A 57,671-nucleotide genomic window follows, 5' to 3' on the forward strand; every position below is an offset into this window, starting at 1 on the left:
GTTTTGCATCGGCATGCCTCTTTTGCTCCTCGATCTCGTGTCGTCCGCCGGGACCGACGGATCGCCAGTTCCAGATCGGCGTGCCGCAGCCGTTCCCGGCGCGTGGAATTGCCGTGGAATCCGACGAACGACTGTGTTACTTCGACAAAACAACAAGAAATTTCCGGAGTGGTGCCGTCCCATGGGGAATTGGACTTTGTCCCTCCTGGGGCGCAACGAATTGCGCGCGCCGGACGGGACTCCCATCAGCCTTCCCACGCGCAAGAGTTTCGCGCTGCTCGCCTATCTGGCGTGCAGTCCGGAGCGCGCCGCGGCACGCGCACGGCTTGCCGCATTGCTGTGGGAGGATGCCGATGCCGAGCAGGGCCGGCTCCATGTCCGCAAGGTTCTCTGGACGCTCCGCAAACAGTTGGACGGCTTCGATGCCGAAACGCCGATCTCCGCCGACGTCGACAGCATCCGTCTTGGGCAAAACTGGAGCGCTGACAGCGCCATTTTCGAAGCTGCCGTGGCAAGTGCTGGCGACGACCCGGCGCTGCTCGACGCAGCCTGCACGCTCTACACCGGCGATTTTCTGAGCGATCTCGCCTTGCGTAATGCACCCGCTTTTGACGAATGGGTCGCGATCGAGCGTCAGCGGCTGCGCAACATCGCCATTTGGGCGCTGCGCCGCCTGCTCGATCTGCAGGACGCAAGGCAGCCGGCCGACGCATCGACCTTGGCGACGGCGCTGCGGCTCGTCACGCTCGATCCTTATGACGAAAAGGCGCACCGGGCGATCATGGATGGGCATCGGCGACAGCGGCGGGCTGCTGCAGCGATCGCGCATTATCAGGACTTTCGAAGCCGGTTGGCAGGCGACCTCGGCGTCGAGCCGGAAGCGGAAACCACCGCGCTGTTCGAAGATATTGCCGGGCGCCGCCGCACCGGCGGAACGCCGCAGGCCGAGAGCAAGCCGGTCCTCGACTCCGCCGGCCGGGCGCCGCCACCGGTCCAGCCTGGCTCAGAAATGGCTCGCCCGGCGCAACCCCTCGCCCGCAAGCGGCGTTGGCCCTGGATTGCCTCGCTCTTGGTCATCGGCGCGCTAGGGGCGGCAGGCTGGTACGCCATCGATCGACCGAAGGCGCCGCGCGTGGCGCGCCTTTCGCCGATTGAAACCGAGCTTGTCGTTTCGGGTCGGCCAGCGCTGTCAAACGATGGTACCCGGGTCATCGTCACCGCCCGCCCACGGTCTTCCGACAATGTCGATCTCTATATGCTGTCGCTCGGCTCGGCGCAGGCGAGACGCCTGACCGACGCGCCCGAGGTTGACGACAATGCCGCCTGGTCACCCGCAGGAACCGAAATCGCCTTCACACGAACGGTGGACGGTGGACGCAAGCCCTGCACGATCCATGTCATGACCGTTGCAGCTGCAACGGAGCGCGCGATCGGTCGATGCCTTACCGCCGGCACTGCGGCGCTTGCATGGGCTGATCCACGTCACCTGCTGTTCACCGATGCGGCCAACAGCGACGATCCTCTCCGCCTTTACCTTATGGACATTGAAAGCGGAGCGACGCGTTCGCTTTCAGAGCCTCCAGCCGGATCATTCGGTGACGACTTTCCGCAGATTTCTTCGAGTGGCCGGATTGCCTTCGCCCGGCAATTCGGCGCGAACAGGGCCGACGTCTTCACTCTCGATGCGCGCGGAGACAAGGGGCGGCGTCTGACACAAGACAGCGGGACCGTAAGCGGCCTTGCCTGGGACCGTAGCGGCGATGGCCTCTTCTACGCATCGACCCGTGGCGGCGATGCCGGCCTGTGGTGGATAGCCGCGCGTGGGGGCCAGCCGCAGCGCATTTCGTCGGGGCTTCTCGACTATCGACGCGTTTCGCAAGCACGCGACGCCAACCGTGCCGTCGTCGAAACGGCGCTCGACTCCAACAGGTTGATGCGGCTGGTCGATGGGCGGCTACAGTCCATCCGGGCTTCGACTGGCCCCAGCGACCGTTTTCCGAGCATCGGCCCGCAGGGACAAATCCTGTTCGTTTCGCGGCGCTCGGGCGAGGATCAGCTCTGGTCCGCCGACCGGTCCGATGCGCCAGCCCGCCAGCTAACGCACGGCGATGGCTGGCAGCTCAGCGATCCAGTCTGGTCTCCGGACGGGCAATGGATTGCCTTCGCAGCGATGCGGGACGGAATGAGCGATCTCTATCTCGTCAATGCCGATGGCAGCCAGCTGCGCCGTCTCACAGCGGATGCAAGCGAGGATTCGGGGCCGCAATGGGCGAGCGATAGCCGGTCGATCTTTTTTTCGTCGCGGCGCGGCGGACAGTCGCGCATTTGGCGCCTGCCCATAACATTTGCCGCCGACCCGAGGCCGCAAGCGGCGGTTCCTGTCACCCCTCCCGGACCAGGCGACTTTCGCTTGTCGCCCGATGGCCACACGCTTTTTTATCTATATCCCGGCCGCGCCGGCATCTGGAGCCATGCTTTACCCCCGGCGCTCCCGGCGACCACCGCCGGGGAACGGCTGCTCGTTAAAGACTTCGCGCCCTCCGACTGGCGCAATTGGGCGATCGACGGCGACTATCTCTACTATGCTGCACGGCCGACCGCGCTTCCCTTCGGCACGTTGCGACGTCACCACTTACCGAGCGGCCGAGATGAAGCGATCGGGAGCGCTGCCGACCTTAGCCGCGCCTCCCCCTTTGCGGTGGCCCGTGATGGCTCGCTGATCGTCCCGGTCCGCGCATTGGAAATCCGCCTCTTCGCAATCGACTGGGAGCAGTAGCCCGGAATTGTCCTCAATGGGGACGCGGTAGACCAAAAATGTCTCGTTCCAGTTCGTCGGGAAACTTTTCGCGCAAGATTTTTGTGCCACCAAGTTTTTGGACAAGCGCTCGCGCCGCCACGTTATCATCATTCATGTGGGTCTCAACCAGGTCCCAACCCAGCCTATCATATCCAAATGCAATGGCTGCACGTGAAGCCTCCAGCGCATAGCCATTTCGGCGGGCCGATGGAACAATCCACCACGTCAGCTCCGATCTCGGATAGCCTTCAGGCCACCAAAGTCCGCACCCGCCAATCATCAATCCGCTCGCGCGCTCTACAACCGACCACCGGCCATATCCACGCAGTGACCAATGGCCCAAATCCGTTGCAAGCACGCGCCAAGCGCGGTCCGCTTCCATCGGCCCCCCGTAGAACTGCGATGCCGCGGCATCTGCAAAGAAATCACGATAGACCGGGAAATCCTCGCTTCTGGGGCCTCGCAGATCGAGACGTGCTGTCTTCAAGGTGGGGATATGCTCGTGGATTGTCATAACGCGCTGGAGCTTATGACGAACCTCAACTTGCAGGTAAACTTCTTAACTTGGCCGGTTTCGGTCTGGCGGCCTTCAGCCAGGGGAACAGGAGAAGTGGACATCGGCGTCCGATCTGCCAAGAGCATTCAGCACCGATCATGGATGCGCCGGGCACGACAATCGCAGGCCCGTCCCAATTGGGCGGCGGTTCTCAGGCCTATCAGTCCACAGCGTCGCCTTGTTCCAACTCGATCTGCATCAGGGCTTTGGCCTTTGCCCAGTCGCGGCGCACCGTGCGTTCGGTAATGTCGAGCAGGTTGCCGATTTCCTGCTCTGAGTAACCGCCGAAGAAGCGATATTCGACGATCTCGGCAAGCCGCGGGGCCGTTTGTGACAGACGGTCGAGCGCATCGTTCAGCGCCAGCAGCCGTTCGTCGCTTTCCCAGTAGATGTCCGGCAGTTCATCCTCGAACGCAGCGATATGCGTTCCGCCCCCGCGCTTTGCGGCAAGGCGGGCATGGGCATGATTGATCAGAATCTGGCGCATGGCGCGCGCCGCCGTGCGCAGGAAATGCTTCTCGTCGGCGAAGCCGCCAGCGCTTCTCAGCTTGAGAAAGCTTTCATTGACCAGCGCGGTGGAACGCAGCGTTTCTCCGGCGCTGTAACGCCAATGCATGTCGCGCGCGAGCCGTTTGAGCTGAGGATAGAGCGTTGCCACGAGCGAATCGGATGAATCGGTAAGCATGGCGCCATTATGCGGATTATTCTTTTCATATCTATGCGTTGGGTCACACGGGCGCCGAGGAACGCATCGGGCTCAGGCGGCGAGCAATGGCTCGCTAGCAGCGCCGATCATCGCCGCGAGCCAGCGCCGGTCGGCGCTGGCTTCGATGGTGGAGACAGCGCTCGCCGGTGAGGAACCGCTGGCCAAGGCGGAACGCAAAAGCTCAATCTGCTCGACGATCTGGGCGAACCCCTGTCCGAAGCGCGGGGCGGTCTGGATCAGGCCATCGCCGATACGCAGCAGCGGCGGTCCGCCCGCCGACCGCGTGACCTCTACGCGCCGAGCGAAGGGTGCCCTGTGGCGCACCGGGTCGGCGTCGAATCTGATCTTGCCCATGCGACGGCCCCAGTCGTGGCCGGCCGCCAGCATCACGCTGTCGAGGAGGCGGAAAGGCGAGACGGGGTTTTCGTCGTAGTCCGCACATCGGACGGTCATCATGCAGCGCCCGTCCACGGCGCGCGTCAGCCAGAGGCTTGTCGCGTCCGCCACATCGCGGGCGGCGATCGTCCAGCAATCTCTGCCGCTGCCAGCCGTCCCGCGCCACGTCCAGCACTCGTCGATCGCGTCGCTTTCGTCGATGGCGACGTCGAGCCCCGCGGTACGGCTGGCGAGAACGCCGCTGCCGCTGGCGTCGACCAGCAGGTCGAAGGATCTGTCTTCAACGGGGATCGCCATGCGCGGTCCGACCAATTTTGCACCGAGCTCCGTCGCCCGCCGCGACAGCGCGCCGACCAGCGCGGCGGGATCAATGATCGGGGCCTTCATCATGGAAGGCAATGCCGCGCCATCGATGCGGAGCAAATCGGCGGCGGACCATCCAGCCACCTCTTGCCCGGCAACCGCCTCGATCTTCGCCATCGTCGCGAAGCTGATCTGATGAACGTGACCGTGATGCGTACGAGCGCCCCGGCGGCCGGGCGCGATTTTGGCCATCCAGCCCGCACGCTGCAAGCCGATGGCTGCCAACAGCCCCGCCGGGCCGTCGCCCATCACCAGCGCCGCGCGCATCGCTCAGCCGCGCCGGGTCGGTACACCGAGCCCTCGGCTCGACACAGCGCGACTTTCGGCGAGCACGAAGAAGACAATGCCATTCCCGGCGCCGCCGCGCAGCAATGTGTCCTTCGCAACGCGGCCAAGCAGCCCACGTGCCGCGCGCGGTTCGCCAGATGGCAGCAACATGTCGCCTGGGAAAAGCATGTCACCTGGAAACAGCATATCGCCGGGGAAAAGCATGTCGCCTGGGAACAGCATATCGCCCGGGAACAGCATATCACCCGGAAAGGCTTGCGCGCCGGAAGCGAGCTCGAAGCCGTCCGACGCGAACAGGTCCGCGATCTCGCCATCGACGAGGCGCGCGGCGAGAAACTGCATTTTAACAGGCTGCGCGAGCCGCGATTGCAATCGAACAGATTTCACGAGCGCCGCGCGCAATTTTTCACCCGACATGCCGGCGAGGCGGCGCGCGCCGACCACTTCGAGCTCGACCGTCCCGCCGCCCTTGGCAAAGGCCACGGTGGCTTTCGTCGCGCCGGCGACGAGCACGGCGGTCCCGGCGATGAAATTCCTGCGTGTCACTGCCATGATCTCTCCTTCCCTTGGCATCGGCCGCATGGACGCGGGCCTCAGAAGGAAAAACAGCAATGGAGAGAGAAAGCGGACATCGCCGCGCGATTATTCGGTCGCGTCCGCCCGCAGCTACAGGCGGTAAAGCAGCTTGATATCGGCGATCCCCTGTTTCAGGCGGGCCGCCGCGGCGCCCATCGCTTCGACGATCGGCTCGGCCGTGCCAAGTGCGGCCCGCGCGCCCGGCTTGTCTCCGCTGGCAGCCAACGCCCGGCCAAGCGCAATATGGGCGATGGCGCGCGGCGGCGTAGGCGCGCTGCCAGCCGCCGCCACCGATTTCCGGGCGACGGCCAAGGCTTCGTCCTTGCCCGCCAGCGCGATATGGGCTTCGGATAGCCCCGCCAGTGCCGACACATGCAGGATCGATCCCGCGCCGGCGAAGCGTTCGGCCATCGGCTCGGCGCGCTCCAGCAGCGAAAGCGCCTTCCGGGCGTCGCCAAGTTGCAAGAGCACCTTGCCATAATTGCTGAGCAAGGCAGCGGTCCCGCCCGACGCGCCGAACAGCTTTTCGCGCAGGCGAACGGCTTCTGCAAAAATGGGCGCGGCCTTGTCGGGGTGCCCCAACAAAACCTCGATGGCCGCAAGATTGTTCGCGGTGTTCAAGGCATCGGGCGTATCTGTCAGACCCGTCTGCGCCCAGATGAGCCGCGCTTGTTGCAGCGCCCTCCGTGCGCCTGGCAGATCGCCGCTCGCCTGCAAGGCGACGCCCAGATTGTTCTGGAACACGCCCGCCAGCCGATTGCCGGTTCCCAGCATCGCGACATGATCATCCGTTGCTTTTTGGAGAAGCGCCGCCGCCGCCGCCGGATCGGCGCCGCGCATGATTTGCGCCTCGAGCAGCCGGCTGTCGATGAGCCGGTGGCGCCATTTGTCGGGAGCGCTGGACCAATATTGCTGCGCTTGCGCCAACAGGGGCCGCGCCTCTTCGATTTCGCCGGTGCGGACAAGCGACTGCGCCAGATCGTAACGCGAAAGCGCAAGCGTCTCGGGATCGATTCCGTTCGTACCGCCGGCGGTCACCACCGGCCGCAACGCCGTGATCGCCCCGCGGTAATCGCCGAGGTAGAAATAAAGCTCGCCCAGCGCGTGCAGCACCGGCGCCTGATCGGCGGGCGAGCGGGCGAAGCGCTCCACGATCCGGCGGGTCGACTGTTCGAGTATATCGCGGCGGTCGGCATCGTCGCCAGCGACGTCGGCGCTTTCGGACAACATGACATAGAGCGATTCGCGAACAGCCTGCGATCGCTCTTCCTCGGCCAGCGCCGCGTCGCGGGCGGCATAGGCTTCGCGCGCTTGCCACAGGGTCGCCGCCAATCCGCCGACGAGGCTCAGCGCGATGGCGACGCCCGCGGCGATCGGCCAGCGCCACTGCCACAGGCGGCGGCGCACCGCATAGCCGCGCTCGCCGCGCCGCGCCGTCACGGGCGCGCGGTCTATCACGCGCTGAAGATCGGCCGCGAACGCCTCGAGCGTCGCGTACCGATCCGCCGGTTCCTTGCGCAGCGCTTTCGCCAGCACGGCGTTCAGATCGGCGACCATTGGGTCCGGCGCAGCCGCCAGAATATCGACGCCGCGGTGCGCCGTCAGCGGCTTGGGTGCGTTATCGAGGATGCGCCCGACGCCGAGCACGAAGGGCAAGCCATCAAGTTCGATGGGCGGCTTGCGCGTCACCAGCTCATAGAGCAACGCCGCCGCGCCATAGACGTCGCACGGCGGACCGACCGGAGCGCCGGTCAGCAGTTCGGGGGCCGCATAGGGCGCCGAAACCGGCAGCGGATTTTGTGTCTGAGTTGGCAACGCCATCTGCTTGGCGACCCCGAAATCGATCACACGGGCGCGCCCGCCGCTGTCGACCAGCACGTTCGACGGCTTGAGGTCGCGGTGCAGGATAAGCGCCTGGTGCGCACGCGCTACCGCGCCGATTGCATCGATTACGAGCGCGATCCGGCGCGCGAGGTCCGCCTGATTGGTATCGCACCAGATGTTGCAGGGCGGACCATCGATGCGCTCCATCACCATCCAGGGATTGCCCGCATCGTCCACGCCGCCGTCAAGAATGCGCGCAATATGCGGATGGTCGAGCGCCGCAAGCACTTGCCGCTCGGCGGCCAGTCGTTCGGCATCAACCCCGGGGCCGCGCCGGATCAACTTCAACGCTCCGGCCTGCTCGAACCCCCCGTCGGCGCGGCCGACCGCGTAGACCGAGCCCATACCGCCGCTGCCGATCAGCCCCTCGATGCGCCATGCGCCGTAGCGGTCGCCGACCTGCGGACCCGGGTCGATCGGACGGTCCGCGGAATAAGGTGCGCTGGCCGGCTCCAGAAAATCTGCAGCGGCCTCCATGCGGGCCAGGAATTTCCGGGCTTCGGCCGCGAGTATCGGGTCGGCAGCGGCCAGTTCGGCTTCGCGCTCTTCTTCGGACAGGTCCTGCGTGCGGTCGATCAACGCCGACAGCCTGCTCCATTCAATTGTCACACAATGCCCCCGCCGCCCGATCTTGCATTAGCATCCCAGACTAACCGAGCGACGCAAGAGCATTTTTTTCGCATTCCGATGTCCGGTTCGCGGCGCCGATCCTGTTTTCACCTCCGAATGGCACCGGCTCGCAAGGATTGGCCGGCGCAGGATGAGGAGATTTACGGATGCGACTGGTTACGAAAATCGCGGCGACGGCTTCGATGCTGATGGCGGGAGCCGGACTCGGCGCCGCGCCCGGTTCGGCACAGACGGCCGCGCCCGAGGCGCATGTCTATGCGACCGTCGGCTTCGACAAGATAAAGCCCGAACTGGTCCTGGACACTTTGGAGGGCACCGTCACCGGAACCTATACCGCGACGCAGAGCGAAGAAGAACTCGACGCCATCTACCGCACGGGCACCTATGGGATCACCAGCGGCACTCTGGATGGCGAGTTTTCCGGGAATACGCTGACCGGCTATTGGTACGAAACCGCCTATAACGCGGGGCTTCAGGTTTATTGCGATACCGAACGCAACGGAACCCATGTCTATGGCCGCTTCGTCCTGACGTTCAGCGCCGACCGCAAATCCTTTACCGGGTTGCGCACCGGGTGCGAGATCGTCCCCGACGCCTATGAGCATAGCTACGACACCTGGACGGGCACGTTCCTTCGCCGCCAGGCGATAGCCGCCGCCCCGAACGCCGCGTCCGCACAGGCGACGGCCGATGCGTCCCGGCCCGCCTCACCCGCGAAGCCGGGCGCAAACCCGGTCGGCCGCATCATCGACGGTGCCGCCCGCGCAGCAGAAGACGAGGCCGACGCCAAAGCCAAAGAGGCGGCCCGCAAAGCCGCGCGCGGCATTCTCGACCGGCTTTTCTGATCTCGACGCAATCGAGACAATATTCTCGCGGAGGCGATCATGAAATTTGCACCGAAACATTTTGCAACTCTGGCGAGCGCTTTGCTGCTGCTGTCCGCCTGCGGCCAAAGGGATGGAGAAACGCCGGGCGAGGGCGATGCCAAAGCGCTCGCGGGTAACGGCAGCGAGCTCGACACCGCCCTGCGCTGCTGGGCTTTGACCAGCAGCGCCTATTTCCAGCACATGGCGATGGCTGGCGACACCGGCAACCTGCCCAAACCCGACGAGGCGATCTATACCGGCTGGGCCAAGAAGCTGGCGATCCTGTCGTTCAACAAGGGCATGGGGTTCAAGGCCTTCAATGAAATGAAGGACAAGGCAAAGGGCGAGGTCCGCATTTATTCGCTGACCGTCGAGCCCGAGCATGCATCCGCTGTGCAGACCTGCATCGACACGGTCCCGCCTCCGACCGATGAGCCCGACCCTTCGTGGCCGTCGGACAGCTGACACGTCCCATTATTCCCGCGGATCGACCGCCGCACCACGCCCGGTGTGCGCGAGGCCGTGCGCCAGGAGAATATTATGACCAAGAACGCTTCAGAAGTGCCCTGCCCCTCCGGCACGCTTTCCGGCACAATGGGCGGTAGCAGTCTTCGGGCGCTGGCCGCCGCGCTGCTATGTGGTTCGCTGTTCGCCGCGCCGCAGATCGCAAACGCCGAAACATGTCTGCTCGACCGAAATGAAAATGGGACCATCGAGCTGGCGGTCGACGATGACGGCGGCGCCGTAGCCGATGATGGCAACAGCGACGACAGGCTGGCCTGCGGCGTTGGCGCCGCGGCGACGGCCGGAAACACAACGGCATTGGGCACCCGGTCGAGCGCAACCGGAATTCAATCCTCGGCAATCGGGCATGTCGCTTCGGCGTCGGGCTTCAATTCGCTCGCGGTCGGCTTTGGCGCCGATGCCGCGAGCGACCATGCCGTCGCGGTCGGTGCGACTTCGCGCGCCGCCGGCACCTCCTCCACCGCCGTGGGTTCGGGGAGCGTCGCCGTCCAGGATAAGGCGATCGCCGTCGGCACCTATGCCTATGCAAACGGCGCCCGCAGCATTGCGATGGGGAGCAGCGTCACCGACAATCTGGGCGAGCGCGGCGCAACGACCGGTGGCGACGACGCCATCGCGATCGGTACCGATGCGGATGCCGACGGAAACCGTGCAACCGCAATCGGCGCCTTCAGTTCGGCGGCGGGTGCCTCGGCGCTCGCGGTGGGATCGGACAGCTCCGCAGGAGACGATGCGGTTGCGCTGGGGTCCGACGCCGCGGCAGCCGGAATTGGCAGTACGGCGGTAGGCAATGCGTCCGAAGCATCGCAGTTCGGCAGTCTCGCAGCCGGTTCGCAGGCGCGCGCCACCGGCACGCGATCGGTCGCGAACGGCTTCTACAGCGATGCCTCCGGAAACCGGTCGATTGCGGTTGGTGACGCGGCTTTCGCATCCGGCCTGGGCAGCATTGCCATCGGCGGCGACGGCCCGGATGCGAATGGCTTTGGACCGCAGCGAGACCTCGACTTCGACGGGCTGGTCGATGGCTATGGCGCCTATGTTGCCGGCGATTATGGCGTTGCAATCGGGGCCGATGCGCAGGCGGGCAATTTTGCTACGGCGAATGGCACCGGCGCCTTGGCCAGCGGCGACAACAGCAGCGCCATCGGTTCCTACGCAACCAGCTCCGGCATGAACGCGACCAGCATCGGCGTGCTCTCTAAGGCGACGAACACGAATGCGACCGCCACCGGCGCCTTCGCCAATGCCAGCGGTGAACGCGCCGTCGCCAATGGAGCCCAGACACGCGCCGAAGGCGAAAGCAGCGTGGCGATCGGCTTCCAGGCAGGCGCCACCAATTTCGGGGCGATTGCGATCGGCGCCGAGGTGATCGCCGACGGGGAGCTTGCAATTACTCTCGGCGGCACGGCTCGCGGCGACGGAGCGATTGCCTTGGGAGGCTATGCCGCGGCGGAGCAGGATGGCGCCACCGCGACCGGTGCCGGCGCCCGCGCTGCCGGCCTTAAAAGCAGTGCTTTCGGCAATATGGCACTGGCCGAAGGCGATTTCGCGACCGCGCTGGGTCAAGCCAGCCGCGCGGCCGCGACGGCAACCGCTGTCGGGAGTGGGGCGCAGGCCGATGGCCAAAGCTCGAGCGCGCTGGGGATCAGCGCGAGCGCTAGCGGCGCCACCAGTGTTGCCGTCGGCGCAAATGCGTCTGCCCAAGGTGACAACGCGACTGCGACCGGCGGCTATGCCCAAGCCTTCGGCGACGATTCCACCGCGGCCGGCGCCGGCAGCTATGCGGGCGGCAATTTCTCGACGGCGGCGGGATCCCAAAGTCTGGCGCTCGGCGATTTCTCGGTAGCATTCGGTGGGCGCAGCAATGCCTCGGGGCTCAATTCCACCGCGCTGGGCGGCAATGCCGTGGCGAGCGGTGCCAATAGCGTCGCCCTCGGCCATGGATCGATCGCGGACCGCGACAATACGGTATCGGTCGGCGCCGCAGGCAATATGCGGCAGATCACTCAGCTCGCCGCAGGCACCGCTGCGACCGACGCCGTCAATCTTGGCCAGCTCGATGCCGTCGGGGCGATTGCCAATTCCGCGCTGTCGGCGGCGAGTCAGGCGTCAAGCGATGCGAGCGCGGCGCTTGCCGCCGCTTCGGGCGCGCAGGGCGATGCCAGTGCCGCACTGACAGCGGCAGCGGCAGCCGAGGGCAAGGCCGACGCCGCGCTCGCCGCTTCGGCGACAGCGGTGGCGTCTGTTGCCGCTCAGGGTGAGCGGATCGATGCCGTCGAGGAGGCCAATCTCGTTCAGGACGGCCGCATCGAGGCGCTTGAAACGCAAACCGCCTCCGCTGCCGGCGACGCGGCGACCGCCCTTGATCGCGCCGACCAGGCGATCGCACGCAATGATGAGCAGGACGGCCGCCTGACCGGCGTGGAGGCCCTCGCGGCGTCGAATGCCACCCGCCTCGACGGGGTCGAGGCCAGCGTGACTCAATTGTTCGGCGCCATTCCATCGCAGGCCCAAGGCGACAATGCCCTCGCGCTCGGGAGCGGCGCCATGGCAACGAGCGATGACGCCGTGGCGATCGGCACCGGTGCGACGGCAAAAGATGGCGCCGCGGTCGCTATCGGCCTTGGCAATCAGGCGAGCGGCGACGGGGCGGTCGCGATCGGCGATCCGAATATCGCGACCGGGCAAGGCGCAATAGCGATCGGCAAGGACAATGTTGCAACGGGCAACGCTGCGATCGCGTTCGGCGACACCAGCACCGCCAATGGCGTGTCAGCGATCGCCGCGGGGCTGCGTGCCAACGCAGCCGCGGACAATGCGATTGCGCTGGGCAATAGCGCGAGTGCGCTGGGCGCCAACGGGGTCGCGATCGGCAACGGTGCGCAATCGGTCCGTGACGATCAGGTGGCGATCGGCTCCGCTGCCAGCAGCTATACCCTCGCCGGGATCAATTCGGACGCCAGCCGCGCGGCGCAGCAGGGCGCGCTGCGCCTCGTGACCGCCGACGGCGCAGGCAATCTGGGCACGACGAGTTTCGACCTTGACCGGCTCAACGCGCTGCCCGGGCAGGTTAGCGCTCTCTCCAGCCAGGTCAGCGCTTTCGACGCACGGCTGGCGCAATTCGGTGCGGGCCTGGAACGGATCGAACGCAGCGCCAACGGCGGGATTGCTGCGGCGATGGCAATGGGCGGCACCGTCATACCGTCCGACATGACGGTCGCCTTGTCGTTCAACCTGTCCACCTTCCGCGGCGAGCAGGGATTTTCGGGCGTCGCTGTTGGCCGGATCAGCGAGCGGGTGTGGGTCTCGGGCGGGGTCGCCGGGTCCACCGTCAAGGGATCGACCGGGGGCCGTATCGGCATGACGTTCGGATGGTAGGCCCCAGCGGACTGGCAGGAGACCCGAAATGAGAAAAGACCTTGTTATCCTGATCGCAGCCATCGCCGTCGCGGGATGCAGCGAAGCGCAAAAGGGGAGCGAGAACGGCTCCGCGGCACCCGCCGATGCGGCGGCCGACAATTCGGTACCGGTCGCCAACGGGCCGGGCGCCCTCGGCATTGCTACCGACGATCTGCCCGATTTCGTCGAGCTGCCAAAGCGCGCGCGAGTGACCACGAATATGCGGATGAACGATGGCGACAAGGCCGGCGGGACGCTGACCCTGGAAACCGCGGAGACGCCGGCTGCCCTGATCGCCTTCTACCGCGCCTCGATGGCCCGGCACGGCCTGAAGATCGGTCTGGAAAACACAGCGGACAAGATGGTGCAGCTGATGGGCGAAAGCGAAGACAAGGCGCGGACGCTTATGGTCACGGTGCTGACCGATGACGCGGGCACCGCGACGCTGAACCTCGTCCATTCACGCGTGATATCCTGATTGATCGAGAGGACAGAATGATGAAACCTCATCTTGCTATTGCCGCTCTGCCCTTGTTGCTCGGCGGATGCGGCGGCGAAGCGCCGGCAGCGAAGACCGGCGGCGGCCCGACGGAGGTGGCAGCATCGGGCATCACCGAAATCGTCAAATCCGCCGCCAAGGGCAACCCGATCCCGCGAGACAATCTGCCCGATTTCGTCGAAACCTATGAAGGCGGGCGATACGGCACCTCCTTCTTCGGCAGCAACGAGAAGCGCAAGTCGGGAACGCTGCTTTATACGGTGGCGGCTGCGCCCGCAGACGTCGTCGGCTTTCATATGGCGTCGATGAAGAGACTTGGCTTCGAAGTCGCCGGGCCAAAAAAGCGCGTCGTGCGTGACCGTAACGAGACGGTGATCGACGGGACGACGGCCGACGGCCGGTCGCTTACGGTCGTGGTGATCGAACAATCCCCTGCGGAAGCAACCGTGCAGATGAATTATGTCGTTCCGCTCGCCTGAGGCGGCGGCCGTTCCGGGGTGCCGCGCGAAAAACGCTGTGTCGCTTACGGCAGGGCTCGCGCTCCTTTTCACGCCGCTGGCCGCCGTCGCGGAGGAAGAGGTCGGCCGCGAAGCGGTCGGCGCGTGGCATGGCAATTTCAAGCTCGATCGCGACGACCCGCGCATTCATACCCGCGGCGGGGCGGACATGCTGCGGATCCAGGTGATCCACTCGATGGGCGCGCCGGTCGCAACGATCAGCTGGGTTGCGGGGCGCGGCATTTGCGAGGATCCGGCGGCCGAGCCGTGCGAATGGATCGGTGCTGGCGGCACCGTATCGGGCCGCGTACTGCAAAAGGATCTTGTCTTTGCGATTCCGCTATCGGCCGACGCCGAAGATCCTCTGATCGTAATCCTCCGCCATGGCTCCGGCCCGCGGGCGCGGCATGGCCAGGCGATGAACAGCAAGGCCGACTTCGGGTTCGATTTTTCTTACTTCGCCGCGCCCGATACCCGGTGATTGCGGACTTCGGAATTGTGCTCAGCCTCCCCTTTCCGGCGCGGCCTCCTTGCCGCCCAGCCACCCTATCGCTGTTGCCTTGCAGCGCAGCAGGAGACGCCTGATGTTTTCGAGCCGATCAACCATGCACGCCTTTTGGATCGCCATGGCCGGCTCGACCGCGTTGAGCAGTCTTGCCGCCGCGCAGGACAGCAAGGCTCCGCCTGCCGAGCTTGAAGTCTTCGGCGTCGATCTTACGACCGACAAGGAGATCGCCGTTCCCCCCGAGGTCATGGCCAAGGCACGCGGAATTTTCGACCTCCATCGCGATAAGTTCGGAAGCCCCCCGCACATCGACACCCGCCAGAACGGCAAGATCAACGCATTCTACATAAAGCGCGCCAAGGCCAATCCGGCGGCCGCCAGCGCGGGCGACAACCTGCCCTACAAGGGGCCTTTCCAGATTCCCCTGACAGCAAAATATGACTTGTGCGGAGGCGGAGCGGCAAAGGGGGCAGAAAATTGGTGCAAGAGCGGGCAGTTCAGCTTCAGGATGTTCGCCGACGCCATTTCTGCCTGGAACGCCGAACTGCTGATTTCGCACGAGCTCATACATTTGCGGCAATATGAAAAATCACCGGGCACGAAAGCAGGCGGGGCGCCGTTCTGGCTGGTCGAAGGGCAGGCCAACGGCATTGGCTACGGCTTGCTGGAACGCGAACCGGGCTTCAGCCGCAAGGCCATCGCGCTGAAGACCAAGGGGCTGAAAAACGCCAATTTCTCCTTTTTTCTTGGACTTCGCCGTTATGATGTCCCGCTGGATATCAATCGCGATACAGGCCTGTATCCGATCGATCATCCCGAATATTTCAGAGAGCTTCTCCGCGATGAGGACGGAAATCTCCATTCGGACGGATATCTCGATTATGCCGGCTATCAGACGGGTTCATTTTGGCGCCATGTCATGCGCGGCCGACCTGCGGGACTTCTTGCTTACAAAAAGATGCTCGATCGGCCTGGGCCGTCCGATCCGACAAATTCGCACGCTTGGCTGAAATGGACCGATTCCGGGCTCAAGGCGGCAACTTACTCCAGGCGCGGGACGACGGTTCCCATCTGGCGCGGCGGTTTGCGGCAGGTCTTTTCGGAGATGGTCACCGAATTGGCCGACCTACCCGACATCGTCGTCAAAAACCGCACCGACAAGCTTGCTGCACCCTATTTCGACGCATTGCTTTGGACGCGCTCGTGCAAGAATATCGACCTCACCCAAGCGACTGCTGCGTCGCTGAGGGTGACGGTCCACCCCTATGCAGCGCAATGCATGCGCGTCAAAATGCCCATCGAGAACGCCACCGGAACCAACGCCGCGGCTCCCCCCGCACCGTTCAGCGTAGCGGCATCCGGCAACGGCGTTTGCGACGACCTTGAACTCGGCACGCGCGGGCAGCTGCTTGCCCAGCCGAAGTCCTTCAAGGCGAAAGCGGGAGCGAGCGGGACGAATTGCGCGCTGGTCTGGAATGCCGGTTTTGCGCCGCTGCGACCCGAAGATCCAAATGGTCTGCGCGGATGGCAAACGGTGCTCCTGATCAATGCGCCGTCCGATCCGGATCGGCAAAAGACCCACGACGTGCTGCTCAATTTTGTCCGGCCCGTGGCGGCCAGTACATTAGCAGGAACCCACAGCGTCGATGGCGCTGGAGGAAAGAAACGCAAGAAGCCCTTGCCGAAACTCAAGGGAACGCCGGAGATCCAGCAGGCCGATCCGCTGCTTGTCGACCCAACTCCTGATGAGAGCTGCGATGCCCGGCAAGCGGCGGTCCTTGCCTGCGGAGATATCGTGGCGCTGTCGATCGTTTCGGGTGACGCGAGCGAAATTGCCCGCGCTGGCGAGATATTATCGGCGGGCATCGCCATGCAATATCCGCAGGGCGGGCTTGGCAATTACGCCGTAAAAACGCTGGGCGAGCTATATCAGCAAGGCCAGCAGTTCGAGGCAAGGGCCGGCGCGCTTCAGGCGAGGGCTATGGGCGGCAACTTGAACGGCGCGACTATCGCGATCGCCATGAAGCGCCCAGAAGAGGGGGTGGTCGGCCGCTTTCCGGCGCGCGTCGAGGTCGAACCGCTCGACCGGCAGCCCGGTGAAAATTCCGCCGCTTTGACCTCGCTGACCGCCAGACAGACCCGACCGATCGGCAATGGCTGCGTAGACGTGCTATCCTATCAAACCAACGCAACGGTCGAGATAAGCGTGAATCAGCCTGGCTTGTTGATGGGTTCGGTTTCGGCAACGCTCTACGAACCGAATGCCGACGATGAAGCCGCCTGTCGCGAGCCGATCGTCGCCGCCGGGACGGTCCAGGTGTCTTTCTCTACACCTGGCGTCTTCCCCGTCGGCCCGGGGGGACGATATCAGGTTGATCCCGCACGGTCCGAATTTCAACAGCTGATCGTTCAGGACATGGCCGCCATGATGGCTATGCCGCTGGAGGAGCGATCAGACACCCCTGCCGACGACGAAATCGATCCGGCAGCAGGCAACAGGTTCGCCGGCAGCCGGGCCGGGAGCGGAGCCGGAACCGTAGCCCAGTGTCAAGGAACGATGGTCAGCGACGCCGATCTTGATGCCTTCATCCGCGCTACCGCTGCCGGAGCGGGTGAAGGAGATCCACAATTATCCGCGCAGATCGCGCAAAGCATGAGAGCTCTCGAACCTGCCATTCTCGCAATGGCTGTCTGTCGATGGATTGCAGCCGGTCGCCCTTCCACTTTCGCACTGGGAAATCTGGAATGAAGCGCAAAATCGCCGCAGTATTGACGCTAGCTGCCGCCAGTATATCGCTGACGGTGGCGGGCGGCCTGGCCGGGCAACAGCCGGATTACGACGGCGATGTAACACTGCATCGCTTGCCCGCGCCGCCGCCGTTGCGCGAACGCCCCACCGCGACCACCACCCGTGACGACAGCGGAAACTCACCTCGAGCGGATACGCCCGGACCTCTCCCCGTCCTTGGCCCTCCACCCGCTCGCGCTTGCATCAGCGAAGCCGAATTCGAAGCAGCCTCGGCGGGCACGGGGTGCGCCTGTACCTGTGAAGAATATGCCCGCAAGCCGGTAAGCCGGACGTGCGACGTCGCATGCCAGGGCCATTATGCTTGCTGGGGCCCCCCGGTCAGCGACGCCGAGTTGGATCGCGAGCTTGGCGAAGTGTTCGGCGATGCCGTCGCAGCCGGGGTAACCATCCCTCTACTTTCCGGGGAAGAGCGCGAGACAATGCGCGGCGTTGTCCGCGCCAACCGGGGTTTGGACTGGAGTAAGAGCCGGATGTGCAAAAAGTGAAGGCAACCCGTTTGAGTGATGGGGCCTGTCAGTAATTTTGTGCGCGGGGCCATATAGATGGAAAAGAAAGGACCATCGATATGGCAATCGACAAGGAATTACTGGATCAGCTTCTGGCGGGTCGTGATCCTGAGGAGTTGTTCGCCCGGGACGGGCTGATTGACGAGTTGAAGAAGGCGCTTTCGGAGCGGATGCTCGCTGCCGAGTTGGACGATCACTTGGGATATGAAGCGGAGGCCGGCGGCGATAATCGCCGCAACGGCAGCTCGAAGAAGACGATGCTGACCGGCTCTTCGAGGGTGACGCTGGATATTCCACGCGATCGGTCGGGCACCTTCGATCCGAAGCTGATCGGCAAATATCTGCGACGCTTTCCTGACTTCGATACGAAAATCATCTCGATGTACGCGCGCGGCATGACGGTGCGCGAGATCCGCGGGCACCTCGAGGAGCTTTGCGGCATCGATGTGTCGCCGGACCTGATCTCGACGGTGACGGACGCTGTGCTGGAGACGGTGACGGAATGGCAGGGGCGACCGCTCGATGCCTGCTATCCGCTCGTGTTCTTCGACGCGATCCGGGTCAAGATCCGCGACGAGGGCTTCGTTCGCAATAAGGCGGTGTACATCGCGCTCGGCATTTTGCCCGACGGCACCAAGGAAATCCTGGGTATCTGGATCTAACAAACCGAAGGCGCGAAGTTCTGGATGCGCGTCATGAACGAGCTCAAGAATCGGGGCGTCGCCGATATCCTGATCGCCGTCGTCGATGGTCTGAAGGGCTTCCCGGATGCGATCAACGCAGTGTTCCCGGAAACGGTCGTTCAGACCTGCATCGTGCGCCTGATCAGAAACAGCATGAGCTTCGCGTCCTGGAAGGACCGCAAGGCAATCGCCCAGTCCCTGCGCAGCGTCTACCGCGCGGAAAGTGCCGATGCGGGCCTAGCGGCGCTGGAGGCCTTCGAGGAAGGACATTGGGGCCGGAAATATCCTGCTATCGCGTTGAGTTGGCGTCGGCAGTGGGAGCAGGTGATCCCCATGGCGCGGCGTTGAAGACAGGCATCTTCGAAAAGATATTTATACCAGCATGTTAGGATGAATCTCTCTGGCCAGCCGCCCCCTTGTCAGACTTTCGGCAAACCCGCATAGATTTGGAGGTGGATTTCCACCGCAGGAGGCAAGGGTGATGATGTCGTCGAAGCGTTACGCCCGCTGGCTGACGACTTTGCTAGCGCTGCTGTGCTGTGCATTCCCCCATGCGCAGGCCGAGCCCGCCGCAACGGTAGCGCCAGGGTCGGATGAGATCTCACCGCGCCTGGTCGGTTACAAAAAGACGGCACGCCGTACGCTTTATCTCCATGTGTTTACCCCCGATGCAGCGAAGTTCGCCGGCCCGCGGCCCGCGATCATCCTTTTTCACGGTGGCGGCTGGGTGGAAGGCGATGCGCTGCGGTTCTACGATCAGGCGCGCCATCTGGCCGGTGAGGGCATGGTGGCCGTCTCCGCCGACTATCGCCTCGGTGGGGCGGACGGCACCGATCCGCGCGCCGCGCTGTCCGATGCGATTTCCGCAATGCGCTATCTTCGCGGCCATGCCGCGGCGCTCGGCATCGATCCCGTGCGCATTGCTGCGGGGGGCGGTTCGGCGGGCGGCCAGCTCGCCGCAGCGCTCGCAACCAGCTCGGGGTTCGAGGATCCGGCCGACGATCCGCGTGTGTCCTATCGTCCTTCGGCGTTGGTGTTATTTAATCCGGTGATCGACAACAGCCCCGATGGCTACGGGAATGATCGCGTGTCCGGTTACTGGCAGGCGTTCTCGCCGCTCCATAATGTGCAGCCCGGCCATCCTGCTACGCTCATCATGCTCGGCACGCACGATGCGCTGATCCCGGTCGCCACCGGCGAGGCCTATTGCGAAAAAGTGCGGGCAGCAGGCGCGGAATGCCGGCTCGCGCTATACGAAGGCCAGCCGCATGCCTTCTTCGCCCGCAGCCGCTCGCCGCGTTACTATGCCGAGACACTGGCGGCGATGGACGCCTTTCTCGGTAAGCTGGGCTATCTATCGGCGCCGACCGACTAGCACCCTCATCGTGCTGCGGATCTCGCGAGCGCGTCCATCTTCTCGAAGCCCGATGCCTTGAGCACCTCCAGCGCCCGCATCCGGAAGGCAGCGGGGCTTGGGACATTGCCTGTGTCCCGGCAGGACAGCGCAACGAAGGACTTCATCTCGCCCAAGTATGTCTGATGCAGCGCATAGAGTGCGCGTTTGCGCCCGCTCTCGTCGATAAGAGACATCTCCTTCGACGTACCATTCTCGGCATATTCGTTGTTGTACATTTGCCAGATCAGCGCAAACGGCAGGTCGAGAGCGACGGCGCTCTGCATGACGAAGCGGCTCTTCACATATTGCTGCTTAACCGTCTGCGGCTTGGACTTTTCGGCATGATAGCCGTATTCACCGATGAATACGCGGCGCCTGAACGGCACGCCGTCCTTGGGGGGCAGCTGGCTTTCGAGCCAGGCAAGGGTCTGCTCGAGCGGCTCGCGGATCGATATGAGGTCGGGCTGGGGCGATTGCTTGATCGCCTCGTAAGCCGAATAGGACACCAGGTCCGGATTGACCTCGGGTAGCACCGAAAGGGCCATGCTGATGCGACCGGCCATCGCCTTCCTGACAAGGTTCACCTCGATATAGTGGTAGACAGCGACATCCTTGTGCGCGACCGCAGCCCTTGCATTGTCAACAGCGAGCTGGCGGATCTTCATCCATGCGATCATTCCTGCGACCGCCGTCGGCGAGGGGTCGGCTTCGCGGTCCTGGCGGCCGAGGAGCATCCAGTCGCCCTCCCAGTTGCCAAGCAGGAAGACCTTGCCGGTACCCGAATAGCGTTTAAGCAGCCACGCAGTCAGGGCGTACATCTCGTCGTAATATTGCCGCGCCTCGATCATATCGACCCCATCGCGCCAATTGGCCCCGGTGAAGGAATGAACCCACGCCTGATAATAGGTGAAGTCCATATCCAGCGCCTGCTGCAAAGCGGGCGCCGCCTCGACATATTCGAGCGTTGCCTTGGCCTTGCGTGCAGCGTCGGCTGAGCCGTAGTTCGGCGCAGCGCCCTGCGCGAGTGAGATCTTGAGCAGATTGGAGCCCATGTCCCGCACATTCTCGGCCTGCTCGATGAGACGGTTGCCCTTGCCAAACTGATAGGACCCGCCGATCGCCTGCGTGCCGAGGATATAATTGTAGCTGCGCGCCGCGGCCTCGGGATCTGCGGCGCAGCTGGCGCCTTCCTGCGCGCTCGCGGGGGCGCCTGCGCTGATCGCAAGCGCCCCCGCCGCCCCTAGCCGGAGAGCGGCCGTGCGCCATACGGGCATGACGCGCGGCCTCTGCATCAGAAGTTTACCTGCACGCCAAAGTTGAAGCGCCGCCCGGCCAGCGAGACATAGTTCACCAGCTGTTCGTACTTCAGATAACGGAAGGTGCCCGTGTTTGTGAGGTTCGTTGCGTCAATCGTAAAGCGCAGGTTGCGGTTGATGTTGAAGCGTGCCGCCAGATCGAGCTGGCCGCGCGCCGCCTCGATCTCTGGCAACGCCTCCGGACGGGCGAAGCCCAGTTGCACGATCTCGCGGCGTGTGAACGCGGAGCGCCAATTATAGGCGACGCGCAGATTGAACCTCTTGTCGTCGTAATAAGCACCGGCGTTGAAGGTGTATTTCGACAGCCCCCGACGACTGATCGGATCGCCTTCCTGATCGCGAAGGTCGCTGCTTTCGTCGATATAGGTGAAGTTGCCCGTCACCCCCAGGAAGCGCAGCGGTCCGGGCAGATATGTGAAAGCGTGCGCCGCGCCCACCTCGATGCCCTTGAGTTTGGTCCCGCCGAAATTGCCGAAGGTGGTGACCGAAAAAGTCTCGCCGTTGATGTCGCGCGGCGTGGGCACCGGATCGCGGAAGATCGTGGTGTCGATATTCTTCATGAAGGCCGCGACCGACAGGTAGCTGCCCTTGCCGTAATACCACTCCAGTGAAGCATCAAAATTGTCGGAGTGGATCGGATCGAGGAACGGATTGCCGGCCACACCGAAGCCCGCGAAATTCGGATCGACGTCGGAGCGAGTCAGTTCCAGCCCCGGCGAAATCTGCGTCAGCGCTGGGCGACCCAGCGTGCGAGAATAGGCGAGGCGAGCGACTAGCTGCTTGGATAGCCCAAAGTTGACGTTGGCCGAGGGCAGCCAGTCGTCATAGCGATTGCGAAAGGTCACCATGCTATAGCTTACCGGCGTGCCCGGATTGAGCAGGTAGCCCGATGAGGATGTTTTCGTTTCCACATAACGCAGGCCGACATTGCCGAACATCCGCACATTGCCGAAATCGGTGCTGAAGTTCGCCCGCAGATATCCGGCCATCGTTGCCTCGGTGACGCGGAAGCGTTCGTCCTCGACCTCGTAATATCCCGAGCCCGCAACCGGATCGACCGCGCGGATGTCGAACAGATTGAAGTACTGCGCGATGCTCGCAACATCACACCCGGCTGTAGAGCCGAAGGTCATCGGCAGATTGCCACCATAGCGCTTCAGTATGTCCGGATTGCCTGCTGTAGTAAGGCAGCTGCTGAGGAAGGTGGACGTCGCCGCTGCGCCGGGGTTGGTGGTGTTGGCCGGATTGAGCGGCACCGCCCACACGTTGACCGCCCGTACGGGATCGCGCACGCCCTGTCCCGCTATTGCCGCGATGTTTCCGCCTTCGTTCGCGTTTTCGTAGCGCGCCCGCTCAAAGCTGCGTTCCGACCAGCGGAAACCTGCCTGGAAAGAATTGAAGAAATCGGTGTCGGTTTCCCAGGTCGCATCAAAGCGAACTGAATCATCGGTGTTCTCGGTATCGGCCGCGTTGCGCTGGAATTGCCGGTAGCGATAACGGTTATAGCTTAGATCGCCAGGGTTGAGCACGACCAGTTGATCTTCCGGCACCACCGAATTCACCCCATAGGCCGTAGACGGGAAGGGGTTTTCATAGAAGGTTACGTTCGGGATCTTGTTGTCGCCGAGCTGAAAGTCGACGATGTTGTAGAAGTCCTGGGCGTTGAAGACCGGGTTGGCGCCCCCTTGCTGTTCAATGCTCGCGCTGAGCTGCCCGAAATCGAGCGTTCTTGCCTTGCCGCGCGAGGTGGCGCCTTTCACGAAGAAACTGAGGTTAGGGGTCGCATCCCAGGTCGCCTCAGCCGAGAATTGCTGCGACTTGCGCGAAACCTCGTTGATCGAGGGCGCCGCCCCCACGCGGGTGGTGAAGGACGCCAGGCGCCCGCCGGTCAGCACATAGACGTCGCCAAAGCCCGCCGAGGTGCCCAGCTGTTCATAAGTGGCGGCGGGGCCGCCGACCAGAATTCCCGAACGGGGGATGTTCGAGACGATGTTCATGTTTGCGCCCGTCAGGCTCTCGTTGATATCAGTCAGCACGGCATCGAAGCGGATGTCGAGGTTCGACGCCGGCTTCCATTGCAACGTGCCGTTGAACGATTTTCGGGTATCGTCGCGCACGCGTTCGGAGACGCCAAAGGCGCCCGGGATGTAATAGACGTCGCTGGCATTGCTCAAGCCGTCGCCATTGGGATCGTCAAAGGCATAACGATAAGGGTTGGGTCGGTTGCCGCCCCCGACAGCATTGGGAATATTGGTGAGCTGAAAGAAGTTGTAATTGGCCGCAGACTGATTGGCGCCGACGCTGGCGGGCGGATCGACATCGCCGGTCTTGCGCGTCCAGATGCCGGGCGCATCGATTACCTCATTTCCGCCATAGACATAGGCGTAGCTCGCAATTTCCTTGTAACCGAAGTTGAGAATAACGCCGAAATCACCAAGCGGTGTGTCCCTGAACTTCTTCTGCACGAAGAGATTGCCGTCCTGACGGCTGAGGTCGCCTACTTCGGCGAATTTAGCTGTGCCCGAAAGATTGACGATCAAATCGCGCTTGCCGTTGAGCGGCGCGCGTGTCTGAAGATTGATCGTCCCGCCCAGCGAGCCTTCGATCTGGTCGGCGGTAAGTGCCTTGAGAATCTCGACCCCGGCAAAAAGTTCGGCGGGAAGGTCTTGGAAATTGACGCTGCGGTCGTTGCCGTTGCTTAGATCGACGTCTCCCGTGCCTGACGCCGTGGCACCGTTGATGGTGACATTATTTTCGGAAAGACCTCGGACCTGGACCTGCTTGCCCTCGCCGTCATTGCCCCGGTTGACCTGTACCCCCGTAATGCGCTGGAGCGCTTCGGCGATGTTGTCATTCGCCAGTTGACCGATGTCTTCGGCGTTTATGACGTCCTTGATCTCGCTCGCATCGCGCTTGTCGTCGATGGCACTTTCGATTGACTGACGCACACCGACGACGACAATGTCGTTTTCCGGATCCTTGGCCTGCTCGACGCTCACCGGTTGATCAGCGGCGCCTGTTGGCTTGATGTCCTGCGCCGATGCTGTTGCGCATGCCATGTTCAGGACACTGGCGATCAAGGCCAGTCTGGAACCAGACGCGATAAGATGCTGCTTCATGTCATCACCCTCCCAGCCGATCTCCGGCTCTCTCGACATTTGTTTTTATCGAAGTCCCCCAAGCTTCGCGCGTCGTTGCGATAACCCAGGATCACTCGACCCTTTGCGCCGCGATGCCGCCTAGCTTCCTTCAGCAACGTAATCTAAACGCGATTCTCCGGTTTAGTAAAGAAAATTGTTTCATTTAAGATTGCGGTTCCTTGGCGCGCTGGACCCGCCTCAAGCGCACGCTCGCGCCGGGGTTCGGGCTGAGTTTCCTCTATTTTTGGCCTTATCGCGTGAGGATGCCGATCTGCACTTGACCCCATCCAACATATATAAGAAAAATATCTTTTGTAATCTTGATCGCTTGGCGAATCAATCTGGGGAGAGTTCGATGATCTGGCTGCTCAGGGCGCTCGCGGTTCTGCTCGCATATTGCGCGCTCGTGGCGCCTTGTGCAGGACTTCACGCTCAGGCGCCCGACGACACCGTGCTGGTCGGGCCGGTAAATGCGGTGTTTCCGGCGGCGGGCAATGCGATCCGCAAAACTTTGGTCTCGCCGATCGCTCCACAGGCAGCCTGGACCATCAAGGCGTGGGTGCGTGCCGACGCGCATGAGCGTGAGAGTGATCCGCGCATCGTCATGGCGCTGATCGATGAAGCCGGGTCCGATGTTGCGGAAGTCGGCCTGGTGGGCGGGCGAGTTTTCGCGGCAAGCGGCGAGGCGCGTGGCGTGTCGCGCGCCGCGGCAAAGCCAAACGAATGGGTGCTTGTAACGCTGGCTGCGAACGGCAGCGGCTTGACGCTGCAGGTCGGCACGGAGCGGCCGGTCGTGCTGCGCAGCCGACTGTCTGCACCTGCGGTCGCGCTGGTGATGGCACCGCGCCGCGAGGCAAAGCCGGTGTTCCATGGCGCAATCGCCAACCTGCTGATTTGGCGAGGCACTCCCGCCCTGTTGAAGCGGATTGCCTGGAGCAAGCCCGACGAGACGCTGATCCAGTTCGAGAACGGCAGCCCGACCTGGCCTCTCCAAGTCAAGCAGACGACCGGCATGACTGCGCCGCAGGATCCCGCGACCCTGCCGGTCAGCCGCGCGGCGAGCGTGCCGGAGGCCGCACCCGCGCGACTCGATTCACCCCTTGCACTTTCGCCTCAAAGCGAGGGGCGCTGGGTTGTCGGCGCGTGGCGGCTCGCCCCTGCGCCCGAGGTGAGCGCCGCGCCGGCGGCCATTTCACGGCCCGGTTTCGATGCCGGCGGCTGGCTGCCCGCCACCGTGCCGGGCACGATCCTTGCGACCTATGTTGCTACCGGGGTCTATCCGGATCCCGCGTTCGGCCTCAACAATCTGCAGATCCCCGAAAGCCTCGGCAGGCAGGACTATTGGCTGCGCGCCGAATTTGCGCGGCCCGAGAGCGGTGCGCGAGATGTTCAGGCGCTGGAGTTTCTGGGCATCAACTATGCGGCCGAGATATGGGTCAACGGTGAGCGGTTAGGCGCGATTGAGGGCGCGTTCACCCGCGGGCGTTTCGTCCTGCCCGCACGTTTTCGCGCCGGTGAGCGCATCGCGGTCGCCGTGCGGGTTTCACCGCCGCCGCATCCCGGCTTGCCGCACGAGGAGTCGCTCACCGCCGGGCCCGGCCAGAACGGCGGCGAGATGATGATCGACGGTCCGACCTTTGGCGCCAGCGAGGGCTGGGACTGGATCCCGACCGTGCGTGATCGCAATACCGGTGTGTGGCAGGATGTCCTCCTGCGAGCGACGGGCGACGTGCGCATCGGCGATCCCCATGTCCGCACCCTGTTGCCCAAACCCGACAATTCGCTCGCTGAGCTGACAATCTCCGTTCCGGTAATCAATGACAGCGGCATGGAGCGCGAAATTGCCCTCGAGGCGCGCTTTGGCGACGTCACGCTACGCCAGAGCGCAACGCTGGCCCCCAATTCAGCCACGAGCCTGCGTTTCGCGCCCGAGCAGTTCGCCGAACTGCGCATCCGCAGCCCGAGGCTCTGGTGGCCAAACGGTTATGGCGAACCCGCCCTGCACACCCTAGCGCTGACCGCGCGCGTCGGCGGCGCTGTCAGCGATACTCGGGCCATCCGCTTTGGCATTCGCGAGATCAGCTATGAACTCTCCGCGGTCGATCAGGCAGAAAAGTTGCGGCGCGTGGCTGTTGCTCCCGCTCGCAGCATGGGCGAACAGCTGCTCGATGTCGCGCATGACGGAATCCGCAAGGTCGAGAACGGTTGGGCGGTCTCGCTCGCCAGCGATGTCGACGGATCGCCCGCGCTGGCGACTGTCGCCAATACATCGCTTGCTCCGCACCTGCTGATTCGCGTCAACGGCGTGCCGATTGCTGTGCGCGGCGGCAACTGGGGCATGGACGACTGGATGAAGCGCGTCTCGCGCGAGCGGATGGAGCCCTTCTTCCGGCTCCACCGCGACGCCAACGTCAACACCATCCGCAACTGGATGGGCCAGAACACCGAGAGCGTATTCTACGACCTTGCCGACGAATACGGCCTGTTGGTGCTCAACGACTTCTGGATGTCGACGCAGGATCACAATGCCGAGCCCGGCGACAGTGCACTGTTCCTCGCCAATGTTGCGGACACCGTCAGCCGTTTCCAACACCACCCTTCGATTGCGCTGTGGATCGGCCGCAACGAGGGCGTGCCGCCGCCGGTGCTTAACGTGGGCCTCGAACAGCTCGTGCGCACCCTCGACGGAACCCGCGCCTACCTGCCCAATTCGCGCGACGTCATCATGGCGAACAGTGGCCCGTGGAACTATCAGCCCCCCGAGGCCTATTTCACCCGCATCGGCCGGGGCTTCTCGACCGAAGTCGGCACGCCTTCGTTTCCGACGCTCGAAACCTTCAAGACCATGATGCCGCCAGAGGATCAGTGGCCGATCAGCGATGCCTGGGCCTATCACGACTGGCACCAGGGCAAGGCGGGCGATGTCGCCAGCTTCACGAAGGCAATGCAGACCCGTCTTGGCGCGCCGAAGGATCTCGCCGATTTCGAGACCAAGGCGCAGATGCTCAATTACGAAGCCTATCGTGCGATCTTTGAGGGATTCAACGCGGGACTCTTCACCCGCAACACCGGGCGGCTTTTATGGATGACCCATCCCGCCTGGCCGAGCACGACCTGGCAAATATACAGCCACGATTACGACACCCACGCCGCCTTCTTCGGGGCGAAGAAGGGGTCGGAGCCGGTGCACGTGCAGGTCAACCTACCCGATCGCCGTGTCACGGTCGTCAACAGCCTCGGTGCGCCGATCGCCGGGGGGCATGTGAGGGTGCGCAACTTTGCGCTCGATGGGACGCTTCTGGACGAACGTTCCGCTGTCGTCGCCGCCGCCGCCTATGGCGTCACCGATGCGGGCGAAGCCCTGCCCGATGCGCTGTTCGCGCGGGCGCCGGTGGTGCTGAGCAAGCTCGAACTGTTCGATCACGATGGCCGTCTGCTGAGCGAAAATCTCTACTGGCTGGCGCGCGAGCCGGCCGATTATCGTACGATGGACCGGATGACGCCCGTCAGCCTCGAGGTAGCCGCGCAAGCGGTCGCCAATGCGGACGAGCACGAAGTCGCGGTGACGCTCACCAACGCGAGCGGCCAGCCTGCCTTGATGGCCAAGCTGTCGCTTCTCGATGCCGCGGGCGCGCGCGTGCTGCCAGCTTACTGGAGCGATAATTACGTGTCGCTGTTGCCGGGCGAGAGGCGCATGATCACGATTCGGTCGCCCAAGACGGCGCCCGCTCCCGTTTCGATCAGAATGCGCGGCTGGAATGTCGTGGCAGGTGAAGTGCAGGTGGCGCCGTGACGCCGGGTGAAACATGGGGAAGGTGATGGCTAATTCCGTTCTGGCTGGCGTCGAACTGGGGGGGACGAAATGCGTTTGCGTTCTCGCCACGGCGGATGGCGAAATACTTGCGCAGGAGCGTGTCGAAACAGCCGCGCCCCGCGTGACCCTACCGCAGATCAAGGCGATCCTGCGCAATTGGTTCGATGCGCGGCGCGATATCGCCGCTTTGGGGATTGCCTCGTTCGGGCCGGTTGAAGTGGATCAAGCTTCGTCGAATTGGGGCCATATCGGGCAAACGCCGAAGGCGGGTTGGAGCGGGATCGACATCGCGCAGGCGCTGAGGGAGGGGTTTGACGTACCCTTTGCGCTCGATACCGACGTTAATGGCGCTGCCCTTGCGGAAATGCGCTGGGGTGCGGCGGCGGGGCTCGATGACTTCGCCTATGTGACCGTCGGCACGGGCGTCGGCGTGGGCCTTGTCGTGGGTGGCCAGCCGATCTGCGGCTTTGGCCATGCAGAATTGGGGCACATGCGCATTCCGAGAGTGCAGGGAGACAGCTGGCCGGGATCCTGCCCCTATCATGGCGACTGTGTGGAAGGGCTGGCGGCTGGTCCAGCTATCGTGAAGCGTTCAGGCATGCGCGCCGGGCTCATCGCACAGAATGATCCGATATGGCACCTTGTCGGTCATGCGATCGCACAGATGCTGCACAATCTTGTCCTGACTGCGACGCCTCGCCGAATTCTTCTGGGAGGCGGGGTGATTACCGCGCAGCCCCAGCTTTTTCCCATCATCCGGCGCGAGCTTGAAACCAGCCTCAACGGCTATGTCAGCTCGCCGGAACTCGACAAGAGCGAAGACTATGTCGCACCCCCGGGGCTCGGTGCCCTGGCAGGTCCGCTCGGCCCGGTTGCGCTTGCAGCCGCAATCCTGGATCGGACGGCGCTGCACGCTGAAGCCAATGCCTAGGCGTCGATCTTCATCATAGCTGCGCGATTTGGCAGGAAGCGGTTGGTGAAGGGCAGGATAGCCGCACCGATCGCGGCGGCATCCTCGGCCAGCTCTGCCCGCCGGATCGGGGCGCGCACCGGCAGCGAAGCGCCGCGATGTCGGAAGTTGAGCGCCAACCTGTCGCACAGCAAGTTGACAAGATCCGCCGGCAGACGGCCGCCGATGAAGATGGCATCCGGATCGATCACAGTGTTGATCACCATGAGCGGCTCCGCCAGCAGATCGGCCGCCTTTTGCACCCAATGTCCAGCCGCTTCGATCGCGTCCGGCTCGAGCTTGTCGAGCGGGCCGGGATTGGAAAAACCCTCTTGCGCGAGATGGCTGAATAGACCCGACAGCGAAACAACATCCTGCAGCACAATCGGATTGCGCCGCACTCGGCTTATCGGCAGGAACCCGATCTCGCCGCTGCGGCCCGACGAGCCGATGACGGAATGCCCGTCAATCACGAGGCCGCCGCCGAGCCCGGCATTCACCAGAAGGTAAAAGAAGGTCTGCGCAACCCGACCGTGACCGAACTGGAGTTCGCCGATCGCGGCGGCGGTCGCATCATTCTCTATGATGACCTCAAACCCGTGTTCGCCGAGCAGATGCTTCAGGTCGACGGTTTCCCAGATGCCGAACTCGCTCGGCCGGTTCGGGAGATCGACCGCGCCGAAATCATCAGGCATGGCCACACCGATGCCGGCGATCCGTTCCATGTTGATGTCACCCGATTGGCGAATCGCCTCAAGATTGCGCCGCACAAAGTCGCGTACCTGATCGGGCATCGGAAACTCGATGTCCTCAACGATCCGCAGCCGCAGTTCGCCCAGAAAATCAAGTGCCACCATCGTCATGTGGTCGCGGTCAATATTAACGCCGATCGAGAAGGCCCCGTCCGGATTGATGGCGAGCTTCAGCGCGGGCTGCCCTCGCTCGCCGCGTCGGCGACCTGCCTCGATAATCAATCCGTCAGCGAACAGCTTGCGCGTGATATTGGTGATCGAGGGCGGAGTCAGCCCGGTGATCTCGGCCAATTCGACCTTCGTCACCGGTGCATTTAGGCGGATTGCCTGCAGCGTCACGCGCAGGTTGTGCGAGCTCCCGCGCTCCAGATTGGTGCCGGACAGCCCATTGCTTAGAAGATTGACCCTGTCGCGCGCAGAAAAACCGACGCCCGAAGGCTTGCGTTCAGTTTTCGACATCTGCGCGATTTCTCCAGGTCCGGCCTCAGCCTTGTGATGGGCGGGCTTAATCGTAAGTTCGCGGGAGTGCAATTTCTTGCACTTTTTAAGGCGCCTCCATCGTCAGTGGGATGCAGGCTTCCCGCCTTCGGCCTTCACGCCGTTCTTCAGATCGCCCTCGGTGCCGTCGCGCAGCCAACGGTCGGGGAACTCGCCTGGGCCAGATCCATTGCGATTGCGCAGCACCGATCCTTCATCAAGCCGTTCAGTGAACGTCACGCTCGATCGGCCCTGCCGCGGGTCGAGGCCCGCAAAGAGTTCAGCGCGCATCTTTTTCACCACCGGGCGCAGCTTGGGATCGGCGATGAGATTATGCATCTCCTTGGGGTCCACCTGGAGGTCGTAGAGTTCTTCGGTGTCCCAGATGCCATGATACTGGATATACTTGTAGCGATCTCCGCGCAGCGCAAAGGTAGTGGGGGTCTGCGGGTAGTTATATTCCCAGTAGTATTCGTAGTTGAGCACGGTCCGCCACGGTCTGGCTAGCGGGCGGCCCATCAGCAGGTCGGCATAGCTCATCCCGTCGAACCGCACACCTTCCGGCACCGTTACACCAGCCAGCGCTAGGAAGGTCGGCGCAAGGTCAATATTGGCGACCATCTGGTTCACCACGCGCCCCTTCGGCATTCCGCCGCCGAACGCGATGAGCGGCACCCGCATCGATTCCTCGTAGGCACTACGCTTGTCGATCATGCCGTGCTCGCCGAACAGGAAGCCGTTGTCGCCCATCATCACGACGATGGTGTTGTCGAGCATGCCTTGCTTCTGCAAGGTGGCGAGGATCTCGCCGATGCCTTCGTCGACCGCGCTCAGCGTCTCGTTGTAACGCAACTTGAAATCCACCACATCGAGCGTCGAGTGATAGGGGAATTCCACGCCATGCCAAGAATTGCGTTGGTCCTTGGTCCAGCGCGGCTTGCCCTCGTAGTTCTCGGGCGTGTCGGCCATGCTGTCGGGCAATCGGATCGCATCGCGGCTCACCGTGCCTTCGTGCCGCTTGGCAGGAATGAAATCGGCATGCACTGCCTTGTGGCTGAGATAGAGGAAGAAGGGCTGCTGGCCGTTTTGATGCTTCAGCCAGTCGAGCGCATAGGCGTTGAGCTCGTCGGTAATATAGCCCTTCCGCTCGACCTGCTGTCCGTCGATGTTGAGCGTGTGGCGCACGCCCTTGCCATTGTCGGGGAGATAGTCGCCCTGGCCCTTGAAGCTGATCCAGCGGTCAAAACCGGGCTGCGGATCGTCGCTGTGCCCGCCCATGTGCCACTTGCCGATAAAGGCGGTGCGATAACCTGCGGCCTGCAGCGCCATTGGGAAGAAGAAGGTGCCGGGACGGAACTTGATGTTGTTGTCCGCGATTCCATGGTTGTGCATATATTGGCCGGTGAGGATCGAGGCACGGCTAGGGCTGCACAGTGCGGTGGTGACGAAGGCGTTGGGGAAATAGACCCCCTCGCGCGCGATCCGGTCCATGTTCGGCGTGTTGAGCGCGGGGTCGAGAAAGCCCATTGCGTCGTAGCGCTGATCATCGTTCAGGATGAAGATTATGTTGGGCTGCCGACGCGGCGCTTCGGCTTGCGCATCGGCGGGATGGGGCAGGGTGGCGGCGACAAGGACGATGATCACGCCCAAAATTCCTGCAACGGCTGTCCTGCCAAGCGTGTGCGCACGTGTCATGTCAATCCTCACCTTCTGCCCTGTGATCGCCGGACCGGCCGCCGCTCGCCCGCGCGGCAAGCATTTCACCGCCATTCGCGACGGCAATATCGACTGGGCTGTCCGTCAACCACACGGTTCCCGGTGCCAGATCGGTTTTTCCGACCGTGCAGCCGGATGCGATTGGCATAAGCCAGACCGGGTTGGACGGATTCGCTGCGATATGATGATCATATGGCCCTGCAAGCCGCTCGATCGCGAATTTCGGGGCTGCGATCAGCTCCTCGCGCCCCGGTCCGAGCGCACGCGCGGGGCGGTGAACGAAGGGTTCGGGGACGGCCGCTGCAATGCTCTCGTCCAACTGCAAGGGGCGGGCGCGGCCGTAGTCATAGAGGCGGTAGGTTAGATCGACGTTCTGCTGGATCTCGAGCACCGAAAGACCTGCGCCAATCGCGTGAACCGTGCCGGCGGGAACGTAGAAGAAGTCCCCGGGCTGGACGGAGTGCCACACCATCAGTTCCTCAATGCTGCCGTCGATCGCGGCTGCGCGAAGTTCCTCGTCCGAAAGTTTGCGCGCAAAGCCCGCCCCGATAGTCGCGCCCGCTTCAGCGGAAAGGATATACCACGCTTCCTCTTTCCCGCAGACATGGCCGTTCGCGCGGGCTTGTTCGTCGTTGGGATGGACCTGAATCGAGAGCCGTTCCGAGGTAAAGAGGCGTTTCACCATGAGCCTCGCGCCATCATCGTCAGCGAACCAGATCTCGCCGACCGGTTCGTCCCTTCCAGCTGCGTCGCTATAGATCGCAGGGATTGCGCGCTGCCCCCAGACCTTCTCAACCGCCTGTCCCTGAAGTTGACGCATCGCCATAGGTCTATGCCCCTCAGTGACCCGTGGCCGGAACCGCGTCGCCGGCTTCAAGCACCACCGCGCGGCGCGCGGCAAGGCCAAAGCCGAGCAGCAGGGCGTAGCAGGCCGCCGGAACGACGAATGCGGTGGCATAGCTCGTCGCCCCCGAAACCAGCCCGACCAGAAGTGGTACAACAGCGCCGCCGACAATGGAGAAGCAGAGAAATCCGGAGGTCGCCTCCTTGCTGGCGCTCGATCGTTCGAGGGTTAGCGTGAAGATCACCGGAAACATGATCGAGTTGAACAGGCCGATGCACAGCGCCGCATAAGCCGCCGCCGACCCACCCGCTTCGGCGACGAATAGACAGATGGCGCAGGCCATCGCCGCGAACGCCGCCAGCAGCACACTGGCCGGAACACGCGTCAACAGTACCGATCCGACCAGCCGCCCGACCATCGCGCCGCCCCAGTAAAGGCTTACCATCTTGCCCGCCTGTTCGAGCGGAATGCCGAGCACGCCCTCGCTGCTCAGGAACAGTGCCATCTGTGTGCCGATCGCCACTTCCGCACCGACATAGAGAAAGATCGCCGCTCCGCCGAGCAGCGCCCAGCGCGACGAGGCCACTTCGCCGAGGATCGCGAAGACCGAGCGCTGCGCCTCTGGCTGGGCCGGTGCGCGCACGGCCTGCGTGACGAGCCCGCGCGCGAACCAGATAAATGCAGCGAGCAGCCCGATCAGCATCGCAATCCAGAGGAAGGCCGCGTCGATCCCGGTCAGCGCAGCTTCGCGAACCGCGCCGTCGAGCGCCTCGCCCTCCTTGATCTCTACGCCCTTGAGGAACAGCAGTGCCCCCAGATAGGGGCCGATGAAGGTGCCGAGGCTATTGAAGGCCTGGCTAAGTGTGAGCCTGAAGTGGCTGCGATCGGGCCGCCCCAATACCGCGGCGAGCGGGTTGGCGGCGACCTGGAGGATGGTGATCCCGCTCGCAAGAATGAACAGGCCCAACAGTACCAGGCCATAGATCGCAAGGTTGGCGGCAAGCAGCATCAGCATGCAGCCGGCGATCATCGTGGCCAGCGCGATCAGGACCGTCGCCACCGACTTGCGGCGTGCCAGCAGTGCCGCGGCCGGCAAACTCATCACGCCATAAGCGATGAAGAACGCCGAGGCGCTCAATTGCGCCTCAAAGTCCGAGAGGCTGAAAATTCCTTTTACCGCCGCGACAAGCGGGTCGATGAGCGAGGTAATGAAACCCCAGGCAAAGAACAGCGTGGTTACAGTGGCAAAGGCGAATTGGGTGCTGGGCGTGCCCCCCGCATCGCCATTCGCGCCTGTATCCATGCCCTGTGCACCATTGCCCCCCATCCGCCATCCCCCATCATCTCTCCTTCGCCTTACCCGAGCGACACGGCCGGCAAACATGGCGTGGTCGGCATGCGGTGGCTGGAGAAGCTTATGTTTGTCATGGTGACGATAACGCGGAAGGCAGGCATGTAAAGAAAAATGTTTTATGTATTTCTATGATTTCGGTTCCCCATCCATCTTGCGGAATCCCAAAACGGCGCTCATGAATAACAAAATCATTTGGTGTAAAGAGCGCTGTTCAAGCGATTGGTGGGAGAGGAAGGCCGGAATGCACGACCGGACAAGGAAGGTGAGCTGGCCGCTGGGATTCTGTTTGCTTGCGGCCGCATGCGGTGGAGCGCCCGAGCAAAGCGCACTTCCACAATCGGCGACCGACTTTGCCGCCAGCACCTCGTGCAGGACACCGCCCTCGCAGCCAGTGGAAATCAAGGGCGGCAGCTTTTTGATGGGGAGCAATGCGGTCTATGCCGAGGAGGGGGCGCCGCGCGAAACCCGCGTCGATGGTTTCTGGATCGACCCGCATGAAGTCACCAACCGCCAATTCGCAGCCTTCGTGAAGGCGACCGGGCATGTTTCGGTGGCCGAAAAGCGTGTCGATCCAGCGCAGTTCGGTGTGCCGCTGGAGCAAATTCCAGCCTACATGCTCGAACCGGGATCAGCCGTGTTCACCCCGCCCGCACGCCCGTCGCGCAATTATGCCGATTGGTGGGCTTACGTTCCAGGCGCAAACTGGAAAAAGCCCTATGGCCCGCACGGCCCTGACGCGGTGCTGGACGAACCGGTGGTGCATCTCGCGTGGGACGACATGCAGGCCTATGCCAAGTGGCGCGCCGGGCGTCTGCCAACCGAGGCCGAGTGGGAATATGCCGCCAGCGCGGGCGCGCCGAAATATGTCGCGCAGCCCGATCCGGCGCGCGCCAACACATGGCAGGGCGTGTTCCCGGTCGTCAACGAGGCGAAGGACGGCTTCAAGGGCATCGCGCCGGTCGGCTGCTTTGCGCCCAATGCTTTCGGACTCTACGACATGGTTGGCAATGTCTGGGAAGTGACCTCGGATCTGTACCGCTCCGGTCACGATCCGGCCGACCGTGACAATCCAAGCGGACCAAGCGAGAACGACGCCTATGACCCGCTCAACCCCGAAAGGATCAGCCGGGTCATGAAGGGCGGCAGCTATTTGTGTGCGGCCAACTATTGCCAACGCTATCGACCGGAAAGCCGTCAGGGTCGCGACCCGGGGCTTGGCGCCTCGAATGTCGGCTTCAGGTTGGTTTACGAAGGCCTGCCCAAATCCGCGTCACGTGGCACCCTTGTGAGGAGCGGGAAGCCGTCCGCATTGAAGGCGAATTGACGGCCATTGCCTTAATCCAGCGCCTTGCGACGCGAACTGGTATGAGAACTGTCGAATAATTGGGGCGCGTTGAACATACATAGTCGCCGCTGCTCGCATTTTGACAACTCGCCTGCCCAATATCCGCTTCCCATGTCCTTTTTGCGGCGATCGGAGGGCTTCATCTCCCAACAAGGGCACCAAGGCTGAAAGCAGCGCGCAAGACGACAGTTCTGAACGGCAGCCAGCACGCGATTTCGACCGGAACTGGCTCGCCACCTGGCGAACCCTTGGCACGCGAGAGCCGCCTCAGCGGATCGGCATCACCCTTATCAGCGCATTTTCAATTTCAGCGTCCCCCTGCCATTTGCGAGCAATCGACCGGGCAAGGCCTGCGTCGCCCCATCGTTCGCGCCCGTGGATCGCATCGCGCAGCATATCGACCAGTGCGCTGCGGTCATCGGCGACCGACAGAAGAAAGGCTGGCCAAGCGCGCGTCTTGAGGTCACCGTTCGCTAGGTCGGCTCGGGCCTGCGTAATCAGAACCTGGTGCGCCGCGGCAGGGCCTTCTGCAAGGGCGACAGCAACTGCATCGAGTCGCCGCGCGAGGCGGGTATTGCCCCGAAGCCGAACGAACTCCAACTGCGCAGCGACAAAGCCGGCATAGTCACCGTCGGCCAGTCGAATAATGCTGAGGCAATCGTGGATAACGGCAAAATCGGGGTGGCGCCGCTCGAGATCGGTCAACGCCGCGACCGCCGCCTCCCGATGTCCGGCCGACCATTCGGCCCAGGCAAGATCGGTCTGGATCGCGATCGAGCCGGGCAGCAAAGCACGCGCGCGATTGAGCTGCAAAAGCGCCTCGCGGCTGTCGCCATGGTCTGCCAATATGTTGCCGAACCAGAATCGGCTGTTTGCATCGTCCGGCGCGAGAGCAATCGCCCGGTCAAAATGGTGTTGGGCGGCGGCAAAATCACCGTCCCACCAATAGGCAATGAAGCCGTTCACGCGGTGGGAAGAGGCAAGCAAGGGACTGAGGCGAAGGGCGCGGCGCGCGGCGGTGCGCGCTTCGGGAAAGGCCTGCATGTCGCTGCGGCGACCGAATTCGCGCGACAGGATCAGCGCTTCAGACAGTGCGGCAAAGCCCGGTCCGAAGCCCGGGTCATCGCGGATCACGCCGCGCAGCAAGGTGATGGCCCGCTCGATCGAGTTGCCGTCGCGCTCGGCGACGAGATCGCGGCCCGCCAGAAAGTCGCGCGCGGCCGCAGGGTCGGTGGGCAGACTTGCCGCGGCTACAGGCGCCGGCCGATCGAGAGCCCACCAGATGCCAGTGCCTGCGGGCAGGAGCAGCAGCGCGGCGAAAGCCGCCGCCCCCGTCCGCAGCCGCGCGGGCCGGACGAGAGCGGCGGACGACACCTGATCCGCAGGTTTTGGGTCGCGCAAACTCGCGGCCCAGGCATCGAGCTCGTGGCGCAGCGCATAGACCGTCGCCGTTTTGCCCCCAGGAAGACGGTGGACGGGAAGGTCACGCTCGCGCGCCCACCGTATCGCCGTCGTCCGGTCGCGCCCGAAATGGGCGCCGATCGATTTCCAACCGTCGACGCGGTCGGGCAGGGACCTGCCGCCGGGGTTCATTGCCGGCTCAGATCAATGTCGAGCGGAAACACGCGCACCTACCCCCTTTTGCGCTGGCGGACGCCAAGGATAGCGACGCACCTATGGTATCGCGACGCGGGCCGCATCCACCATCTGTTTAGGCGCTACGCGGGGCTTATGATGAAGCGATGGGCAAACAGGCAAAGATCGGGAAAGCCCGAGGTTCCGGTCTTGGCATAGATGCGGTGCAGGTGGCTGCGCGCGGTGGCGCGCGCAATTCCGAGGCGGTCCGCGGTACCGATCATTTCGCCATGCGTCAGCACATCCTGCAGGACCCGGGTTTCGCCCGGGGTGAGGTCGTGCGACGCGGCAATGGCGTCATAAGCCAGGCCCCAACGACGGTCGACCTCGGTGACGCTCACCGCATAGGACGCGCCGGGCCCTCCGCTCACATCGCCATAGCGGTTGCGCGACAAGGGACGCGAGGCGAGCAGCAACCGCAGCGGCCGCCCGCCGAAGCGAAACATGTGCAGCACGGGTTTGCCGTCTTGCGCGGCGCGCGCGAGCGCGCGCCCGAAGGCGGAACGCCCCGCGGCCTCGATCGAGGCGAAGCCGGTCAGCCGTTCGATCTCAGGGCCAAGATCGAGAATGCGGCCGTCGTCGCCAAGCAGAACAAGTCCATCGCGCGCACCCTCGGCCGATTGGCGATAGGCGGAGAGGAGGTCGGCCTGCCCGATCCGGTGGCTCGACAGATAGACCGCCCGGCGCAGGTGCGGCACCAGCGTCCGCATCGCTGCGACATCATCGTCCGAAAATCGGGGCGCATCACCCGTTCGCAAAAGCGCGATCGTCGCAAACATGCCCTCGCGCTTGATCAGGTTGGTGGCGAGATTGTCGACGATCCGCTGCGGCGCGAGATATTCGCGGTAGAAACGGCTTTGCCTGATCGCTGCCGACTGCAGCAGAGCATATGCGGGGCGCGGTTCGCCCTCGGGCACGTCCATCAGCGCAGGACGCAGAATGTCGAGCGGCGCATAGGTTTCGACATAGCCCTGAAGATAAGCGGGATCGTTGCCATATTCGGCCTGGAACCCCGAACCGCTGGCGCCGCCCATCCAGGCAAGAAATCCCGACTGGGCACCGAAATGCGCGACGATATGCCGTAGCAGATCGGGAAAAAGCCGTTCGTCAGCGGCGGCATCATAGATGGATTCGACTGGAAACACGGCCATTTGGCTATGCCGCACTGCAGCAGGCCGCGCAATCCAATCCCGGCCCCCGCCGCCAGACGGGGACCGGGCCGGAGTCAGAAGGAGATCCGCACCCCAGCCTTGATGCTGTGATCCTGTCCCGCCGACCCAATCACGCCGTCATAGCCGACGCTCACGAGGATGCGCTCGCTTGGCCGTAGTCGCGCTTCGACCGCCGCGACGCCGGCATTGCGCGACAATCCTGCAGCCCGAATGGAAAAAGCCGGCCCCGCCGCAAAGCGGAGCGAAGTTACCGGTTCGAGCGAGCCGAAGCCGTGCTGCCAACCCGCCATGCCGGCGACCGACAAGGCGCCGGCAGGCGCCGTCTCGAATCGCGCACCAAGCGTCGAGCCGAGCGAATTTTCACTGGTCCTGGCGCCCGCCAAGGCCGCGCTGCCACCGCTTTCGGCAAAGTTCCCGGTCCTCGCCCGGACAGCCACAAGCTGCCCGAATGGTTCGACATGCCCCTCACCTAGTCCGATGCGATAACCCGCTTCGGCAAAGCCGTGGAATACCGAGCCCTTGTAAGTGCCGGTCAGCGTCTGTCCGATCGCCGGAAATGCAGTGAAGCGCCTGGTGCTCACATCATAGCTTGCATATCCGACGCCAGCCTTCAGGGACAGATTGCCAAAGCTGCCGCCTGCATAACCCAGAATGTGCACGCTCTTGAGTTTCGCGTCGCTGGCGCGCTCGGCAAGGGTCTGGTCGGTTTCGAGATAGGCGCCTGCGGCGCCAAGCACGACCGTGTCGCCGACGCCGAAATCGACCCCGAGCAGCCCTCCGATCGTGTTGCGGTCAAGGTCGGCGGTGCCGCCCGCCCCGTCATTTTCGCCCCAATTGCCAAAGAACTGGCCCCAAACCGCGCCGCCCTGCGGCGAGCGGAGCCGTTCGAGCACGGCATTACGCGGCAACCGCAAATCTTCGGCCATCGCTGTGCGGACTGCCGGGTGGATTTCCCCCGACAGGCCATCGAAGGCCGCGCGCGCTGCGGCATCGGTCGGCAGCAGCAGCGCTGCGGCGGCCAGAGGGTCGCTTGCGGCCTGTCCGTCGAGCGCGCCTCCCACCGCCACCTGGTTGGGGCTCAGCCCGGCTGCGGCAAAGGCACGCAGGCGCGCCAACTCGACGAAGATCGTGGTCGGCGTGCTACCCTGACGAAAGCCAAGAAAGGCTGAAGTGCGGGCATTATCGAGCGCGAAATTCCCCGTGACGCCCCCTGCCGATTCAAGGATCGTGTATCGCGTGCCGATCACGAGCGCCTGCGGACTGGTGACCTGCAGCGTCGCCCCGGCTTCGATCAGCGTTGCACCATCGGCGACGAACCGATCCGCTCCCCCACCACCGACGTCGACCGCGAGCACCGATCCGGCGATAAAATCCGCATCGCCGCTCGTTCGCACGACATCGCCGACGCCGCCATCGACCATCGTGATCGTGCCGCGATTGATCAGCGTCTCGAGCCCGGAATAATCGGTCGTCTCCGCCGTCGCAGCCGATACGCCGCCGATCAACCGGCCGCCCGCGGCGTTGACGAGCACATCGCTTGCGCCGCCGAAGACGCTGCCCCCGCCGATGCTGTTCCAAGTCCCGGCATTGGTCAGGCGATGGCTTGCCTCGACATCGGCGACCTCGGCGATGATGAAGGCGCTGCGCGCGCCGACGCGAAGCTCGCGCTGCGGCTTTTCGGGCTCCGGGTCGGGCGCAACAACGCCTCCGTCGAGCCGGATTGTGCCCAGCAGGCTGCCGTTGTTGAGAATATCAACCGCCCCGCCTGCGGCCTGGATCGCCAGATCGGCGGATGCGGACGACGCATTGCGGATCGTGCCGAGATTGGTGAGCGAAAACGCTCCGCCATTGTCTGCAACCGAATTGATCGCGGCAATGCCGCCGTTGATCAGCCCGCGGGTGATCAACGTCGCCCCGCCCGCCTCGCGGGTGAGGATCGACACGCCGAATTCACCGCCCGACACGTCGTTGACGTCAAGCGACATCGTGCCCGCGGATCCGCCCAGCGTCTCGGCGGCAATGCCATTCTCCCCGCCGGTTGCGGTTCCGCGCGAGACGAGCAGTGCCTCGCCTGGTCCGCCATGAATCATCGCAAGCCCGTGCCGCGCCCCGCTGCTGCCCAGCGCGTCGATACGCATCGCGCCCGCGCTCTGGAAAAAGCCGCCATCCCCGGCAGTGCCCGTGAGCGTTCCGTTCGAAGTAAAATCGATGCCTGCAGCCTCGCCAATGGCGGTGATGACGACGCCGTCGCTCCCGGTCGCATCGGCCAGATCGACGTCGATCGCACCACTCGCAGGCCCTCCGACGATCTCGACGCCGCGGCCTTCGCGGCCTTCGACGAGGCCCGATGCGCTCAGGGTCAGCGCTCCCTGCCCCAGATTGCGGATCACTATGCCGGCGCGGCCTTCGACGCCGGCCACTCCGGCGATGATATCGCCCGCACTTCCGCCGGTGGTGATGTTCATGCCATTGCCGCTCGTCGCAGCCTCTTGCGGGCGCACATTATTACTGCGTATCTGCTGCTCGGCGGTGACGATAGTCTGCCCCCGCCCCTGATTGCTGATCGCGATCCCCGTGGCGCCCGAGGTAAGGCTACCGCGCACGGTGACGACGATGTCGTTTGCCGCCGCGCCATTGCCGACGCTGATGCCCTGGCGGCTTGCGACATTGAGCGTGCCATTGACGGTGATGTTCGTCGAGGCGCCACCGGCATTGCTTACGTTGATGCCGCCGCCCGCCCCCGAAATATCGTTCGCGACGATCACGAGATCGCCGCCGGCGCCTTGGACGCTATGGAGGCCGAGAATCGCGAAGCCTTCGCTCCCGGTCGCCTGGACGGTTCCGGTCGAGGTGATGCGGATCGCACCGGTGCCGCCGCGGTTTTCAACCCCGATGCCCGACGAACCGCCCGCGGCATTGTTCGAGATCACCTCGGCATCGCCGCCGCTGCCGGCAAGCGCGACGATCGTGATGCCGGTCAAAGCGCCCGTGACCGTGCCGGTCGCCTCAACGAGCACCCCGCCGGTTCCCAGATTGTTGGTAATGATCCCGGCGCGGCCCCCGCCGGTAACGTCGCCAGCGGTCCGGATTTCGATCCGCGACGCCCCCCCGCCGTTGCCGACGGCGATTCCGTCATAGCCCCGACCGATGATGGTCGATGCGTTGCTATCATTATAGATCAGCGACCCCGTGCCCGACATCACCAGTCCATTGTCCGGACTGTCGATGCTGAAGCCCGGCTCGGTGGTCACCGTCAACGAACCACCGTTGTTTAGCGTCTGCTGGGCATCATTGTCGCCCGAACAGCTGATAATGTTGTTGGGCGCGACGACGCATTGGGCTGCGGCGGGCTGCACCAGAACCAGGGCGAGCACCGCGCTGCTACCGAGCAAGAGCGCGCGGTGACGCAGCACCGGATTGGCTGTGGAGATCATGAGTCGTACCTCGAGGCTGGAAGGACAGATGCGACCAGCGAGCTACGTCTCTCACGCGCCGTCCGGTCGGTCTCCTGACTGCCGCGATTTGGCCGACCAGACCTAGTTGCAAGCTGTTGCAATTAGTGGATTCGGGTGGCGACGGGACTGGATCCGCGATCCCATCGATGCTGTACGGGCGTTCAACCGATTTGGTTTGCTTTCAGGCCTTTGCCCTTTGCTGCCTATGCTGCGAACGGGTCAGGGCTTTTCGAGGCTGCGGCTCGATATCGAGCGTGTCGCGGTGCGCAATCGTACGTAGCCCCGGTCGCTCGCGCTCTCGCGCGGGACGATTCTCACCGCTCCTATGCCGCATTCAACGTTCTGACATCCGAGCCACGGGACCGCTTGCGAACTGAATGGCGGCATTCGCTACGAAAATTCGCCGTGGAAAGGGCGAGATGCGGGCGCAAAGCTCCCCTGCAAAAGCGGCGACCCCAAAGGAGTCGCCGCAGGAGAATGGAGGAGCCCTCCATTTGGGTCGCGGAACGCGCAATAGTCGAGCCGAAATCAAACGCCAGCGGATTCAGGCTTCCGTAACGGAATCTTGCAGCGTGGTGCCATCAGGCAACACATTGTTTTCGGCGCAACCAACTCGGGTACGAGATTGATCGGGGAGAGATTATCCCGCCGCGCGACAGTTTGCCTCAAGCTCGGCAATGCGCTCCGAACAGATTTCATGAACAGCCCGGCCGAGTTCCTCGACACGTGCCGCAAGCCACAGCAGGTCCGCTTCGCTGATCCGATAATGTTTCGAGTAGCGGGCCTTCACATAGGCTTCCTTGAGCTTCTCGAAGCGAGCGCGATCGGCCTTCAGCTCACGCGGCCACGCGTCGACGAGACGCATATCGAGCCGCTCGGCCTGCGTCCGCAGAAAGCCGAGATTGTGAACGTGGGGCGAATAGAAAGTGCACACCAACAGAACGCAATGATAAAGGCTCTCCGCCGCTTGATGAAGAACGAATGATGCCTGCTTGAAGACACCTTCGGCGCGTCCTGCCTCATGCATTTTGAAGAAAGCGTTTGCCTGAGGAAACCACTCCTCGAAATATTCCTTCGCCATCGCCAACGCCTGGTCAGGCGTCTTCGGCTTCGGCTGATGCAAGGCCTTGTCGTCGGCCTCGTAAAGCGCAATCCCGTCGCGCGCGACGTCCATGAAGAAATAGCGCCCGTGCGCGAGCCCGTCGTTCACCTCCTGCAGCGTATGAACGATGAAATTCACCGGTGTCTTGAGGGTCCGGTCGATCAGAAGTTCCCGGGTCAGCCGGTCGTCAAGCTTCGACCAGACATCGACCTTGTCGATGAGCCGCTTGTCGCTGACGATGATGAGCAGGTCGAAGTCCGAGCGATAGCCTTTCGCCGTGTGCGGTTCGTCGACCCAGCCGCCGCGCGCATAGCTGCCGTAGAGGATGATCTTGTCGATCCGCCCCTTCTTCTTCCAGCTCATCGTGCCGAGCGCCAATGCATCCTCGAATTCTTCGAAGATGATCGCCTTCACGCGCTCGAGCTCGCGCTGCTTGTTGGCCGGGAGATGGTCGAGATCGTTCCGCATCGCTCCTTTCTTCTGTGGGCACATGCTTGCCCGATGGCAAGCGCGGTCATGTCCAGATCGACACCTGATGCCGGATCCCGGATACGAAAATCCCAGACAGGGATGCCGAACGCCCGTGCCTTGTCGACGAGATTGTCCCGGATGCCGGTGCCGGAGAAGACGATGAGCCCGGTGGGCATGGCGTCGATCAGCCACTCGTTGGCTTGAAGGGCGCGGCTTTGCGATCGCGGTCCGGTCGGGGCGGAATGCCCCTGCGGGATTTTGCGCGCGTCGGCTCAGCAGGCGGCGGCGCGCCGGTCGGGGCCGCGCCGTGGCGGAAGACCATGTCGGCATGGCGGACATGCACGCGGACTTGCCAAAATGTTCTTCCTATGTTCTCATTGATGCATGGACAGAATCGATACCGCCCGAGTCGCCGAAACACTGCTCACTGCGCCCGGCTGGGCGCGCGTGGGCCTTACCGCACCCACCCGCCATGTCCGCGTCGAGGCAGCATTCGAGCTGGCGCGCGCGATCGCAGAAAGCTTGGGCGAGAATGGCGAGCCCGCGCATATCGACCAGCTCGGGCTGTCGCTGTGACGTGGGCGGCTGGACCAAAGACGGGCAGCGGCGCGCCACACATTTATTCGAAGCGGCGGCCTGGTATCAGGCGGTCAGGCCCGTTTGCCGCTGCGGGCATGGCGCAAGCTTCGATCCCTATGGCCTCTGGTGGCTGTTCCAGCGCAAGATGTGGGACGATGATCTTAGGCGCGCCCGCGAGAAATTCTGGTGCGCGCGCTGCAAGGCGCGAACGGGCAAGCGTATACGCCCGGTCCGGCTCGACCTGGTCGAGCCTGGCAAGGACGACATTCGGCTGCCGATGCCCGACGAGCGCGAATGGAAGCGCGCGCTGAGCCGTTTCCGCGCCTAGCCAGCGAAAGGCAGACCGATGGATATAGAAGGCGACGACGCCCTCATCGGCATCGGCAGGTCGCATCGCGTGATGATCTGGGACGGTGTGCGCGAGCGCGAGAAGGAGCTCCACTGGGGTTTGCCTTCGCGCGATCCCGATGTCATCCAGATTCCGCTGCTCAAGTCCGAGACTGCGATCATCGATCGGCCCTGTCTGCTGCTTGCCGATGCCTTCGGATTGGTGAAGCAGGGCAAGACAATCTATTCGGCCAGCCTGATCGGCGAACCGTTGATGGGCATCGCGGCGGTCTGGCGACCGGAGAACCGCGAATGGCCGGGCAGTTTCGCGGCGCTCACCGTCGCTGCCTACGACGATCTCGCACCTTATAAGGACCGCCATGTGGCGGTGGTTCACCCCGAGGATCTTTTCGACTGGCTCGAGCGCGCGCGACCGCCGCTGGACATGTTGCGCCGCTTCCCCAAGAATAGCTTCAGAATCGCGCCGCCGATCCAGCAGAGCTTCGGGGCTCTGCTGGGGGCAGCCTGACCGTGAGCCGTCCCTGACCTGGAGCCGTCAATGTGCAATCTGGTGACGCTGAACAGCTCGGTTGACGAAGTGGCATCCTATTTCAGGGCGCGCCGGCCGCAGGCCACCAATGTCTCGCCAGGCGACGTCTATCCCGGCGGTCAGGGTTTCGTGGTCCGCCAGGACGGCGGCGAGCGCGTCCTGCAGGCGATGACCTGGGGCTTTCCGGTGCGGCTCAAGCATATGAAGCCCACGAGCAAGCCGAAACCCGTCAACAATGCCCGCGACGACAAGCTGATGTCCTTCTGGCGTCCCTGGTTTACCAACCCGGCGCATCGCTGCCTCATTCCCTTCACCTCCTTCGCCGAAGCCGAAGGCGAGAAAGGACGCATGACGCGGACGTGGATCAGCGTCACCGACCAGCCGCTCGCCGCCTGGGCGGGTCTCTGGCGTCCGAGCGATGAATGGGGCGATTGCTATACGGGCGTGATGGTCGATGCGACCGAGGAATTGTTTCATATTCACGACCGCATGCCCGTGATTCTGCACCCCGAAGATCATGAAGCCTGGCTCCAGGCGCCTGCCGAAGAGGCGATGGCGCTGGTCGCCAAATTTCCCGCAGACCGCCTCGCCGTCGAGCGGACCGACGTGCCATGGTTCAGCCGCAAGGCCCCGCCGGCTGAGGCGCCAAACCTCTTTCCGTGATGCGGTTCCGATGACCGATAAACCCAGGTGGAAGCGTCGCGCCGTTGCTATCGAGTTCTGGCTCGCCGCGGTGATCGTGGCGGGCTCCTTCATCGCTGGAATTATCGGCGCGGTTCGGTCGCTCACCGGCGACTGACTGCATAGCTCGCGCAGCGGGGACATCGCATCGCATGGCCGTCAGGCCAATGACATGTCAAAATGGTCCCATCTTCTACTTGCACAGGCTTTACGTCACTTCTCGGGACGTTAGACCGTTGGAACCGATAGATCGCCGCGCCGAGGCAGCGAAGACTGCCGTCCGGCGCGCGATATCAGGACCCGTCGGTGACTTGTCCCAATCTCGCGCGTCCCGGAGAGGAACCGGCGGCGCTCGACCCCAGGGAGCGGATCGCGGGCAGCCGGGTCGGGAACGCGCCAGCGGCCGATTATCGACGTGAAGCAGTTTTATTTGACAGAGGAACTCGCCCGGGAAATTTCAGGCGCCGGGCATGAAGACCATCTTTTTTCGGCGCTCGCGAAAGCCGCAGACCGTATGGGTTTTGACCATTTCGCACTCGCCTTCGAACGACGCGGCGGCGATAACGCGTCAATCCTTGTCCATAATTATCCCGAGGCCTGGGCGCGGATTTATATCGGCCTCGACCTCCGCTCAACCGACCCGATCCGGCGCGCCGGCGAGCGATCGCTCACCGGCTTCGAATGGCGCAATGTCGACCATTTTATTCCGCTGTCGCGCGGCGATCGGCAATTTCTCAGCGTCGCGCGAGAGAGCGGCGTCGGCGACGGATTCACCGTTCCGCGTCATCTGCCCGGCGAGGCGAGCGGATCCTGCTCTTTTGCCGTGAAGCCGCGCGCCGACACGCCCGGCCATATGCTCCATGTCGCAGAGATCATCGGTGCCGTCGCGATCGCGAAGGCGCGCGAGCTCGTCGGCGCGGCGCCTCTGAGAGGACGTTCCATCCTCACCGAGCGGCAGCGCGAATGCGTGCTCTGGTCGGCGCGCGGCAAGACCGCGGGCGAGATCGCAGACATTCTCGGGATCAGCGAGGAGACGGTGGTGCGCCACCTCAAGATGGCGCGCGATCGCTATTCGGTCCATTGCCGCTCGATGCTGATCCTTTGTGCATTGTTCGACGGTCTGATTGGCTTCTCCGACATCTACGACTGGTGGCGCCCCGACTGATCCGGCGGTCCAATCGCAAAAGGCTTGCCCATAAATGGGAATAGCCGCCCCGCGGGATTGGTGGTCTGAAATGAGCTTCCAGCAACAAAGGACATTTCATGACCGATCAATCCCCGCGGGCGCCAACTGCGCCCGGCGACGCGGCGCTGCGCGCCATGTTCGCCGCCCGCAAACACGTGTTCATCGACCGGTTAAAATGGGATCTTCCTGCCCTTGACGACCGCTTCGAGCTCGACCAGTTCGATAATCCGCAGGCCCGATATCTTATCCTTCTCGATCCCGACGATCTGCGTCACCGTGCATCGGCGCGATTGCTGCCCACGACATCGCCGCATCTTCTCGGCAACATCTACCCGCACCTCTGTCCGGACGGCGCGCCCTCTGACGAGAGCATCTGGGAGGTCAGCCGCTTCTGCCTCGACCCGGCGCAAACGGCGGCAGAGCGTCTCGACGCGCGCAATCAGCTCGTCAGCGCCCTTGCGGACCATGCCCTTCACAGCGGCATCCGCGAATATGTCGGGATCGCCGACACGCGCTGGTTCGCGAAGATCAGCAGCTTCGGCTGGTCCTGCCGCGCGTTCGGCCCTGCGCGGCCCGACGGGGCATGCCCGATCCTCGCGTTCGGCATCCGGATCGATGAGGACACGCTTCCCGGGCTGCAGCGGACGGGAACATGGGCGCCGCTCGGGCTCAGACTCGAAAGCGGGGAGCTCGCACCATGAGAAGGGCTATCAACCACGCCGCCCTTGGGCGCCTCGTCAGCGAGCTCCGCCGCGACGGATATTGCATCCTGCATGGGGCCGCGCCCGCGCCTGTGCACGCCCTCGCGAAGGATCTCGAGCCGGTCTTTGCCGAAACGCCCTTTTGCCAGGGCGACTTCTACGGACGGCGAACGAAGCGGTTCGGCAGCCTGTTGCGGCGCTCGCGGCACATGGCCGATCTGGTGCTCGACCCTCTCGTTCTGCCCGCCGTCGAGGTGATCCTTGGAACGGGATGCGAACGCATCCAGCTCAACCTCACGCAGGCGATCGAGATCCACCCCGGTGAAGTGCGGCAGTTTCCGCATCGCGATCAGGACATGTGGCGCGGGGCAGACGGCAGCCAGGAATATCTGGTCAATGTCCTCTGGCCCCTGACGCCCTTCACCAGGGACAATGGCGCGACCGAAATCTATCCGGGAAGCCATGGCGTCAGCGGTATGGCCAAAGAGGATACCGGCCCTCCCATATATGCCGAATGCGAACCCGGGGCGGCGATCTGCTTTCTGGGATCGACCGCGCATGGCGCTGGCGCGAACATCAGCGAGAACGTCCGGCGCGGCGTGCTCGTGAGCTACAGTTTAGGATGGCTGAAGCCCTATGAAAATCTGTGGCTGGCTTACCCACCTCACGTCGCAAGAGATTTTCCGCCCGGGCTCGCGGCGCTAGCGGGCTATGCGCAGCACCGCCCCAACCTTGGCAATTATGAGGGGCAGTGCCCTTCCATCCTCCTGCAAGGCGATCCGCCTGGTCCAGTCGGCGCCGTCGATGCGCTTCGTCCCGACCAGGCCGATGCCGTCGCCGATTTTGCCGCCGGCCAGAGGAACGCCCAATGAGCCCCGCGCATGTGTTCGAGCCGACCTATGAGGCGGTCAAACGGCGCCTGATGACGGGTGTGTGGCCGGCCGGCGCGAGGATCGAAGCCGCGCGCGTCGCCGATGAACTTGGCGTCAGTCTGACTCCGGTGCGCGACAGCCTCTTCCGGCTGGATGGCGAACGCATGGTCGACTTCCGACCGGGTGAGGGTTTTCATGTGCATCGCCTCACCGAGACCGAATTTCGCGACCTTCTCGAACTGCATCAGGTGCTCCTGCTCGCCGCGATTGCGGCGGCACCGAATGCGGCCGCAGCGCCGGTGTCTGCCGACCAGCCCTATCCCGACCGGATCGCCGATCTGTTCCTCGCCATCGCCGAACGAACTTCGAACGGCGAGATCGTCGCGAGCATAGCGGCGATCGGCGACCGGCTGCAGTTCTCACGGCACTTCGATGCGGCAATCCTCGGCGACGTAGAGAGCGAGTACCGCCGGATCGAGACCGCAGTCGCCGATGCCGAACCGCAGGCCGCGGTCCGAAATTTGCTGCTTGGCTATCATGAGAGACGGGCGCACGAGGCGGCGCGCTTTGCACGGATGCTTGGCGCTCACCAGGGCGGCCAGGCTTGATGCGCGAGACCGCATCCGACACTTTTGCTTGTCAGCGCCCCTCGCACTTGACATGATTCAGGGGCGCGGAAGCATCGCTGGCAGCTCCTGCGCGGAATCTTTCGCCAGGCATTAAATGCGCCAGTCCCTGACCGGACCGGCGGCCGAACCGGACCTGGATCGCACCCGCGACCGAACGGCGGCGCAGCATGGAGAGACGGGCATCCGGCCGCGGCGGGATGGCGCCGCTCGTGCCTGCGGGATTTTGTGCCGTGCCCTCCTGTACCTGCGGCGACCGCGCCCCGTCGCGCCATCCCTTTTCGGTGTCGTCAGCGTGCCACGCGCATCCCGACGATCGTCCGGTGCCGACCGAACAGCAATGCGTATCCGGGCAAGATCTGGAGACGGCGTACCGTACTCACCGCGCGTCGCTCTTTTATTTCCTGCGCCGCAAGGCGGGAGCAGAGGAAGCGCCCGATCTTGTACAGGAAGTTTTTGCGCGCGCCGCAGGAAGCGCGCAGCGCGACCGGCTCGCCAACCCGGGCGGTTTTCTGCGCCGCATTGCCCAGAACCTCTTGATCGACCGGGCGCGCCGCCGCAAGTCTGCGCCCACGGCCCTCTTTTCGCTGCGCGAAGAAAGCGATGCGGCAACTCCGGCGACCCAGGAATGGAATCTCGAAGCCGCTGATCTGCTGCGACTTTATGAGCAAGCGGTTGACGCCATGCCGCCGAAGACACGCCGTGTCTTTCTCATGCACCGGGTGGACGAGTTCTCCTATCGCGAGATACATGAGCAGCTCGGCATCAGCATCGCGACGGTTGAATATCATATGATGAAAGCACTCGGTCTGATCGCAAAGGTGGTGGACGGCGAACAATGAGCGGACCCGGCGGCCATGATTACACGGTCGATGAGGTCGCACGGGCCTGGCTCGTTAAACTGCGCGGCGGTGATGGAGATGCACTCCGCGACGAGTTCGATGCGTGGCTGCAGGCATCGGCCGAGCATCGTGAAGCCTATCGGCGCGCCGAGAAGCGCATGGCCGCGCTCGCGATCCTCAAGACGTCACCGCGCCACGGAACGGCGCATGCCGAGGCGCGGCGCGGCCGGGTTCGCGGCTGGTTCGCATGGGGCGCTGCCGCCACCGCGCTCGCGCTCCTGATCATCGCGATCGGAGCCGCAGGCGCCCCGCTTCCCGGCCAGCCTGGCGGCGCAGCGAGGGCGTTCGCCGCCGAACCCATCGAGACGCAGCGCGGCGAGATCCGGACCTTTCAGCTCGCCGACGGCTCGAGCGCGACGCTCGACACCGACAGCCGGCTCGACGTCGCCTTCGCGAAGGACGCACGCAGCGTTCGTCTGGTCAGGGGACGGGTGCGGCTTTCGGTCGTGCGGGGCGATGTCCCGCTGAAGATCGAGGCGGGGCGCGGCGGGGCGATAGCCAATGATGCCGAGATCGATCTCAGTCTCGACGCGGAGGGGACCGTCGTCGCATCGCTGCGCCGCGGCGCGGCCGAGGTGCGCGCGGATGGGGATAGCGGAGAGGCGAAGCGAGTCGAGGCGGGAAGCGCGCTTGCCTATGGGCCGGGCAAGCGGCTCGCGCCTGTCGCGGCGCCGGCGACGGTCATTCCGGCCGGCTGGCCCGCGGGCTGGGCGGACTATCGGTCGATCAGGCTCGGCGCGCTCGTCGCCGAGGCCAATCGCTATGCGGCGGTCCCCATCGTCATCGACGATAGCGCGATAGCCGCACGCGAGGTGTCGGGCCGCTTCCACATCAGTGAGACCGAGGCGTTTGCCGAACGGATCGCAATGCTGCTCGACCTAGCGGTCGACAGCCAGGCGGACGCCATCCACCTCAGCCGCCGATAATTTTTTCATCGCGCGGCTAAGGTCGCTCGGCTTCTTCCGTCAACGCACCCCACTGACCGCCTGCCTGATGCACGGCCGAGCCTTTGGGGGAGTGAAAATGTCGATCAGAATCCGTTCGCTGGGCGTCCTGCTTGCCGGGACCGCCGCCTGCCTGTCGCCGCAAGCCGCGCAGGCGATGCAGGCGCCACGCCAGTCCTATGATCTACCGGCGCAGGACCTCGGCGATGCGCTGCGCCGCGTCGCTCTGCTCGCCGATATCGAGCTTTATGTGAGCGCGCCTAGCATCGCGGGGAAGACGGCGCCTGCCCTGCGCGGCGAACTGACGCTTCGCGAAGCGATCGAGGCGCTTCTCGCCGGCAGCGGCCTCACCGCCCGCTTCGAGGAGGGGTCGGTGATCATCCTGAGCTCCGCCGGAGCGCCGGCAGCCCCCACGAGCGAGCCCGCTGCGATTGTCGTCACCGGTTCGCGCATCGCCGGCGCGCCCGCCGCAGCGCCAGTGATCGACATCAGCGCCGAGGATATCCGCAATGCCGGGCATGCCGATCTCGGAGAGGTTGCGCGCAGCTTGCCTCAGAATTTCGGCGGTGGGCAGAATCCGGGGATCGGCAATACGCAGGGCGCGGCCAATGAGAATGTCAACGCCAATGGCGCATCGACCTTCAACCTGCGCGGGATCGGTCCCAATGCCACGCTGACGCTGATCAACGGCAAGCGCTTTGCCTATAGCAGCGTAAACTCGGTCATTGACGTCAGCGCCATTCCGATCGCCGCTGTAGATCGCGTCGAGATCATGGCGGATGGCGCATCCGCGATATATGGCGCCGACGCGGTGGCCGGGGTGGTCAATATTCTGCTCAAGCGAGACTATGATGGCGTGTCGACCAGCGTGCGGCTCGGGGCTTCGACCGACGGCGGCAATTTCCAGCAGCAATATAATCTTCTTGGCGGCTCGGCCTGGTCGGAGGGCGGCATCATCGCGGCTTATGATTATTCGCGCGGTACCGCGATCCGGGCGAAGGATCGCAGCTATGCCGGCGCGAATAATCCCCATTCCACGCTATATCCCGACTTGAGCAGGCACGCGCTTCTCTTGAGCGGGCACCAGTCGCTCGGAGGCGGTGTGACCTTGGCAGCCGACCTCATCTACAAGCGCGGAAGAATGAAATCGGCCACGGGCTTCACAGTGGCCCAGCCACTCCGCAACGCGGGGCTCGAAGCGCGCACCGAGTTTGAGACATTCGGTTTCGCCCCAACCCTGTCCGCTGACCTGTCGGGGAGTTGGAAACTCAATGTCGGAGCATTTTTCGGAACCGACACGACCGACGGCCTCAGTCAGAATTACAGCGGCGGTGCGCCGAGCAGCGCGACCGCACGACATTTCTTGAACCGGAACATCGCCGTTGAGGCCGGGCTCGAGGGTCGGCTATTCGACCTCCCCGCGGGCGCCGCGCGCCTTGCGCTGGGTGGAGGCTATCGGATCAATCGCTTCTCATCGAAGATCGGCACGCGCAGCTTTGCCCGCTCGCGCCGCAATCACTTCGCCTATGGCGAGTTGCTGCTTCCTCTGACGAGTCCCGACCAGCATATCGCGCTCGCCTACCGCGCTTCGATCACCGCGGCGCTGCGCTACGAGGATTATTCCGACTCCGGAGACATCGTCACTCCGAAGCTTGGTTTCGTCTATGATCCGATAAAGCAGCTCCGGCTCGGGGTGTCGTGGGGCAGATCCTTCAAACTCCCGACGCTCTATCAGCAATACTCGGGCTATTCGGCACTGCTCGTCCCGGTTGGCGGCTTCGGCCAAGGCTTTCCTGCCGGTTCAACCATTGCTTACGCGCTTGGCGCAAATGATCGGCTCGGGCCCGAGCGATCGGAAAACTGGACTTTCAGCGCAACCGTGCGGCCACTGTCGGGGCTCGCGCTAACCGCGAGCTATTTCCGGATCGACTACAAGGATCGGGTCGCGCCGCCGCTGGCTTCGGGTGCCGGGGTTCTCGACAACCCCATCTATGCCGATCTCGTGACTCGCAATCCGGCACCGGCACTGCTGGACACCATCTTCGATGGCGCCGATGGCGGGCTCCAGAACATAACGGGCGCGCCCTACGATCCCGCGCGCGTTGTGGCCTTCCTCGATGCGCGCGACCGCAATGTCGCACGGCAAAAATATCGTGGGGTCGATGTGGCCGTGCGATACGACGCCGCGCTGGGCAGCAACCGTCAGCTAAGTCTGAATGCCGGTGCTACTTGGCTCGATAGCAGCCAGCAGCTTCTCACTGGCCTGCCGGTAACCGACCTTGCCGGGACAATCTTCCATCCGGCGCATTTCCGGGCACGCGGCGGGCTGACGCTGAGCGGTAATAACTTTTCGCTCTCCGCCTTCCTCAACCACAGCGGCGCCGTCACCGACAACCGCCGTCCGGCTTTTATCCAGATAAAGGGATCGACGACGATCGATCTCACCGGCCGCATAAAGCTGGCCAAGGGGACGGAAATCGCGTTGAGCGCGCAGAATCTGTTCAACAGCAAGCCCGCGCCGATTTTCACGACGTCGCCGTTCGACACGCCGTTCGACACAACCAACGGGTCGGCTATTGGACGCTTTTTGAGCGTGACGGTCCGACATGACTGGTAAGGCGCGTGCGTCGGCGCTTGCCTTCGTGGCGATCCTCGGCACTGGCAGTCCGATCGAAGCCACGGAAGGCCGTCGATGGACGATCGAGAATATCGCGATCGTACCGACCGATTTCGATCTGAGATTGGCGAGCGATGGCAGGTCGCTCGCCTATCTCGAGCGGCGAGCGGATATCGAAACCGATAAAAGCGTCTCGATCCTTCATCTGTACGATCTCGACTCGCACAGGTCCCGCGAAATTTTGCGGGCGCCAAGCGCCGAACAGCTCAGACGTCTGCCGGATGGCCGAGGCTGGAGCCTCCTGATCGATCGCGGAGATGGGCTTCAACTCTATAAGCTGGACGCGCGCGGGACGCTCACGCTGCTGCTCAAGCGAGAGGCCGTCGTTACCGTCGGGCAGACGGAAGGCGGGCTCTTCGCCGTACGAAGCGGCGCACCGCGCCGGATCGGCATATTATATCACGACTGGTCTCCTGACGGACGATGGCTTTGGTATGCGACGCTCAGGCCGCGTCCCGAACCGCTCGCCATGTCGATCGACGCTGCGGTCGTCGCACAGCGCTACCGGCGGCGCGCGCCGGTAAAGGCAACAGTGGAATTGCGACTGAGATCGGCCGCGGGCGAAGAGTGGCTGGTGGCATCGCGGCCAGCTCAAGATCGTCTCGCTTTCTACTATGGTGCGAATGTGCAGTGGACGCGCGAGGGCCCCCGCTACCAATTGGAGCAAGGCGATGCGGAGCGTTCGGGTGGCACCGGGACCTTCATTTGGAGCTTTGCAACAGGATCAAGCCATCCCGCGGAGCAGGAACCGGGTTTCCCGTCGATCGGCCTGGTCAGCGGTCCGCATGGCGGCGTGCTCGCGAGCGAAGGCTTTGGCCGCGAGCTCGACCTCACGGAGACGCGCCCGGATGGCCGCAAAATCCATTATGGCCCACAACCCTATTATATTGGCGATCCGCGTGCGGCAGGCAATTGGCTGGCGAACTGTCCGCCGTCAGCGCCAATGGCACAGATTTGAGGTTGTGATTTAAGGAGGATTTGGGCTTCGTCGTAGTGACGAAGGAACGAAGATGAAGCCCAAATCCTCCTTGAAAAAATCGGCGCCGAAGGCCCCAGCTGAGCGGGTGGTGAAGGACATACGGCGTGCGACGCGCCGGCACTTCTCTGCAGAGGACAAAATCAGGATCGTGCTGGAGGGGCTGCGCGGCGAAGACAGCATCGCCGAGCTGTGCCGCAAGGAAGGCATCGCCCAGAGCCTGTATTACACCTGGTCGAAGGAGTTTATGGAAGCGGGCAAGCGTCGTCTGGCCGGCGATACCGCCCGAGCTGCGACCACCGGCGAGGTGCACGATCTGCGCCGCGAAACCCGTGCCCTGAAGGAATGCGTGGCCGACCTGACGCTGGAAAACCGTCTGCTCAAAAAAAGCATGATCGCGGATGGGGGCGACGAAGAATGAGGTATCCCGCATCTGAGAAGCTCGAGATCATCAGGATCGTCGAGCAGTCGCATCTGCCCGCCAAGCGGACGCTGGACCAGCTCGGCATCCCCCGCCGGACCTTCTATCGATGGTATGACCGCTACCTCGAAGGCGGGCCGGAGGCGCTAGAGGATCGGCCATCGGCGCCGAGCCGGGTGTGGAATCGCATCGGCAACGATATCCAGCAGCAGATCGTCGAGATGGCGCTGGACGAGTCCGAGCTATCGCCCCGCGAGTTGGCTGTGCGCTTTACCGACGAGAAGCGCTACTTCGTGTCGGAATCGACGGTTTACCGGCTTCTGAAAGCCCATGACCTGATCACCAGCCCGGCCTTCATCGTGATCAAGGCGGCCGATGCGTTCCACACCAAGACGACGCGGCCGAACGAGATGTGGCAGACCGACTTCACCTACTTCAAAATCATCGGTTGGGGCTGGGTGTATCTGTCGACCGTGCTCGACGACTTCTCCCGCTATGTCATCGCCTGGAAGCTTTGCACCACCATGCGCGCCGGGGACGTCACCGACACGCTGGAACTGGCGCTTGAAGCCTCGGGCTGTTCGTCAGCCAGGGTCGTGCAAAAGCCCAGGCTGCTCAGCGATAATGGTCCGAGCTACATCGCCGAGGAGCTGGCCCAATGGATCGGTGCCAACGGTATGAGCCATGTCCGCGGCGCCCCGATGCATCCCCAGACCCAAGGCAAGATCGAGCGCTGGCACCAGACCCTCAAGAACCGGATCCTGCTGGAAAATTACTTCCTGCCCGGCGATCTGGAGACCCGGATCGAGGCCTTCATCGACCACTATAATCACCGCCGATATCACGAAAGCCTCGGCAATGTGACGCCCGCCGACACCTACTTCGGCAGGGCAGACGCCATCATCCAACAGCGCGAAAGGATCAAACGGAAGACCATCGAACACCGACGCTTGCAGCACCGCAAGCTCGCCGCTTAATATCAACCCCAGGACGAGGCCCGCGCTCCGCTAATCAACGCCGCGATCTGCGCCAAATGTTCTGACGACAGACAGGTAGCGAGGTCGAGGCCGCAGAACTTGAGGAACTGGCGATGGTGGCTGAACCGGCGCAGATCGCCGGCCTCGGCCAGGATCGTCAGGGCGTTGATCGGACCGATACCGGGGATCATGCGCAGGAGCTGATAATCGCTGTTCGTCGCCAGCGCGTCATCGGCGATCCGCTCGATCTCGTTACGCTGCTGAATCAGGGTGCGTGCCTGGGCGATGACCATGCGGAACATGGCGACCGCCGTGGAATCTTCGTCGATCGGCAGCGCGATCGATGCACAGGCGGTCTCGTAAATATCGTTGACCACCCGGGCCTTGGAGACCTTGCGACCGATCAGCGGCCAGGCCTGTTCGGTGAACGCCTCGCGTCCGATCGAGGTGATGCTGCCCGGCGTCGGGAAGCGTTCGATCAACGCCAGGAACCAGTCGGACCGGCTGTTGCCGGCGAAACGCTCGATCTCCGGAAAATACAGTGGCAGATAATGCGTGAGAATCCGATGCCAGGTCTGGGTCTTCGCCTTCGATATGGCTTCATGCGTCTTCGACATCTCCTGCAGATCGTTGATCCCTGCCGCCAGCGGATCGACATAGCGCTGGGTCGCGCCGATCTTCAGCATGTGCAGGATGACTTGCGCGTCCTTGGAATCATTCTTGTCCCAGCCATTGTGCAGCGCTTCGCGTGTCCGGGCCAAGGCGACCGACGAAATCAGGCGCAGTTCGCACCCGGCGGACAGCAATCGATGCGCCAACGTGCGGTGATAGTTGCCGGTTGCTTCAAAGCCGACGATCACGGGCCTACCGATGGTCGTCAGATCGTCCGCCAGCCGGTCATAGTCCGCCTTCGTTGCCATGACGGTCATACGGCGTCGGCGGCCGCCCTCCGGTCGTTCGAGGAGAACCTCCTGGCGGTGCTTCGACATATCGATGGCTACCAGGACGGCGTCGGGTGGCGTAGAATACAGCTTGGTCATGATCGGTCAGCCTCCAAAGGGTTGTGTCGACAACTTCTCTTTAGAGACCTGCTGGCAGGTCATGACTGCCTTGATGAAGCCGGCGGGCGCTACGCGCCCTTGTCTCCATCAAGGCATCGCGGCCCTTCGAAAGGCTGCTTCCCAATGTGCTATGGGCACGAGCTACATCGCCGAGGAGCTGGCCCAATGGATCGGTGCCAACGGTATGAGCCATGTCCGCGGCGCCCCGATGCATCCCCAGACCCAAGGCAAGATCGAGCGCTGGCGCCAGACCCTCAAGAACCGGATCCTGCTGGAAAATTACTTCCTGCCCGGCGATCTGGAGACCCGGATCGAGGCCTTCATCGACCACTATAATCACCGCCGATATCACGAAAGCCTCGGCAATGTGACGCCCGCCGACACCTACTTCGGCAGGGCAGACGCCATCATCCAACAGCGCGAAAGGATCAAACGGAAGACCATCGAACACCGACGCTTGCAGCACCGCAAGCTCGCCGCTTAATATCAACCCCAGGACGAGGCCCGCGCTCCGCTAATCAACGCCGCGATCTGCGCCAAATGTTCTGACGACAGACAATCACCGTGGGGTCGATCGGCATGGACCGCGACCTGATGCAGGATTTCGTCGAAGGGATTTCCTCGCCGATGCTGGGGCGTTTGAAAGATCTGGTTGCGATGTTCGAACGCGGTGAATTCGACCTCGTCGCGCTCGGTCGCGTCCTCCTCGCCGACCCCAACTGGCTGGAGAAAATAGAACAGCATCGCATCGACGAATTGACCCCCTAT

44 protein-coding genes and 3 pseudogenes (2 of these 47 only partly in view) are annotated in these 57,671 nt (G+C 63.6%); 30 read left to right on the top strand and 17 right to left on the bottom strand.

The features are described 5' to 3' along the window. On the bottom strand, positions 1 to 183 hold the beginning of the coding sequence (locus MU856_RS15615; RefSeq protein WP_202988443.1) for an alkaline phosphatase D family protein. 2,061 nt of this gene lie to the left of the window's left edge; the window shows 183 of its 2,244 coding nt (coding positions 1-183); its start codon is at positions 181 to 183; its stop codon lies beyond the left edge, outside the window. Positions 184 to 196: 13 nt separating this feature from the next. Between MU856_RS15615 and MU856_RS15620 the strand changes: the two genes are divergently transcribed. Continuing rightward, complete coding sequence (locus tag MU856_RS15620; protein WP_263587874.1) at positions 197 to 2,776, top strand: BTAD domain-containing putative transcriptional regulator; 2,580 nt, start codon at positions 197 to 199, stop codon at positions 2,774 to 2,776. A gap of 13 nt (positions 2,777 to 2,789) precedes the next feature. On the opposite strand, the gene MU856_RS15625 is transcribed toward MU856_RS15620, so the two are convergent. The 5 genes from MU856_RS15625 to MU856_RS15645 form a co-directional block, all read right to left on the bottom strand. Next, positions 2,790 to 3,284, bottom strand: coding sequence for a GNAT family N-acetyltransferase (locus tag MU856_RS15625; protein ID WP_263587875.1), 495 nt, complete (start codon positions 3,282 to 3,284; stop codon positions 2,790 to 2,792). Positions 3,285 to 3,513: 229 nt separating this feature from the next. Further along, positions 3,514 to 4,038 (bottom strand): ECF-type sigma factor, encoded by a 525-nt coding sequence (locus tag MU856_RS15630; RefSeq protein WP_263587876.1) that lies wholly within the window; start codon positions 4,036 to 4,038, stop codon positions 3,514 to 3,516. Positions 4,039 to 4,110: 72 nt separating this feature from the next. Next, the gene (locus MU856_RS15635; RefSeq protein ID WP_263587877.1) at positions 4,111 to 5,085 is read right to left on the bottom strand and encodes a hypothetical protein; all 975 of its coding nucleotides are present in this window, start codon (positions 5,083 to 5,085) and stop codon (positions 4,111 to 4,113) included. Positions 5,086 to 5,088: 3 nt separating this feature from the next. Further along, positions 5,089 to 5,658 (bottom strand): hypothetical protein, encoded by a 570-nt coding sequence (locus MU856_RS15640; RefSeq protein WP_263587878.1) that lies wholly within the window; start codon positions 5,656 to 5,658, stop codon positions 5,089 to 5,091. Positions 5,659 to 5,772: 114 nt separating this feature from the next. Further along, positions 5,773 to 8,175 (bottom strand): serine/threonine-protein kinase, encoded by a 2,403-nt coding sequence (locus tag MU856_RS15645; RefSeq protein WP_263587879.1) that lies wholly within the window; start codon positions 8,173 to 8,175, stop codon positions 5,773 to 5,775. A 167-nt stretch (positions 8,176 to 8,342) separates the two neighbouring features. Here MU856_RS15645 and MU856_RS15650 point away from each other — a divergent pair, with 167 nt between their 5' ends. The 10 genes and pseudogenes from MU856_RS15650 to MU856_RS15695 all read left to right on the top strand — a co-directional run bounded on the left by MU856_RS15650 (position 8,343) and on the right by MU856_RS15695 (position 19,860). Next, complete coding sequence (locus tag MU856_RS15650; RefSeq protein ID WP_263587880.1) at positions 8,343 to 9,041, top strand: hypothetical protein; 699 nt, start codon at positions 8,343 to 8,345, stop codon at positions 9,039 to 9,041. A gap of 39 nt (positions 9,042 to 9,080) precedes the next feature. Next, positions 9,081 to 9,527: a hypothetical protein gene (locus MU856_RS15655; protein WP_263587881.1), complete on the top strand. Its 447-nt coding sequence runs from the start codon at positions 9,081 to 9,083 to the stop codon at positions 9,525 to 9,527. A gap of 75 nt (positions 9,528 to 9,602) precedes the next feature. Beyond that, entirely contained in the window at positions 9,603 to 12,965 is a 3,363-nt protein-coding gene (locus MU856_RS15660; protein ID WP_263587882.1) for a hypothetical protein, read from the top strand. Between the two features lie 28 nt (positions 12,966 to 12,993). Next, positions 12,994 to 13,464 (top strand): hypothetical protein, encoded by a 471-nt coding sequence (locus MU856_RS15665; RefSeq protein WP_263587883.1) that lies wholly within the window; start codon positions 12,994 to 12,996, stop codon positions 13,462 to 13,464. 17 nt (positions 13,465 to 13,481) lie between these two features. Continuing rightward, positions 13,482 to 13,964, top strand: a complete 483-nt coding sequence (locus MU856_RS15670) for a hypothetical protein (protein WP_263587884.1) — start codon at positions 13,482 to 13,484, stop codon at positions 13,962 to 13,964. A gap of 37 nt (positions 13,965 to 14,001) precedes the next feature. Further along, positions 14,002 to 14,463 carry a hypothetical protein gene (locus MU856_RS15675; protein ID WP_263587885.1) on the top strand — a complete coding sequence of 154 codons (462 nt, stop codon included), beginning with the start codon at positions 14,002 to 14,004 and terminating at the stop codon, positions 14,461 to 14,463. 103 nt (positions 14,464 to 14,566) lie between these two features. Next, a complete protein-coding gene (locus MU856_RS15680) occupies positions 14,567 to 17,236 on the top strand; it encodes a hypothetical protein (RefSeq protein ID WP_263587886.1) in 2,670 nt (889 codons plus the stop codon). Next, positions 17,233 to 17,781 (top strand): hypothetical protein, encoded by a 549-nt coding sequence (locus MU856_RS15685; protein ID WP_263587887.1) that lies wholly within the window; start codon positions 17,233 to 17,235, stop codon positions 17,779 to 17,781. Before MU856_RS15680 ends, MU856_RS15685 begins: the two co-directional genes overlap by 4 nt. 80 nt (positions 17,782 to 17,861) lie before the next feature. Continuing rightward, positions 17,862 to 18,818 (top strand): annotated as a pseudogene (locus MU856_RS15690) (IS256 family transposase); the annotation flags it as partial. A 148-nt stretch (positions 18,819 to 18,966) separates the two neighbouring features. Next, entirely contained in the window at positions 18,967 to 19,860 is an 894-nt protein-coding gene (locus tag MU856_RS15695) for an alpha/beta hydrolase (RefSeq protein ID WP_263588984.1), read from the top strand. 5 nt (positions 19,861 to 19,865) lie between these two features. Here MU856_RS15695 and MU856_RS15700 read toward each other — a convergent pair whose 3' ends face one another. Together MU856_RS15700 and MU856_RS15705 are read right to left on the bottom strand one after the other, a co-directional pair. Beyond that, positions 19,866 to 20,933, bottom strand: a complete 1,068-nt coding sequence (locus MU856_RS15700) for a hypothetical protein (RefSeq protein WP_263587888.1) — start codon at positions 20,931 to 20,933, stop codon at positions 19,866 to 19,868. Between the two features lie 239 nt (positions 20,934 to 21,172). Continuing rightward, the gene (locus MU856_RS15705; protein WP_263587889.1) at positions 21,173 to 24,316 is read right to left on the bottom strand and encodes a TonB-dependent receptor; all 3,144 of its coding nucleotides are present in this window, start codon (positions 24,314 to 24,316) and stop codon (positions 21,173 to 21,175) included. A gap of 376 nt (positions 24,317 to 24,692) precedes the next feature. Here MU856_RS15705 and MU856_RS15710 point away from each other — a divergent pair, with 376 nt between their 5' ends. Next, positions 24,693 to 28,130, top strand: coding sequence for a glycosyl hydrolase 2 galactose-binding domain-containing protein (locus tag MU856_RS15710; RefSeq protein WP_263587890.1), 3,438 nt, complete (start codon positions 24,693 to 24,695; stop codon positions 28,128 to 28,130). Between the two features lie 13 nt (positions 28,131 to 28,143). Beyond that, positions 28,144 to 29,082, top strand: a complete 939-nt coding sequence (locus MU856_RS15715) for an ROK family protein (RefSeq protein WP_263587891.1) — start codon at positions 28,144 to 28,146, stop codon at positions 29,080 to 29,082. On the opposite strand, the gene MU856_RS15720 is transcribed toward MU856_RS15715, so the two are convergent. From MU856_RS15720 to gluP, 4 genes are all read right to left on the bottom strand, one after another. Then, the gene (locus MU856_RS15720; protein ID WP_263587892.1) at positions 29,079 to 30,311 is read right to left on the bottom strand and encodes an ROK family transcriptional regulator; all 1,233 of its coding nucleotides are present in this window, start codon (positions 30,309 to 30,311) and stop codon (positions 29,079 to 29,081) included. The two genes, MU856_RS15715 and MU856_RS15720, sit on opposite strands and share 4 nt — an antisense overlap. Before the next feature lie 102 nt (positions 30,312 to 30,413). Then, positions 30,414 to 32,099, bottom strand: a complete 1,686-nt coding sequence (locus tag MU856_RS15725; RefSeq protein ID WP_263587893.1) for a sulfatase — start codon at positions 32,097 to 32,099, stop codon at positions 30,414 to 30,416. After that, positions 32,026 to 32,871 carry a class I mannose-6-phosphate isomerase gene (locus tag MU856_RS15730; protein ID WP_263587894.1) on the bottom strand — a complete coding sequence of 282 codons (846 nt, stop codon included), beginning with the start codon at positions 32,869 to 32,871 and terminating at the stop codon, positions 32,026 to 32,028. Before MU856_RS15730 ends, MU856_RS15725 begins: the two co-directional genes overlap by 74 nt. Positions 32,872 to 32,884: 13 nt before the next feature. Next, on the bottom strand, positions 32,885 to 34,192 hold the full coding sequence (gluP, locus tag MU856_RS15735) for a glucose/galactose MFS transporter (RefSeq protein WP_263587895.1): 1,308 nt from the start codon (positions 34,190 to 34,192) through the stop codon (positions 32,885 to 32,887). Positions 34,193 to 34,361: 169 nt separating this feature from the next. Between gluP and MU856_RS15740 the strand changes: the two genes are divergently transcribed. Next, positions 34,362 to 35,567, top strand: a complete 1,206-nt coding sequence (locus MU856_RS15740; protein WP_263587896.1) for a formylglycine-generating enzyme family protein — start codon at positions 34,362 to 34,364, stop codon at positions 35,565 to 35,567. A 288-nt stretch (positions 35,568 to 35,855) separates the two neighbouring features. Here the strand turns inward: MU856_RS15740 and MU856_RS15745 are convergent, their stop codons facing one another. From MU856_RS15745 to MU856_RS15760, 4 genes are all read right to left on the bottom strand, one after another. Then, positions 35,856 to 37,181 (bottom strand): hypothetical protein, encoded by a 1,326-nt coding sequence (locus MU856_RS15745; protein WP_263587897.1) that lies wholly within the window; start codon positions 37,179 to 37,181, stop codon positions 35,856 to 35,858. A 125-nt stretch (positions 37,182 to 37,306) separates the two neighbouring features. Continuing rightward, complete coding sequence (locus tag MU856_RS15750; RefSeq protein WP_263587898.1) at positions 37,307 to 38,374, bottom strand: helix-turn-helix transcriptional regulator; 1,068 nt, start codon at positions 38,372 to 38,374, stop codon at positions 37,307 to 37,309. 74 nt (positions 38,375 to 38,448) lie between these two features. Then, a complete protein-coding gene (locus tag MU856_RS15755) occupies positions 38,449 to 41,829 on the bottom strand; it encodes an autotransporter outer membrane beta-barrel domain-containing protein (protein WP_263587899.1) in 3,381 nt (1,126 codons plus the stop codon). A 661-nt stretch (positions 41,830 to 42,490) separates the two neighbouring features. Next, on the bottom strand, positions 42,491 to 43,420 hold the full coding sequence (locus MU856_RS15760; RefSeq protein WP_263588985.1) for a nucleotidyltransferase and HEPN domain-containing protein: 930 nt from the start codon (positions 43,418 to 43,420) through the stop codon (positions 42,491 to 42,493). 387 nt (positions 43,421 to 43,807) lie between these two features. Here MU856_RS15760 and MU856_RS15765 point away from each other — a divergent pair, with 387 nt between their 5' ends. From MU856_RS15765 to MU856_RS15830, 14 genes are all read left to right on the top strand, one after another. Beyond that, on the top strand, positions 43,808 to 43,999 hold the full coding sequence (locus MU856_RS15765) for a DUF6771 family protein (RefSeq protein ID WP_062901488.1): 192 nt from the start codon (positions 43,808 to 43,810) through the stop codon (positions 43,997 to 43,999). A gap of 1 nt (position 44,000) precedes the next feature. Next, positions 44,001 to 44,330 carry a hypothetical protein gene (locus tag MU856_RS15770; protein ID WP_238929759.1) on the top strand — a complete coding sequence of 110 codons (330 nt, stop codon included), beginning with the start codon at positions 44,001 to 44,003 and terminating at the stop codon, positions 44,328 to 44,330. Between the two features lie 18 nt (positions 44,331 to 44,348). After that, a complete protein-coding gene (locus MU856_RS15775) occupies positions 44,349 to 44,858 on the top strand; it encodes a hypothetical protein (protein WP_062901486.1) in 510 nt (169 codons plus the stop codon). A gap of 30 nt (positions 44,859 to 44,888) precedes the next feature. Next, complete coding sequence (locus MU856_RS15780) at positions 44,889 to 45,542, top strand: SOS response-associated peptidase (protein WP_062901485.1); 654 nt, start codon at positions 44,889 to 44,891, stop codon at positions 45,540 to 45,542. Positions 45,543 to 45,552: 10 nt separating this feature from the next. Further along, positions 45,553 to 45,678: a hypothetical protein gene (locus MU856_RS15785; RefSeq protein ID WP_263587900.1), complete on the top strand. Its 126-nt coding sequence runs from the start codon at positions 45,553 to 45,555 to the stop codon at positions 45,676 to 45,678. Positions 45,679 to 45,975: 297 nt separating this feature from the next. Continuing rightward, positions 45,976 to 46,725, top strand: coding sequence for a helix-turn-helix transcriptional regulator (locus tag MU856_RS15790; RefSeq protein WP_062901484.1), 750 nt, complete (start codon positions 45,976 to 45,978; stop codon positions 46,723 to 46,725). Positions 46,726 to 46,823: 98 nt separating this feature from the next. Beyond that, positions 46,824 to 47,447 carry an acyl-homoserine-lactone synthase gene (locus tag MU856_RS15795; protein WP_062901483.1) on the top strand — a complete coding sequence of 208 codons (624 nt, stop codon included), beginning with the start codon at positions 46,824 to 46,826 and terminating at the stop codon, positions 47,445 to 47,447. Then, complete coding sequence (locus MU856_RS15800) at positions 47,444 to 48,319, top strand: phytanoyl-CoA dioxygenase family protein (protein ID WP_263587901.1); 876 nt, start codon at positions 47,444 to 47,446, stop codon at positions 48,317 to 48,319. The genes MU856_RS15795 and MU856_RS15800 overlap by 4 nt, the downstream gene beginning before the upstream one ends. Then, positions 48,316 to 48,927: a GntR family transcriptional regulator gene (locus tag MU856_RS15805; protein WP_062901481.1), complete on the top strand. Its 612-nt coding sequence runs from the start codon at positions 48,316 to 48,318 to the stop codon at positions 48,925 to 48,927. The genes MU856_RS15800 and MU856_RS15805 overlap by 4 nt, the downstream gene beginning before the upstream one ends. Before the next feature lie 218 nt (positions 48,928 to 49,145). Continuing rightward, positions 49,146 to 49,787 (top strand): RNA polymerase sigma factor, encoded by a 642-nt coding sequence (locus tag MU856_RS15810; protein ID WP_238929757.1) that lies wholly within the window; start codon positions 49,146 to 49,148, stop codon positions 49,785 to 49,787. Continuing rightward, a complete protein-coding gene (locus tag MU856_RS15815; protein ID WP_263587902.1) occupies positions 49,784 to 50,773 on the top strand; it encodes a FecR family protein in 990 nt (329 codons plus the stop codon). The genes MU856_RS15810 and MU856_RS15815 overlap by 4 nt, the downstream gene beginning before the upstream one ends. A gap of 97 nt (positions 50,774 to 50,870) precedes the next feature. Further along, complete coding sequence (locus MU856_RS15820) at positions 50,871 to 53,408, top strand: TonB-dependent receptor (protein ID WP_263587903.1); 2,538 nt, start codon at positions 50,871 to 50,873, stop codon at positions 53,406 to 53,408. Continuing rightward, positions 53,398 to 54,426 carry a hypothetical protein gene (locus MU856_RS15825; protein WP_263587904.1) on the top strand — a complete coding sequence of 343 codons (1,029 nt, stop codon included), beginning with the start codon at positions 53,398 to 53,400 and terminating at the stop codon, positions 54,424 to 54,426. Before MU856_RS15820 ends, MU856_RS15825 begins: the two co-directional genes overlap by 11 nt. A 52-nt stretch (positions 54,427 to 54,478) precedes the next feature. Then, positions 54,479 to 55,842 (top strand): IS3 family transposase gene (locus MU856_RS15830; RefSeq protein ID WP_409372266.1). Its coding sequence is split into 2 segments (ribosomal slippage): positions 54,479 to 54,826 and positions 54,829 to 55,842, totalling 1,362 coding nucleotides; the frame shifts between segments, so codons are not numbered across the junction. Between the two features lie 74 nt (positions 55,843 to 55,916). On the opposite strand, the pseudogene MU856_RS15835 reads toward MU856_RS15830, so the two are convergent. Next, positions 55,917 to 56,882 (bottom strand): annotated as a pseudogene (locus MU856_RS15835) (IS110 family transposase); the annotation flags it as partial. Between the two features lie 154 nt (positions 56,883 to 57,036). On the opposite strand from MU856_RS15835, the pseudogene MU856_RS15840 reads away from it, so the two are divergent. Beyond that, positions 57,037 to 57,387 (top strand): annotated as a pseudogene (locus MU856_RS15840) (integrase core domain-containing protein); the annotation flags it as partial. Positions 57,388 to 57,467: 80 nt separating this feature from the next. Continuing rightward, positions 57,468 to 57,671 carry the 5' portion of a hypothetical protein gene (locus MU856_RS15845; protein WP_062901471.1) on the top strand. It continues 39 nt past the right edge of the window, so only the first 204 of its 243 coding nucleotides appear in the window; it begins with the start codon at positions 57,468 to 57,470; its stop codon lies beyond the right edge, outside the window.

This window comes from Sphingopyxis sp. GC21 (assembly GCF_025727575.1).
GTDB lineage: Bacteria > Pseudomonadota > Alphaproteobacteria > Sphingomonadales > Sphingomonadaceae > Sphingopyxis > Sphingopyxis terrae_A.

Excerpts from the sequence above, each read along its gene's own strand:
- MU856_RS15805 (WP_062901481.1), top strand. The coding sequence starts at position 48,316 with ATGAGCCCCGCGCATGTGTTCGAGCCGACCTATGAGGCGGTCAAACGG.
- MU856_RS15755 (WP_263587899.1), bottom strand. The coding sequence starts at position 41,829 with ATGATCTCCACAGCCAATCCGGTGCTGCGTCACCGCGCGCTCTTGCTC.
- MU856_RS15795 (WP_062901483.1), top strand. The coding sequence starts at position 46,824 with ATGACCGATCAATCCCCGCGGGCGCCAACTGCGCCCGGCGACGCGGCG.
- MU856_RS15695 (WP_263588984.1), top strand. The coding sequence starts at position 18,967 with ATGATGTCGTCGAAGCGTTACGCCCGCTGGCTGACGACTTTGCTAGCG.
- MU856_RS15655 (WP_263587881.1), top strand. The coding sequence starts at position 9,081 with ATGAAATTTGCACCGAAACATTTTGCAACTCTGGCGAGCGCTTTGCTG.
- MU856_RS15730 (WP_263587894.1), bottom strand. The coding sequence starts at position 32,871 with ATGGCGATGCGTCAACTTCAGGGACAGGCGGTTGAGAAGGTCTGGGGG.
- MU856_RS15680 (WP_263587886.1), top strand. The coding sequence starts at position 14,567 with ATGTTTTCGAGCCGATCAACCATGCACGCCTTTTGGATCGCCATGGCC.
- MU856_RS15710 (WP_263587890.1), top strand. The coding sequence starts at position 24,693 with ATGATCTGGCTGCTCAGGGCGCTCGCGGTTCTGCTCGCATATTGCGCG.
- MU856_RS15700 (WP_263587888.1), bottom strand. The coding sequence starts at position 20,933 with ATGGGCTCCAATCTGCTCAAGATCTCACTCGCGCAGGGCGCTGCGCCG.
- MU856_RS15640 (WP_263587878.1), bottom strand. The coding sequence starts at position 5,658 with ATGGCAGTGACACGCAGGAATTTCATCGCCGGGACCGCCGTGCTCGTC.
- MU856_RS15810 (WP_238929757.1), top strand. The coding sequence starts at position 49,146 with ATGGCGCCGCTCGTGCCTGCGGGATTTTGTGCCGTGCCCTCCTGTACC.
- MU856_RS15685 (WP_263587887.1), top strand. The coding sequence starts at position 17,233 with ATGAAGCGCAAAATCGCCGCAGTATTGACGCTAGCTGCCGCCAGTATA.
- MU856_RS15745 (WP_263587897.1), bottom strand. The coding sequence starts at position 37,181 with ATGAACCCCGGCGGCAGGTCCCTGCCCGACCGCGTCGACGGTTGGAAA.
- MU856_RS15670 (WP_263587884.1), top strand. The coding sequence starts at position 13,482 with ATGATGAAACCTCATCTTGCTATTGCCGCTCTGCCCTTGTTGCTCGGC.
- MU856_RS15650 (WP_263587880.1), top strand. The coding sequence starts at position 8,343 with ATGCGACTGGTTACGAAAATCGCGGCGACGGCTTCGATGCTGATGGCG.
- MU856_RS15720 (WP_263587892.1), bottom strand. The coding sequence starts at position 30,311 with ATGTCGAAAACTGAACGCAAGCCTTCGGGCGTCGGTTTTTCTGCGCGC.
- MU856_RS15740 (WP_263587896.1), top strand. The coding sequence starts at position 34,362 with ATGTATTTCTATGATTTCGGTTCCCCATCCATCTTGCGGAATCCCAAA.
- MU856_RS15660 (WP_263587882.1), top strand. The coding sequence starts at position 9,603 with ATGACCAAGAACGCTTCAGAAGTGCCCTGCCCCTCCGGCACGCTTTCC.
- MU856_RS15750 (WP_263587898.1), bottom strand. The coding sequence starts at position 38,374 with ATGGCCGTGTTTCCAGTCGAATCCATCTATGATGCCGCCGCTGACGAA.
- MU856_RS15780 (WP_062901485.1), top strand. The coding sequence starts at position 44,889 with ATGTGCAATCTGGTGACGCTGAACAGCTCGGTTGACGAAGTGGCATCC.
- MU856_RS15725 (WP_263587893.1), bottom strand. The coding sequence starts at position 32,099 with ATGGCGGTGAAATGCTTGCCGCGCGGGCGAGCGGCGGCCGGTCCGGCG.
- MU856_RS15800 (WP_263587901.1), top strand. The coding sequence starts at position 47,444 with ATGAGAAGGGCTATCAACCACGCCGCCCTTGGGCGCCTCGTCAGCGAG.
- MU856_RS15825 (WP_263587904.1), top strand. The coding sequence starts at position 53,398 with ATGACTGGTAAGGCGCGTGCGTCGGCGCTTGCCTTCGTGGCGATCCTC.
- MU856_RS15765 (WP_062901488.1), top strand. The coding sequence starts at position 43,808 with ATGGACAGAATCGATACCGCCCGAGTCGCCGAAACACTGCTCACTGCG.
- MU856_RS15820 (WP_263587903.1), top strand. The coding sequence starts at position 50,871 with ATGTCGATCAGAATCCGTTCGCTGGGCGTCCTGCTTGCCGGGACCGCC.
- MU856_RS15635 (WP_263587877.1), bottom strand. The coding sequence starts at position 5,085 with ATGCGCGCGGCGCTGGTGATGGGCGACGGCCCGGCGGGGCTGTTGGCA.
- MU856_RS15815 (WP_263587902.1), top strand. The coding sequence starts at position 49,784 with ATGAGCGGACCCGGCGGCCATGATTACACGGTCGATGAGGTCGCACGG.
- MU856_RS15705 (WP_263587889.1), bottom strand. The coding sequence starts at position 24,316 with ATGAAGCAGCATCTTATCGCGTCTGGTTCCAGACTGGCCTTGATCGCC.
- MU856_RS15665 (WP_263587883.1), top strand. The coding sequence starts at position 12,994 with ATGAGAAAAGACCTTGTTATCCTGATCGCAGCCATCGCCGTCGCGGGA.
- gluP (WP_263587895.1), bottom strand. The coding sequence starts at position 34,192 with ATGGATACAGGCGCGAATGGCGATGCGGGGGGCACGCCCAGCACCCAA.
- MU856_RS15775 (WP_062901486.1), top strand. The coding sequence starts at position 44,349 with ATGGATATAGAAGGCGACGACGCCCTCATCGGCATCGGCAGGTCGCAT.
- MU856_RS15715 (WP_263587891.1), top strand. The coding sequence starts at position 28,144 with ATGGGGAAGGTGATGGCTAATTCCGTTCTGGCTGGCGTCGAACTGGGG.
- MU856_RS15630 (WP_263587876.1), bottom strand. The coding sequence starts at position 4,038 with ATGCTTACCGATTCATCCGATTCGCTCGTGGCAACGCTCTATCCTCAG.
- MU856_RS15760 (WP_263588985.1), bottom strand. The coding sequence starts at position 43,420 with ATGCGGAACGATCTCGACCATCTCCCGGCCAACAAGCAGCGCGAGCTC.
- MU856_RS15785 (WP_263587900.1), top strand. The coding sequence starts at position 45,553 with ATGACCGATAAACCCAGGTGGAAGCGTCGCGCCGTTGCTATCGAGTTC.